51 protein-coding genes and 3 pseudogenes (2 of these 54 running past the window's edge) are annotated in these 56602 nt (G+C 61.6%); 23 read left to right on the forward strand and 31 right to left on the reverse strand.

Going from position 1 to position 56602, the window contains the following annotated elements:
- From IVB28_RS09400 to IVB28_RS09430, 7 genes and pseudogenes are all read right to left on the reverse strand, one after another.
- On the reverse strand, positions 1 to 887 hold the 5' portion of the coding sequence (locus IVB28_RS09400) for a lysylphosphatidylglycerol synthase transmembrane domain-containing protein (RefSeq protein ID WP_247525793.1). Its footprint begins 118 nt before the window's first position; 887 of the gene's 1005 nt are visible here — the first part of the coding sequence; it begins with the start codon at positions 885 to 887; the stop codon falls past the left edge of the window.
- Positions 888 to 1031: 144 nt separating this feature from the next.
- Complete coding sequence (locus IVB28_RS09405; protein WP_247525794.1) at positions 1032 to 1628, reverse strand: VTT domain-containing protein; 597 nt, start codon at positions 1626 to 1628, stop codon at positions 1032 to 1034.
- A gap of 838 nt (positions 1629 to 2466) precedes the next feature.
- Complete coding sequence (locus IVB28_RS09410) at positions 2467 to 2697, reverse strand: hypothetical protein (protein ID WP_247525795.1); 231 nt, start codon at positions 2695 to 2697, stop codon at positions 2467 to 2469.
- 1057 nt (positions 2698 to 3754) lie between these two features.
- A complete protein-coding gene (locus tag IVB28_RS09415) occupies positions 3755 to 4963 on the reverse strand; it encodes a glycosyltransferase family 4 protein (RefSeq protein ID WP_247525796.1) in 1209 nt (402 codons plus the stop codon).
- A gap of 22 nt (positions 4964 to 4985) precedes the next feature.
- Complete coding sequence (locus tag IVB28_RS09420; protein WP_276576209.1) at positions 4986 to 5954, reverse strand: GDP-L-fucose synthase; 969 nt, start codon at positions 5952 to 5954, stop codon at positions 4986 to 4988.
- The gene (gmd, locus tag IVB28_RS09425) at positions 5935 to 7020 is read right to left on the reverse strand and encodes a GDP-mannose 4,6-dehydratase (protein ID WP_247528497.1); all 1086 of its coding nucleotides are present in this window, start codon (positions 7018 to 7020) and stop codon (positions 5935 to 5937) included. Before gmd ends, IVB28_RS09420 begins: the two co-directional genes overlap by 20 nt.
- A gap of 543 nt (positions 7021 to 7563) precedes the next feature.
- Positions 7564 to 8133: pseudogene (locus IVB28_RS09430) on the reverse strand (capsular biosynthesis protein); the annotation flags it as partial.
- Positions 8134 to 8434: 301 nt separating this feature from the next.
- Here IVB28_RS09430 and IVB28_RS09435 point away from each other — a divergent pair.
- From IVB28_RS09435 to IVB28_RS09445, 3 genes and pseudogenes are all read left to right on the forward strand, one after another.
- Positions 8435 to 8632: pseudogene (locus IVB28_RS09435) on the forward strand (transposase); the annotation flags it as partial.
- A 523-nt stretch (positions 8633 to 9155) separates the two neighbouring features.
- Positions 9156 to 9233, forward strand: a pseudogene (locus IVB28_RS09440) (HAD family hydrolase); the annotation flags it as partial.
- A gap of 311 nt (positions 9234 to 9544) precedes the next feature.
- Entirely contained in the window at positions 9545 to 9865 is a 321-nt protein-coding gene (locus IVB28_RS09445; protein WP_247525797.1) for a hypothetical protein, read from the forward strand.
- Here IVB28_RS09445 and IVB28_RS09450 read toward each other — a convergent pair.
- From IVB28_RS09450 to IVB28_RS09460, 3 genes are read right to left on the reverse strand one after another with little or no spacing between them, the layout of a single operon-like run.
- Positions 9850 to 10473 (reverse strand): hypothetical protein, encoded by a 624-nt coding sequence (locus IVB28_RS09450; RefSeq protein ID WP_247525798.1) that lies wholly within the window; start codon positions 10471 to 10473, stop codon positions 9850 to 9852. The genes IVB28_RS09445 and IVB28_RS09450 overlap by 16 nt on opposite strands.
- Positions 10470 to 11648, reverse strand: coding sequence for an ERF family protein (locus tag IVB28_RS09455; RefSeq protein ID WP_247525799.1), 1179 nt, complete (start codon positions 11646 to 11648; stop codon positions 10470 to 10472). The genes IVB28_RS09450 and IVB28_RS09455 overlap by 4 nt, the downstream gene beginning before the upstream one ends.
- Positions 11632 to 12492: a YqaJ viral recombinase family protein gene (locus tag IVB28_RS09460; RefSeq protein ID WP_247525800.1), complete on the reverse strand. Its 861-nt coding sequence runs from the start codon at positions 12490 to 12492 to the stop codon at positions 11632 to 11634. The genes IVB28_RS09455 and IVB28_RS09460 overlap by 17 nt, the downstream gene beginning before the upstream one ends.
- A gap of 398 nt (positions 12493 to 12890) precedes the next feature.
- Here IVB28_RS09460 and IVB28_RS09465 point away from each other — a divergent pair, with 398 nt between their 5' ends.
- From IVB28_RS09465 to IVB28_RS09475, 3 genes are all read left to right on the forward strand, one after another.
- On the forward strand, positions 12891 to 13451 hold the full coding sequence (locus IVB28_RS09465) for an HAD family hydrolase (protein ID WP_247525801.1): 561 nt from the start codon (positions 12891 to 12893) through the stop codon (positions 13449 to 13451).
- A gap of 576 nt (positions 13452 to 14027) precedes the next feature.
- Complete coding sequence (locus tag IVB28_RS09470; RefSeq protein WP_247525802.1) at positions 14028 to 14165, forward strand: hypothetical protein; 138 nt, start codon at positions 14028 to 14030, stop codon at positions 14163 to 14165.
- Between the two features lie 449 nt (positions 14166 to 14614).
- Positions 14615 to 14938: a hypothetical protein gene (locus IVB28_RS09475; RefSeq protein WP_247525803.1), complete on the forward strand. Its 324-nt coding sequence runs from the start codon at positions 14615 to 14617 to the stop codon at positions 14936 to 14938.
- Between the two features lie 153 nt (positions 14939 to 15091).
- Here IVB28_RS09475 and IVB28_RS09480 read toward each other — a convergent pair whose 3' ends face one another.
- The 5 genes from IVB28_RS09480 to IVB28_RS09500 all read right to left on the reverse strand — a co-directional run bounded on the left by IVB28_RS09480 (position 15092) and on the right by IVB28_RS09500 (position 19006).
- Positions 15092 to 15628, reverse strand: a complete 537-nt coding sequence (locus tag IVB28_RS09480) for a MarR family transcriptional regulator (RefSeq protein WP_247525804.1) — start codon at positions 15626 to 15628, stop codon at positions 15092 to 15094.
- A gap of 454 nt (positions 15629 to 16082) precedes the next feature.
- A complete protein-coding gene (locus IVB28_RS09485) occupies positions 16083 to 16289 on the reverse strand; it encodes a hypothetical protein (RefSeq protein WP_247525805.1) in 207 nt (68 codons plus the stop codon).
- 327 nt (positions 16290 to 16616) lie between these two features.
- The gene (locus IVB28_RS09490; protein ID WP_247525806.1) at positions 16617 to 18272 is read right to left on the reverse strand and encodes a recombinase family protein; all 1656 of its coding nucleotides are present in this window, start codon (positions 18270 to 18272) and stop codon (positions 16617 to 16619) included.
- 117 nt (positions 18273 to 18389) lie between these two features.
- Complete coding sequence (locus tag IVB28_RS09495; RefSeq protein WP_247525807.1) at positions 18390 to 18569, reverse strand: hypothetical protein; 180 nt, start codon at positions 18567 to 18569, stop codon at positions 18390 to 18392.
- A 191-nt stretch (positions 18570 to 18760) separates the two neighbouring features.
- Positions 18761 to 19006, reverse strand: coding sequence for a helix-turn-helix transcriptional regulator (locus IVB28_RS09500; protein WP_247525808.1), 246 nt, complete (start codon positions 19004 to 19006; stop codon positions 18761 to 18763).
- Between the two features lie 177 nt (positions 19007 to 19183).
- On the opposite strand from IVB28_RS09500, the gene IVB28_RS09505 reads away from it, so the two are divergent.
- Entirely contained in the window at positions 19184 to 19699 is a 516-nt protein-coding gene (locus IVB28_RS09505; protein WP_247525809.1) for a hypothetical protein, read from the forward strand.
- A 193-nt stretch (positions 19700 to 19892) separates the two neighbouring features.
- On the opposite strand, the gene IVB28_RS09510 is transcribed toward IVB28_RS09505, so the two are convergent.
- The 4 genes from IVB28_RS09510 to IVB28_RS09525 form a co-directional block, all read right to left on the reverse strand.
- Entirely contained in the window at positions 19893 to 20753 is an 861-nt protein-coding gene (locus IVB28_RS09510; protein ID WP_247525810.1) for a DUF5681 domain-containing protein, read from the reverse strand.
- Positions 20754 to 20907: 154 nt separating this feature from the next.
- Entirely contained in the window at positions 20908 to 22194 is a 1287-nt protein-coding gene (locus tag IVB28_RS09515; protein WP_247525811.1) for a DNA methyltransferase, read from the reverse strand.
- Between the two features lie 92 nt (positions 22195 to 22286).
- Positions 22287 to 22697, reverse strand: coding sequence for a hypothetical protein (locus IVB28_RS09520; RefSeq protein ID WP_247525812.1), 411 nt, complete (start codon positions 22695 to 22697; stop codon positions 22287 to 22289).
- A gap of 468 nt (positions 22698 to 23165) precedes the next feature.
- Positions 23166 to 24389: an AMP-binding protein gene (locus IVB28_RS09525; protein ID WP_247525813.1), complete on the reverse strand. Its 1224-nt coding sequence runs from the start codon at positions 24387 to 24389 to the stop codon at positions 23166 to 23168.
- A gap of 86 nt (positions 24390 to 24475) precedes the next feature.
- Between IVB28_RS09525 and IVB28_RS09530 the strand changes: the two genes are divergently transcribed.
- Positions 24476 to 25627, forward strand: coding sequence for an AGE family epimerase/isomerase (locus IVB28_RS09530; protein ID WP_247525814.1), 1152 nt, complete (start codon positions 24476 to 24478; stop codon positions 25625 to 25627).
- 64 nt (positions 25628 to 25691) lie between these two features.
- Here the strand turns inward: IVB28_RS09530 and IVB28_RS09535 are convergent, their stop codons facing one another.
- The 6 genes from IVB28_RS09535 to IVB28_RS09560 all read right to left on the reverse strand — a co-directional run bounded on the left by IVB28_RS09535 (position 25692) and on the right by IVB28_RS09560 (position 32920).
- Positions 25692 to 26534 (reverse strand): ABC transporter ATP-binding protein, encoded by an 843-nt coding sequence (locus tag IVB28_RS09535; protein WP_247525815.1) that lies wholly within the window; start codon positions 26532 to 26534, stop codon positions 25692 to 25694.
- Between the two features lie 123 nt (positions 26535 to 26657).
- Entirely contained in the window at positions 26658 to 27941 is a 1284-nt protein-coding gene (locus IVB28_RS09540) for an ABC transporter substrate-binding protein (protein WP_247525816.1), read from the reverse strand.
- A 44-nt stretch (positions 27942 to 27985) separates the two neighbouring features.
- Positions 27986 to 29059, reverse strand: coding sequence for a branched-chain amino acid ABC transporter permease (locus IVB28_RS09545; protein WP_247525817.1), 1074 nt, complete (start codon positions 29057 to 29059; stop codon positions 27986 to 27988).
- A gap of 3 nt (positions 29060 to 29062) precedes the next feature.
- Positions 29063 to 29956 carry a branched-chain amino acid ABC transporter permease gene (locus IVB28_RS09550; protein WP_247525818.1) on the reverse strand — a complete coding sequence of 298 codons (894 nt, stop codon included), beginning with the start codon at positions 29954 to 29956 and terminating at the stop codon, positions 29063 to 29065.
- A gap of 214 nt (positions 29957 to 30170) precedes the next feature.
- Positions 30171 to 32102: a long-chain fatty acid--CoA ligase gene (locus IVB28_RS09555; RefSeq protein WP_247525819.1), complete on the reverse strand. Its 1932-nt coding sequence runs from the start codon at positions 32100 to 32102 to the stop codon at positions 30171 to 30173.
- Positions 32099 to 32920, reverse strand: a complete 822-nt coding sequence (locus tag IVB28_RS09560; protein ID WP_247525820.1) for an ABC transporter ATP-binding protein — start codon at positions 32918 to 32920, stop codon at positions 32099 to 32101. The genes IVB28_RS09555 and IVB28_RS09560 overlap by 4 nt, the downstream gene beginning before the upstream one ends.
- 336 nt (positions 32921 to 33256) lie before the next feature.
- Between IVB28_RS09560 and IVB28_RS09565 the strand changes: the two genes are divergently transcribed.
- Positions 33257 to 33931 (forward strand): Crp/Fnr family transcriptional regulator, encoded by a 675-nt coding sequence (locus IVB28_RS09565; protein ID WP_247525821.1) that lies wholly within the window; start codon positions 33257 to 33259, stop codon positions 33929 to 33931.
- Here the strand turns inward: IVB28_RS09565 and IVB28_RS09570 are convergent.
- Complete coding sequence (locus IVB28_RS09570) at positions 33928 to 35190, reverse strand: MFS transporter (protein WP_247525822.1); 1263 nt, start codon at positions 35188 to 35190, stop codon at positions 33928 to 33930. The genes IVB28_RS09565 and IVB28_RS09570 overlap by 4 nt on opposite strands.
- A gap of 378 nt (positions 35191 to 35568) precedes the next feature.
- Between IVB28_RS09570 and IVB28_RS09575 the strand changes: the two genes are divergently transcribed.
- Positions 35569 to 38709 carry a CHAT domain-containing tetratricopeptide repeat protein gene (locus tag IVB28_RS09575; protein ID WP_247525823.1) on the forward strand — a complete coding sequence of 1047 codons (3141 nt, stop codon included), beginning with the start codon at positions 35569 to 35571 and terminating at the stop codon, positions 38707 to 38709.
- Between the two features lie 7 nt (positions 38710 to 38716).
- Here the strand turns inward: IVB28_RS09575 and IVB28_RS09580 are convergent, their stop codons facing one another.
- The gene (locus IVB28_RS09580; protein ID WP_247525824.1) at positions 38717 to 39553 is read right to left on the reverse strand and encodes a uroporphyrinogen-III synthase; all 837 of its coding nucleotides are present in this window, start codon (positions 39551 to 39553) and stop codon (positions 38717 to 38719) included.
- A 156-nt stretch (positions 39554 to 39709) separates the two neighbouring features.
- Here IVB28_RS09580 and purU point away from each other — a divergent pair, with 156 nt between their 5' ends.
- Positions 39710 to 40573 carry a formyltetrahydrofolate deformylase gene (gene purU, locus IVB28_RS09585; protein WP_247525825.1) on the forward strand — a complete coding sequence of 288 codons (864 nt, stop codon included), beginning with the start codon at positions 39710 to 39712 and terminating at the stop codon, positions 40571 to 40573.
- Positions 40574 to 40622: 49 nt separating this feature from the next.
- Here purU and IVB28_RS09590 read toward each other — a convergent pair whose 3' ends face one another.
- Positions 40623 to 40907 (reverse strand): hypothetical protein, encoded by a 285-nt coding sequence (locus tag IVB28_RS09590; RefSeq protein ID WP_247528499.1) that lies wholly within the window; start codon positions 40905 to 40907, stop codon positions 40623 to 40625.
- A gap of 522 nt (positions 40908 to 41429) precedes the next feature.
- Here IVB28_RS09590 and IVB28_RS09595 point away from each other — a divergent pair.
- The 11 genes from IVB28_RS09595 (at position 41430) to IVB28_RS09645 (ending at position 53996) form a co-directional block, all read left to right on the forward strand.
- Positions 41430 to 42620, forward strand: coding sequence for an ABC transporter substrate-binding protein (locus IVB28_RS09595; protein ID WP_247525826.1), 1191 nt, complete (start codon positions 41430 to 41432; stop codon positions 42618 to 42620).
- A 175-nt stretch (positions 42621 to 42795) separates the two neighbouring features.
- Positions 42796 to 43665, forward strand: a complete 870-nt coding sequence (locus tag IVB28_RS09600) for a branched-chain amino acid ABC transporter permease (RefSeq protein WP_247525827.1) — start codon at positions 42796 to 42798, stop codon at positions 43663 to 43665.
- Positions 43666 to 43673: 8 nt separating this feature from the next.
- Complete coding sequence (locus IVB28_RS09605) at positions 43674 to 44702, forward strand: branched-chain amino acid ABC transporter permease (protein ID WP_247525828.1); 1029 nt, start codon at positions 43674 to 43676, stop codon at positions 44700 to 44702.
- Positions 44699 to 45454, forward strand: coding sequence for an ABC transporter ATP-binding protein (locus tag IVB28_RS09610; protein ID WP_247525829.1), 756 nt, complete (start codon positions 44699 to 44701; stop codon positions 45452 to 45454). The genes IVB28_RS09605 and IVB28_RS09610 overlap by 4 nt, the downstream gene beginning before the upstream one ends.
- Positions 45447 to 46160: an ABC transporter ATP-binding protein gene (locus IVB28_RS09615; RefSeq protein ID WP_247525830.1), complete on the forward strand. Its 714-nt coding sequence runs from the start codon at positions 45447 to 45449 to the stop codon at positions 46158 to 46160. The genes IVB28_RS09610 and IVB28_RS09615 overlap by 8 nt, the downstream gene beginning before the upstream one ends.
- Positions 46161 to 46237: 77 nt before the next feature.
- Positions 46238 to 47356: a cobalamin-independent methionine synthase II family protein gene (locus tag IVB28_RS09620; protein WP_247525831.1), complete on the forward strand. Its 1119-nt coding sequence runs from the start codon at positions 46238 to 46240 to the stop codon at positions 47354 to 47356.
- Positions 47357 to 47843: 487 nt separating this feature from the next.
- On the forward strand, positions 47844 to 49199 hold the full coding sequence (locus IVB28_RS09625; protein WP_247525832.1) for a hypothetical protein: 1356 nt from the start codon (positions 47844 to 47846) through the stop codon (positions 49197 to 49199).
- A 62-nt stretch (positions 49200 to 49261) separates the two neighbouring features.
- Complete coding sequence (gene metK / locus IVB28_RS09630; protein WP_247525833.1) at positions 49262 to 50458, forward strand: methionine adenosyltransferase; 1197 nt, start codon at positions 49262 to 49264, stop codon at positions 50456 to 50458.
- A gap of 196 nt (positions 50459 to 50654) precedes the next feature.
- On the forward strand, positions 50655 to 52076 hold the full coding sequence (gene ahcY / locus IVB28_RS09635) for an adenosylhomocysteinase (protein WP_027545108.1): 1422 nt from the start codon (positions 50655 to 50657) through the stop codon (positions 52074 to 52076).
- A gap of 160 nt (positions 52077 to 52236) precedes the next feature.
- Complete coding sequence (locus IVB28_RS09640) at positions 52237 to 53697, forward strand: NAD(P)/FAD-dependent oxidoreductase (protein ID WP_247525834.1); 1461 nt, start codon at positions 52237 to 52239, stop codon at positions 53695 to 53697.
- Positions 53698 to 53837: 140 nt separating this feature from the next.
- Positions 53838 to 53996, forward strand: coding sequence for a hypothetical protein (locus IVB28_RS09645; RefSeq protein ID WP_247326544.1), 159 nt, complete (start codon positions 53838 to 53840; stop codon positions 53994 to 53996).
- Between the two features lie 153 nt (positions 53997 to 54149).
- On the opposite strand, the gene IVB28_RS09650 is transcribed toward IVB28_RS09645, so the two are convergent.
- Positions 54150 to 54737, reverse strand: coding sequence for a periplasmic heavy metal sensor (locus IVB28_RS09650; RefSeq protein WP_247525835.1), 588 nt, complete (start codon positions 54735 to 54737; stop codon positions 54150 to 54152).
- Between the two features lie 87 nt (positions 54738 to 54824).
- Here IVB28_RS09650 and IVB28_RS09655 point away from each other — a divergent pair, with 87 nt between their 5' ends.
- A complete protein-coding gene (locus tag IVB28_RS09655) occupies positions 54825 to 55283 on the forward strand; it encodes a nuclear transport factor 2 family protein (RefSeq protein WP_247525836.1) in 459 nt (152 codons plus the stop codon).
- 96 nt (positions 55284 to 55379) lie between these two features.
- Here IVB28_RS09655 and IVB28_RS09660 read toward each other — a convergent pair whose 3' ends face one another.
- Both IVB28_RS09660 and IVB28_RS09665 read right to left on the reverse strand, forming a co-directional pair.
- A complete protein-coding gene (locus IVB28_RS09660) occupies positions 55380 to 56081 on the reverse strand; it encodes a fumarylacetoacetate hydrolase family protein (RefSeq protein ID WP_247525837.1) in 702 nt (233 codons plus the stop codon).
- Positions 56082 to 56115: 34 nt separating this feature from the next.
- On the reverse strand, positions 56116 to 56602 hold the 3' end of the coding sequence (locus tag IVB28_RS09665) for an ABC transporter ATP-binding protein (RefSeq protein ID WP_247525838.1). Its footprint extends 1316 nt past the window's final position; only the last 487 of its 1803 coding nucleotides appear in the window; its start codon lies beyond the right edge, outside the window; it ends in the stop codon at positions 56116 to 56118.

Here is a 56602-nt window from a genome sequence, read left to right on the forward strand (position 1 = left end):
GTCGCCAGCGCATCGATCGTTGAAACGTTCTGAAGATGCAGGAGCGCCACGAGCGCGCCACCCGACGCCAACTGACCGATCGTGATCGGAATGAATCCGGCAACGCTCGTCAGTCCTCCAATCCAGCACCAGTCGAAGAAATCGACACGAACCCCGACGCCTGCGGCCAAAACCAAGAAAGTCAGGACATTCACTATGTGCACCACCGCGCCAACCAGCACTCCGGCTAGGACGCGCCACGGGTTGGCGGTCGCTAAGTGCCATTGTTGTATCGCCGTCCGCAATTCACGCGCGACAGTTGACGAATAGGCCGATGTCCTGCCCTCCAACCACGACGCAAGTCGCGCGGCACGGAGAAAAAATGCATCGTGGCGCAGCGCAATCAATACGGCGACCAACAACGCCAATCCAGCCAAGGCGACCTGCTGGAGCTGCAGCGGGTATTGACTTGAGGATAATGCAAAGCCGATCACGGAGACCGACAGCATTCCGATGAAGGAGGTTAGCCGATCGGTAATAACGGAAACGGTTGCGCCGCCGACACTGCCGGATTGGCGGGAGATCAGGTAGATCTTCGCGGCCTCTCCGCTGGCCTGGCCAAGAAAGAAGAAGCTGTAGAACTGGCCGATCAGCGCCGTTCTGAAAAGTTCTGCGACCTTGATCGTCGGAATGACGAAGCGCCATTTGGCGGCAGTAAGGCCGACGGCAAGCATGGACAGCGCGAAGGCTTCCACGATGACGGCAGAACTCGAGCGGATAATGACCGTGTAGATTTCACGAATGCCGCTAAGCCAGACAACGGCCCCTATGATGATCGGCACCGTTACCAGTTTTAGGGACAACGAGAGCCTTCGCATGAGATAACCCCGGTCTTTAATACCTTCCACCGCGGCCCTCGTTCCTCCGTGGAAGACTTCACGACAATACCTAACGACGTACTGGCTGTAACAAGCACTTTTCCCGAAGACGAGGTCCATCTACCGGCCGCTGGCCGATCGGTCGAGGAGGGCCTCGACCAAGCTCCGACACGATCATTCTTCGAGCCGCAGCAGCAACACTCTTACGCGGCGCGAAATGAGAGCGATGATCGTTGCGGTAAGCAAAATCGCCACGAGCGGAAACGCAAGCGGAATGCCGGAGGATCTGTCGTGGAGCAGCGAAGCCCTGCCGGTCGCGCCGAGAAATGAAAACAGGAACACTTGTGGGGCACTGAAGACGAAGGTCGTGATCGAATAGCTGACGATATCGATCTTTGTCAGCCCGAACAGGTAGTTTTGTAATGCGCTGGGAACGGGCGCTCCGAGGCGCGCCAGAGCGATTATTCGCCAGCCTTCGGCGTCTACGGCTTGCGCGACAACCTTAAGCCTTGGCCTCGTCTCCAGCATTCTACGGAACCAGTTCGAAGCAATGTACCGCGACGAGCAGAATGCCAGGATCCCGCCGATCGTCCCGCTCAGCAGAATGATCGGCGCAGCCGCCACCCCGAACGTCACGCCCGCCCCAATGATCAGTACGGTGCGAGGAAAGACGACGAAGGCGGTCAACAGAGAAAGGAGGCAAATTGCCGCCGCAGAAACCGGCGTCAAGCTGCCAAAATGCTGAAGCCAATCATTGAGCGCTTCCGTCATCGGTTGAACATCAGTCCAAATCCATTGCCGCCCATCACGGGACGCCGGAACCATTGCAGGCGATAATCGCAACGTCGGCTTATGTCAGCGCCGACTGAGGCTCAATCTGAACCGATCTGACCGGAAAGCGTAACGCTGACAGGTTTCCTCTAGCAAATCCAAATAGCCGTGGCTATAGGCGGTGTGGGACGGGGGGAGCGAGTTTAAACGTAGCAATTCGTCTCTTGCGCGGACCGACAAATATCAGGCGATGCGTTCCCGCGGACGGTTGGATGATTATCGATGGCCCGGCCCGGCACTTCCCTCTTCCGAATTAGGCATGCTAGGTCCCTTGGGGCATCCCCGGGGGACTGGTGTTGATGGCCGGAAAAGTGCAAGTGGCCTTCTGTCGTTGCGAATGCTTTGGCTTTCAGTTTTCGGAATGCGAGCATGGATCCGGCCAAGTACCTGCTTTCGAACCATAGAGCATTTGTTATCGCGGCCTTCAATGCGGAGAACAACCTCTCCAGGCTGTACGCAAAATCGTCGTGGTAGACGACGGTTCAACTATGAGATCACGAGCGCTGCGGGTTCCAGGGGCCAAATGCACCGGTTCATTTCGGAGCGGCGCCTCGAATTGCAACGGGATCCGGACGGTCAAGAGGTTCGCCGACACAGTGAGCAACCAGCAGCGTTCGCGCACAAATTTTTCAGTTTGCAGCGTTGCGAGCAGAAGACCCGCCGCTGCGCAGTCTCCTGGCTGCGGCTGATCTTTCACACTAGAATTGCTGCTGCGTCCAATCGACCTGGACCAGTCAACAGCGCAGCAGCTAGTGGCGCTCAAATCGTGCGTGCTTGATCAACCGATTTCCTTCATTTCGAAAAGCCTAAGGCAGTCCAGCCGCTCCTTATTCTTTGCTAGATATTCTTCGGCGGCCGAGAGAAGGTCATTCACAGCCGCAGCTTCGTGGCTCTCGGCGTCGGCACTAAGGACCAAATAAGTTTCCACAACCAAAGCCCTCTTTATGCCACTAGTTGTCAGTTCTTTGGTTTCCCATGCCGCCACAGCGTGCGGATGATTGAAGCTCATCGGTAATTGTCCCAAAGTTTCATGCAAAGTCCGGAGCCCGCGGTCACCGGAATGGACTGACAGAGCGTCAGCTCCTAACAGCGCAGCACCACATGGCGGGCGGTGTCTAAATACCTCGGGGGTGTGACGTCCAAACCCGCAGCTATTGCGATGACGTTTTGCTTCTCGTGCGCCCTATCGAGCGGCGCTCGTCCCTTGCGACACTTCATGGTCTGACCGTCTATCCTAGCACCCGCACGTCAGCAACTGCCGAGCAGCATTTTGCGACATAGTAACCCGACCAAAGAGTGTGCTTGACTTCCCAAGAAACCGCCGAGGTCTGCTTGTAGACTAAAGCCCAACCCTCTCATAACGTCATTAGCATCGGCTCGTTGCAGCGCCGTGCAGAGGGGCTCGTAGAGCAAGGACAGAAATCCACCTAGAACGACTTTCCAGCTAGACAGCCTGCTGGACACGACTCAGGGCTGGAAGATTGGTCTCAGAATCTTTGAATTGATACAAAGGTCTGCCGTTCGCACTGCTCTATGATGACGGAGAGAACCGCACCTTGGTATTTGTCGCCGTAACGCGCTTCCTGCTTTCTAGAAGATGAAGCTAACTCTCTGATACAGAAAAAGGACGATCTTGAGCCGTGATTAGTCATTCGCAGAGGACATTTGGTAAATGCGCAGTATTGGCTGCTCGCGTTACTCCTATCCGCAGCGCATAATCCGTCAATGGATTTACGGAGGAGTCGCAGGCGGCGCAATTGATCTGTCTGGCCAGCTTCAACGGGCGGACAATAGGGAACTTAGCACGGCATGAAGCGCATTGATGCAGAAATCTCCAAGCAAAATAGGCGCAGTGATCGCGTGGGGCAAGCGGGCCGCAGGCGTCCGCGGTGGCCACGATGAAGTGTCTCATCCGGTTGCGTCCCTGCAAAGACTGTCAGGTTGTGAAGAGGTATACTTCTGGTCGGTGATGTCTATTCTCTCGACGGATCTGAAGCGTTCTTAGGCAAGCGGTTAATGCGATCCGACCTCAGAATCTACCAGCTTTGTCGCGGGCGTTAGGTTGTTCAACGGAGCATAGCCTGGTCGACTTCGTTCACGGCCTGCCGATAGCGTGCAAGGGCGGTGTCTTCGTGATATTTCTCGGCGACGCCGGCGGCGCGAACGCCCTTGTCCTTAGTGGCCTGACGATCGTCGGCAGCTTCGCGAATGGCGCGCGCGAGTTCAGCTGGAGTTTCGGGAGGAACGATCCAGCCAATTGCCGCTTCTCCAAGCACGAGCGCGCCTTCGGAACTGGCTTCCGAGGTGATGACGACAGGTCGCCCGATAGCCAGTATGTTGTAGAGGCGGCTGGGGATCGAGACACCGGTGACACGCCGGCGATAAGGAATAACCCAGAGGTCGGCAGCCGACAGAAATTCCACGAGTTCGTCTTCGGGAACGGGTTTCAAGATCGTGACATTTTCGAGTCGATCCATGGAGTAGAGGTCATTGAGCGTGGCCCAACCCACGCCCCATCCTGATAGGATGAAATGGATGTCCTTCCGGTCTCGCAAAATGCGGGCCGCTTCGAACACTGTGACGGGATCGTGCGTGAAGCCGAGATTGCCGGACATGCCGACGATCAGCTTGGAAGAATCCGGCGCACGGAAACGGCTGGCCGGGTCGATCTCTCGATAGCCGATCTGGATCAGCGCCCAGTTCGGAATGTAGCGAAGCTGCTCTGCAGCGACGCCGCGATATTTTTCGATCAGCGGGGGTACGTCGCGGCCGATCACGACAATCGCATCAACGCGCCGGAACAGAAGCGTGTTGGCAAAACGAATGAGGCGCACCGCCAGCGAATTTGAGCTGACTATGCCGGCCGCTTCGAGCGCTTCCGGATATAGATCGTAGATCAACAGCATGGTCTTTGCTCGGCGCAATCTCGCGGCCAGGAGCACGGCGTAAGGCAGAGTGAAGGGCGTTGTGACGCAGAACACGATGTCGCCCGACCTTGTCCGCCGCAGGACCGAGACAAACATTTGGGCAGCAAGCAGGCAGATCGCTGCAGCGCGCCGGACTATCGCCGACTTTCGAGGATTCCAATTCTTAAGTTCGACGACCTCGGGCTTGCCGGTTTGGCCGACCACGCGCGAGCCTGGTGTCGCCGAGATAACAACGACATGTCGATCCCTGGCGAGGCTCTCCGCGATCCTGCCGACATATACTGCCGTCGTGGTCGGGTCAGGCGGATAGAACTGTGCCGCAATGATCAATTTTGCGGAAGTGGCCATATGCAAACGTGATCCTCGACGGTCAGGAGTTCGGCTGATGGCCGTTTACCTGGTTTTCCGCCCGATACGCCTTGTACGCGCGCATCAAGCCATCCTTGAGCGACGTTGTCGCGCGCCAGCCGAGATTGTCGAGCCTACTGACATCGAGCAGCTTGCGCGGCGTTCCGTTGGGGCGTGAAGTGTCGAAACTGATCTCGCCGCGATAGCCGACGATCCCTGCTACCATGAGCGCGAACTCGGCGATGGCGATGTCCTCGCCGGTGCCGATGTTGATCAGCTCGCTGCCTGAATGGGTCTTCATTAGGTGCACGCAGGCATCCGCCATGTCGTCGACATAGAGGAACTCGCGCCGCGGCGTGCCCGTGCCCCAGACAACCACGTTCTTCGCACCCGATAGTTTCGCCTCGTGGAAGCGACGAATGAGCGCGGCGACGACGTGGCTCAATTCGGGGTGATAATTGTCGCCCGGGCCGTAGAGATTGGTCGGCATCACGCTGATAAAGTCACTGCCATACTGGCTGCGATAGGCCTCGGCCATCTTGATGCCGGCGATCTTGGCGATCGCATAGGGCTCGTTGGTCGGCTCCAGCGGTCCGGTGAGCATCGCGTCCTCGCGCAAGGGCTGCGGCGCCAGTTTTGGATAGATGCAGGACGAGCCGAGAAACATCAGCTTCTCGGCACCATTGATGTGCGCGGCCTGGATCACGTTCGCTGTGATCGCGATATTCTCATAGATGAAGTTGGCGCGCAGCATGCTGTTGGCGACGATGCCGCCGACTTTTGCTGCCGCCAGAAAAATTACTTGCGGCCGCACCCGTGCGAACCAGTCGAATACTTGAGTCTGGTTGCAGAGATCAACCTCGCGCCGGTCTATCGTGAGGAGCTTGACGTCTTCCCGTGCGAGCCGGCGCACGATGGCGCTGCCGACCATGCCGCGATGGCCGGCGACATAGACGCTCTTGCCCTTCAGCTCAAACGGTACGCTTGCCATTCGCGACATCCCGTTTGGCCTCCTTCAGATCGCTCGTCATCATCTCCTCGACGAGCTGGTCAAAGCTCCGCTTCGGTTTCCAGCCGAGAACCTGCCGCGCCTTGCTGGCATCGCCGATCAGCAGATCGACCTCGGTCGGGCGGAAATAGGTCGGGTCGATCTTCACCAATGTCCTGCCGCTCCTCGCATCTATTCCGGTCTCGTCGACGCCTTGCCCGCGCCATTCTATGCGGCGGCCGACCTGCGCGAACGACAGCTCGACCATCTCTCGCACCGAGTGCATCTCGCCGGTGGCGAGGACGAAATCGTCGGGCTTGTCGGCCTGCAGGATCATGTGCATGCCCTCGACATAGTCCTTGGCATGACCCCAGTCACGCTTGGCCTCGAGATTGCCCAGATACAAGGTCTGCTCCAGACCGACTTCAATCCGCGCCACGCCGCGGGTAATCTTCCGGGTGACGAAGGTCTCGCCGCGGATCGGGCTCTCATGGTTAAACAGGATGCCGTTGGAGGCAAACATGCCGTAGGCTTCGCGGTAATTCACGGTGATCCAGTAGCCGTAGAGCTTCGCGACGCCGTAGGGCGAGCGCGGATAGAACGGCGTCGTCTCCTTCTGCGGGATCTCCTGTACGAGGCCGTAAAGTTCTGAGGTCGAGGCCTGGTAGAACCGGGTCTCTTTCTCCATGCCGAGGATGCGGATCGCCTCTAGTAGGCGCAGCACGCCGATGGCGTCCGCATTGGCGGTATATTCCGGGCTCTCGAAGCTGACGGCGACATGGCTTTGCGCGGCGAGATTATAGATCTCGGTCGGCCTGATCTGCTGCACCAGGCGGATCAGATTGGTCGAATCCGTCATGTCGCCGTAATGCATCAGGAACGGCACGTCGCCGAGATGCGGGTCCTGGTAAAGATGATCGACGCGCGCGGTGTTGAAGGAAGACGATCGCCGCTTGATGCCGTGCACAACATAGCCGAGCGACAACAGATATTCCGCGAGATAGGCGCCGTCTTGTCCCGTCACGCCGGTGAGCAATGCAACACCTCTTTCTCGGCTCTTCCAGTTCATCCGCGTTGAGCTTTCCGGGTTTGATGAAGATTGCATGTCGTCCTCAGTGGTCTCACTCAACCGTTCTGCTACTCGACCTCGGCGCATAAATCTAGTTTCTAAGTACTTGCGCGCATTGAGGGCGATCAGAAAGATTAATCGCAGCTGAGAGGCTGAACTCATTGCACGAGTTCCGCAAACATGACATTTTCTTTGCGGCCAGTATAGCGCAGGGGCATTGTTAGAAACACATCAGCACTCGCCCAAAATCAACCCAACCACGTTGGAGACGCTTTCTGAGGGCGCGTGGCTGAGACGATGCAGCAGCATTATGTCCATTCTATATCTTTGACCTTCTAGGAGATGAAGCCGCGGTCGACCCGAATTCGGGGATTGCGTCCTTTAGAATGGTCCTGATGGTGGCGCGATCGCCTGCTCCAGCGCGGCGATCCATTTTGCGCAGCGTCTGCAGCGGCAGTTCGTTCGGCTGCGCGGCCATGATTCCGGCGACGCCGATTTCGCGCGTCGGCTCCTCCGAGGCGAACAGGATCTCGCGGAGAAGTGGCCGCGGTCCGCGCTCGACGGCGACAGCACGCCGACCGGCCAGATCCGCTTGATCGCCCCGCTCTCGATTCCGCGCAGCAGCACCTCGCATCCGCGGCGCGGCCGATCATCAGCGTCGCCGCAGCATCATCGGTCCTCGCATGACGGCGCACCCGCGTATAGCGGAAGTAGCGGTAGGCCATGCGCAGCGCGCTGAGAAAGGAGATCTCGAGTAACCAGTAAAGGACGATTGTCACCTTGCCGAGGAAAAAGCCGCCGCCGAGGTTGGGGGCGACGAAGATGTAGTCGAGCACGAGCAGGGCGACCGCCAGCACGGTCGCGAGATGTTCAGCGCATCAGGCAGCGAAATGAAGCGCCATTTCGGCGTGGTCAGGTTGAAGATGAAAAACACGACCACGCTGAAGGCGAGGGAGTAGGCAGGACCTGGAACAGCAGCGGCAGGCGGTCGAAGAAGCCGTCGCCGCCTTCGAATCGCAAATAGAAGGCGGCAAAAAGCGCCGCCGCGGTCGTGAGCAGGTCGTGGAGCGCGATCAGGAAATTGCGCCAGGTAAGATGCGAAATAGACGCCATCCGCCGCACGCTGAATACCATCAAGTCTCCACTCTGAACGTCATCTATCGTACCCTTGACGTAGTCTTGTGGTCTCGAAGCAAAAAATCGCTTGCCCGCTCAGGGCGATTACCCTGATCTGGTTGACGCAGTCTACGCCCCATCAGTCGTGTCCCCCCTGATGGTGTAACTCGGTAGAGCAAAGCCGTCCGGACGGCGCCCTCAAGTAGCGCCGTAGCGAGCGGACGGCTTTGCGGGGGGCACCGGCAGTTCGCCGGTAGGGTCGGATTGCTGACACCAACCCTGATTCGAGGAACCACCGATGACCGATGAGATGATGAACCTCCGCACCCTCGTGGAGAAGACCCTGATGCGGATCTGCTGCGCGAGTTGATCGGCTTTGCTGCCCAGCGCCTGATGGAGCTGGAAGTGGAAGGACAGACCGGGGCCGCTCTACGGCGAGAAGAACCCCGAGCGTCTGGCGCAGCGCAATGGCTACTGCGACCGGACCTGGGAGACCGTTCCCGCCGCAGCACCGCACCAAGCTGCACTCGACCAAACCGACGAGCGCCTCATCGGCGCGCGATCCTGCTCGAACAGAACGATGAATGGACCGTCCAGCGCGCCTGTTACATGATGCTGGAAACCATCGCGCCGTTGAGCGATGATCCAGCCGTCAGCTTCCCGGCTATCGCCGGCTGACCAGTCCGGCTCTTGCCGGCAAACGCGGTGTCCCACCCGCCAGTTGCACCACGCTCAGGGACACTATCGCCCCATCTGGTATTTGAAAATGCAGAAGTGTGGCGTGTCTTAGAGCGCGTGAAGCGATAGCTGGTGACGATCACAGTTGGAACCAGCAAAAAGACACGATCAAAGCCAGTGATCCTAACCTATCCCGGCCAGCGGCTTCAGAATTCAGATGTTTTGACTGGGCGGCCCTACCAGTTTTTGTCACTTCGAGCGATCGTGGCCGAGCCATCACCGCGAGCCGCAAACCATCGTCAAGGAACTTCTGTTCGCCTTTAGCACCGGCGGATAAGCTGATCCGGCGCGCGGCCGCGCTGATCTTCGACGTCGATGGCATCCTGGCCGAGACCGAGGAGCTGCATCGGCGTGCCTTCATGAGGAACCGGTTGATCTGAAGGTCGATCTGTTCGCCGGGGTGTGTCACGCCCCCCTCCGAGATCCTTTCGACGCCAATCAGGCGATTCCCACGCTGTTGTTCGCAACCGACCAGGCGCGGAAGCGGCTCGAAACCGAGATCGAAACGTTTCGAGTCCTTGAGGTGGATTGGTTGAGCTTAGTTGCATATGCGTTCGAGTACGAATCGGCGCTCACTCGACTTAGGTTACTCTAGCAGATTCCCCCTCAAATTTTATCAGCGTTGCGCGTTAGCAGTGCAAGTGCCAATCTGCAAAGAGGCCCGTGCAAAATGAAGAAGCAACTTAGGGAATTCCGGCGGTTGCGAATGCTCTGCTTGGAACAGGCGTCGGCTGCCTCGACAGAGCTTGAAAAGAATGCTCTTTTGGAAATCGCGGGTCGATATGAGCTGGCTCTCAACACCAGCATGCTCTTTGAGACTGTCAGTCGAGCAAACAACACGGTGGAAGGCGATCTTCAATTGCGATCCCAAAGACTAATGGGAGAGTTTCGGGCCAGGGCAAGTGGAATCCTGGCATACACCAGCAGTTTGCTCTGGTTTGCATTTCTGCTTTTGGTTGTGATTTTTGTCGCTCTCTACGTGCCCTGGTGAGTTTCCGGCACGATCCTTCTCGGGAAACTAGGCCACGTTCCAACGTTGACCCTCAGCCTTGTTTGTCGAAATGTGTTGAGCTCTTTTAGTAGCGACAACCGCCGCAGCTGGGCTCCACTGAGCATTGCTTCGAACAGCGAGAGGACCTCTCGCGCCTGAACATAGGCTTCCATACTGACCGCGTGTTGGTCGAAACCGTGGGCTTGAAGACGGGCATTAATCTCGGCTGCGGCATTCGGATCCAGTTGCCAGTCTAATGCATTCCGAACAATGTAGAATTCGGCAATGCTTTGAAGTGAAGATGAATTGCCCGTAACATCAAGGCGCCGAAGTGTTGTCTCAATTGCCTTATGGCGGGACGTGGCCAAGAGTCTATGACGTAGTACTCGGTACCGTTGGATCTCCCAAGACAACTCAGCGATGTCGATGGCGAGCAGCCATTCAACGGCAGTTTGAGGATCGAGGTCGCGGAAGATCACGCCTTGAAGGGCCTGATAATGGTCAATGTTCTCTCCAGGAAGAAGTTGGGGCGGAGGACACAACGCTGTGAACTGAGGCGGTAGGACGCTCGCCGGCTGCGATTTGCACGGATCGACAGGACCATTCATTGATCTTGCGCCTCCGATAGCGGGCGCGGCGATGCAACCATTGTTTCCCCGTTCATCAGATGAACAGGACTGGCCTCCCAAAGCTCTTTCGCGATTGCTAGGGGCGCAATTTGCAGATCAGTCCACCAAGCTCTTTCATCTCCGTGTCGGTGCAGTGACTGGTGGTGAGATCGGCACAGCGGGACGGTGAACTCGTCGCTAACCTTGCGTCCCAATGTTCTTGGTTGAGCGAACTTTAGGTGATGCGCATCAGCGGGAGTCTTCTGACAGACCAGACAACCTTGGCTGCGGATGAAGGCGAGATGCTCCTTGCTGCGTCGCCGAGGCAGCTCTTTAGGGAAAGCAAGACCGGCCTGCTCTCCGGGAGATGGGGTGGCAGGTGCGAGGACGTTGCCGGATCTCTCTGAACCAGATTGCTCGGGTAAGCGCCGTCCTGCAACTGATACGGCCCGCGGCTCTGCTGGATCGACGTCTCGAACGGCAATGTCCTCGAGCCTTTTCTGGTAGGCGGCCTCAACAACGCGGGCATCCGCTTCCAAGAGAGTGTTTTTGAGGGGGAGGCTGATCCTGGCCCAGGCGAGCAACTCGGCGTTGCCCTCGTGCAAGGCTAGCTCCCCCAGGAGCCGATCCAGTAGCTTGGCGGAGCGTTCGGGCGGCAATACCGGGGGCCGGTTCAGGACGCCCCCTGCCGGCCTTCGTTTGGGTCCTGACGCGGCCTGCGGCTCGGGGGCAGCGGGAGGTTCCGTGACGACCTCTGGGGCATCCAAATCGTCCTCTCCGGCGATTCCGACCAGGGCAAACAGGGCGTAGCGGCGGGCATAGGTCAGCGCTGCCCCCATTCGGTGCGGCGCTTCGACTTCTTTCGAGGCGCAGACAGGAAGGTCGGAGGAGATCCATTCCCCGGAGGCGTGGGCGAGCAGGGTAGTGAGGTGGATCTGACCGGTTGGCTGCTCAATCCGGGTGGTTTGGATGGTGGCGATCTCCTGCTGGCTCAGGGTCTTGCGCACAATGTCCAGGCCCGAGGCGAGAGAGGCGTAGCGGAACGTCCGGTCTTCCTCCCGCGGAAAGGGCGAGCGCATTACCGCGGTTAGAGTCTTTTCGGGGTTCGTCAGCTCAGCCTGGGCGCGGGCAAGGGCGGCGGCGATGGTCCCGATGCGCTCACTGGACTGGTGCATGGGAGCCCTCCGCCGGCTGGGCCTCGAAGCTGATCGCGCCCGACTTAGAACGTTTGGCTTTGATGCCGTGGCCGGTTGCCTCCTTGGCATCCTCCGGCATGAGCTTTTTCAGATCCGCTTTGGCCGTCTCGTGCTCGCCGTGGGCCTCTCGCGTCCGCAGGTAGGTTGCTGCCAGCTCAGCCCATTGGTTGGAGGTCGACATATCGACGACCTTCACCCCCTCGAGTCTTGGGCGGGGTGTTTCGATATTGAAAAGGTTGGGCGGCTCGCCACTTTGAACGCAACGCCAAAACTTCTTTTCTGCTGTGAGCAGGAGGTGTTGATAAAGCGGATCGGCATGGACCTTGATCTCAACCCATTTACCACCACCGGTGATGATCGAGAGCACCGCGCCGCGGGACGCCGTAACCCACATGTTGTGCTGCAGCTGGGCCATGTGCTTCTCAGCCGCGGCTTCTTCTGTAAAGGCCCAAGGCAGCATGAACTTGGCTTCGAATACGGCGCCCGTTTGCTCGATGGTCCCATCCAGCGTAGCGGCCATCCATTTGTGGATGGGATGACGAACGCGTTTCTGGATGTCCTTGACCGTGTGACCGCTCGCGCGCTGGTACCAGGCGCGGTTCAAGACCTCTGTCACGGTGCCGAGCTGGACGATCAAATTGTCCGAAAGATCCTCCGGTTCGATTACGCCGCGTTTTTCGCGCCAAAGGCGGATGAGGCTCTCTTGATCATCCCCCATGATGATGCGGGCGTCCGAGCCGCCGATGAAATGGCGCCGGTCGTTAGGGTTAAATCTGACGATATGATTTGGCGCGTCTGCGCCATTCGTTTGAACCGTTGTCACCGGTATCTCCTACGCAAGAACAAGCGGCGCCAAATGCCGCACTGCCCGAAGCCCCGCGTTCGCGAGGCGAGATACCGGCGCTACAATCGGCGTTGGCGCCCGGCCGACTCAGTAACGCTCCATTCGCGGACGAAGGCCAGTCCTTTTTGCAGCAACATTGTTGCTCGTTTTCGCGGCAGGAATGGCGCTTGTTCTCACGCGCTTAGGGCAAGTGCGAGAGGAGGTGGCCGAGTATCAAATCGACAAAACGAAGCCAATTTCCGCATGAACAGCAAAGAGCCAAATGGATAAGGGGCGCGGCGCAGACAGCGAACTGTCGAAAACCGCCGGAGATGTTGAAACCAAGCAGTATTTGTCGGAAGATCGGCGGGTATCCTTCCAACTTGGGCCAGTGAAATTTGAAGCGTCCGGCAGTATTTTTTGATCGTGATGGCGTCCTCAATGAGGACGACAGCTACGCTTTCGATCCGGACAAGATCCGGTGGGTGGAGGGAGCCCAACAGGCCGTCAAAGCGGTCAATGACGCCGGGCATCTTGCGTTTGTGGTGACGAACCAATCAGGAATTGCGCGGGGGTTTTATGAGGAGCGCCATGTTCGCAATTTGCACGAATGGATGTTGAATGAGCTTGCTGCCTTCGGTGCGCATATTGATGCGTTCGAATTTTGCCCGCATCACCCCGAGGGCCTGGTTGAGCGTTACCGTATCCTCTGCAGCTGTCGTAAGCCGCAACCCGGGATGATTAGAGCTCTGCTTGAGCGGTACGCAGTGGATATCGATGCTAGCTTCTTGATCGGCGACAAGCAGAGCGACCTTGCTGCGGCGCAAGCGGCCGGAATAGCAGCCTATCTGTTTGACGGTTCAAACCTCCATACCTTCATTGCCCCCTTGTTGACGGATCGGTCCTATCCTCCGGATCAATCACGGTCGTATCGCGGAGGCGCGGGAACCGAGGATTGAGGCCCTGGACTTCGAGACCGACAGATCGATCGATTGCTAGGTAGAGAAATCAAGGAGGCAAGTTGGCCTCAGAGCGACAAATCGAAGCCAACCGCGCAAACTCTGCGAAGAGTACCGGCCCCCAAACAAGCGCTGGGAAAGCAGTATCGAGCCGCAACGCCTATCGGCATGGTTTATCGCGTTGGGACGAAGCCGCTGGTTCTGGTTCCGCCGGCTTCGATGTAATCCTTGCGGAGGAGTTCAAAGGCACGGATATGGAAGCCGCGCTTCAAGATCTGGCTAACGCTAGGAGTCGACAGGATCGCCTGCGAGCTCTTAGGTTAGGTCTGATACTGGCAGTGATCGAGGGTGCTGAAGCAAAGCAATTGAGATATCTGTCGAACCTGGAGCGGTATGAGAAGGCTGCCCTGTCGTGGCAAAGGCGGGCGCTCAAACGCGTGAGGCGGAATAACAGATGAGGACTACAAGCCGGGGTGGGAAGCCATCGAACCGGGAGCTGGGGATTCAGTCCGCGGAGCATCGCGCCGATTGGACAGCGTAAGTAGCGCTGCTAGTATTCAAAGACTTGGAGGCTACATGAACTACATTTTCCCACTGCTGGCCGTCGCCATCACCATCGGCCTTTTTGTGGTCTACGCGATGGTGCGGGAGAACTTTCGCCGATCCCGGCCTGCGGATGAAGTTCCTCGCTGGCCGGATTCCAGTCTGAGGTAAGTAACCGCCCAAGTGGCTTGCGTTGGTACATCACTGGACATCCGCCCTACGACGGTCAACGGTCGTCAAACGTCACGCATCGAAAAAACCGAAATATCCCTTGCGCCGTCGGGCAAAACAATGGCTTATGAGGTGCTGGTCTAGCCGAAAATGGAGCCTAGCCCATGGTCGACGAGTGCAAGGCGTTGTCCGATTTGCCGGAAGTAGCTAAGCTTAACGGAGAATTCCGAAGGAACTACGGGAAGCTTCTTGGAGCTTTCTTGTATCTGCGTTCGATCAGTGCCGCCCGTGGACGGTCATGGTTTTGGACCGCTTTGCTGTCGGCCGTTTGCTCGGCCGTGCTGGCGTGGTTGGGGAAGCAGGGTATCTCGCTATGATCGGGCGACAGGCGGGAGGATAATTGGCGTTGGTGCGTGCAGCCGTCTTCGCGTCGAGGAAAGATGAAACGAATGCTTGCCATTGCGTTAATGATAATTCTCCCGACGACGTGCCTACAGGCCGGTTCAACAATCGTCGGCGCCGGCTCGCAATCTTGCACCAGCTGGATGAACAGAAGGAAGAACCCGGTCGTCAAGGCAGCGTTCGAGTCCTGGGTTGTGGGCTTCATTAGCGGGCTAAATGTCAGTGCTGAGAAGGACATCGTCGGCGGTGGTGATTTCACCGGCATAGTGGCTTGGATGGACCGGCGCTGTATGTCCCACCCTATGGATCAAATTGGAATTGCGGCTCTAGACTTGGCGATGGAGTTGGCGGGTCAGACGTCCAATCGCTAAGGTCAGGCTGCGATCTCTCATTTTCAGGCAGTTAGATCCCAGCGCGCTATTCGCGAAGGCGCGCTGGATTCGCGCAAGCGAGCGCGTTTTGGTTTCCCTAAATTTGCATGGCACCCGGACCGATGATGTGGTGGGTTTAGGTGCGCACTTCCTTCAGGGATCTCCCAGTAGGTCCAGTGTCCGTTGAAGCTCGCGGAAGCAATTCGGCAAGATCCTTACGGCTAGCTCCTCCTCGCTTTCGGCAATCGCCGGTCGCAAGCGACCTAACAGCTCGGCGCCGGCGTCGGTCAAATAAACCACATAGTAGCGCCGATTGGCCGCTGAGCTAGAGCGCTGTACTAGCCCGCGCCGTTCCAGCTGGTCGACCAGCCTCCCGAGTCCGGCGCGCTCGATCGATAGCGATTGCGCGATGGCTAGCTGATTAGCGCCTGGATTGGCTTCGATCACCGATAGGACGAAGAATTGCGACGGGCCGATCTGAAAGGCGGCAAGCCGCCGGCTGATGTCTTTAAAGACCATTAGCTGGGTTCGCCGGAGGCGATAGATGAGTGATTCAGACATATCTGCGGAGGGAAGCAGCGCCGGCGGCACGTATTTTGTCGCTGCGCTGTTGCGCCACGGCTTTACTTCGGGCGCAGTCTGCTGGACTTTGTTGGCGAGCCGTCCGTCACCGCCCTGGTCTGCTTTCATTGGGACGATCCTCACAAGCGCGGGGCAGGCGTATCCGACCGGGTTGTCCGCCTCGATTGCAGAGTTTATCGCAGAGCATCCGGGTCGCAAAGCGAGCGGCACCTTGCAGGCTGCCGGCGCTTGAGCATGGAGCCGGCGGAGCGCCGCATGGCCGAGGCGAGCAGGTTGGGAACTGCGGGAAACGTCTGGGAGCTCTCTTGTAAATGCGTTCGATCAGCGCCGCCCGTCGACCGTCCGGTTCTTGACCGCCTTGCTGTGGGCGGTTTGCTCAGCGGCGCTTGGCTGGGCAGGCGGGGCATCTCGCTATCGGCTGCAGACGGGAGGTTGGACGAAACTGGCCAATTGAGACGCATGATCTGTCCCGCGGTCTCGTCGCCGCGAAAGTCAACGGGCGTGCAACTCACGACTAAGCGAGCGATTCTGCAATCGCCCACATGAGCACTCAAGAGGCCGGTCAAACCACGCCGCCGAAGTCGATGCCTTCTTTAGCGAGCTGTTCAGCTTCCTCGGCGGACGCGACTGGCTTCGTATCAAGGTAGAGATGCTCGGAAGCCGGCAGGATGGTGCGGATGTTCTGGCCATCCGCCCGCGTAATGCGGGCAACCCAACCCCGCTGACCGTGCTCAACTCGCTGGATGTGGTACTGCTTGTACGGAATCATGGCACTCGAACGCAACTGACTTTGAGGCTGTTCCCCATTTAGCCAGAGTGACGCCGCCGCACAATAGGTAGTCCTAAAATCAAGTTAAGATCGTCACCGTGAACCTGCGCCCCGGTCGAACTCAAAGGTCCAAGAAAAACCCGCCGGCCAGGGAGCCGGCGGGGGAGTTAACTAAGATTGCGACCGCACTTGTGGTCGCGCGCGGAGCCTAGCACAGCGGAACGTCAGCGTGAATGGGCGGAACCTGCCCGTTCGTAAGCCGGGGCGTGCAAGGGTCCGCAGCAAGAGCCAAGGCCGGCACAAGATCTCAAATGCAGGTCACCGGTATCAGCGTCGTTCATGGATCGCTCTGAGTTTGGACCGCGCTGCTTGCGGCCCCTTGCTCCGGGGCGCTGGCGTGGCTTTGGGGGCCGGGCATGTCGCTACAAGCCGGCGGGTGACCGCTTGAACAAGGCCGCTGACGGTCTTGAAGCGCTTTATTCCTCGCCGCGCTCGCGCGGCTTCGGAAAAGCGAATCGTGCGTTTCACCTTGCCGTCGGTCGGCAACAGTACGTAGTCGAGTACGGTCTTGTTGTGCTCGGACAAGCGAATGGCGGCAATCCAGCCGTCAGGAAGAGACGCCTCGCGCTCGATGCTCCAGTGCGGTGCATGGCTCGGCTTTTGGCCGGGTGTCCAACGGGCAGCCCTGACCGATAGACAGGCTGTCCCGTTCACGCGCAGGCAATCGCTCCAGCCGCCGGAACTGATACTTCCGCCTGCCGCCTTGATCGCGACGGTGGCCTGTTCGACAAGTTTTGCCCTGAGCTCAGACCAAACAGGACGCGAGTCGATGAAATCGTAATTCCGCTTCGGGGTATAGCCGAGCAACCGATATAGATTTCGAAAGTTGCCGAAGTGCGTCTGACACGTCGCGGAGCAGGGAAGCCCCGGAGTTCGATCGATAATGGTCGGTGTCAGGCGCCCCTCTCTGAGGAGGGTCTTGCGTAAGCGAACGAGCATCTCCTCCTCGGACAGATCAACGCGTCGTTCCTCGATGATCTTCCTCACCCTGAAGAAGACCTCGCGGTCGATGATGGGTTCGATGCAGCCCTCGCTTCTGATCCATTGTTCAGGAGGGTTTCTCACGGCGGGCTGCCGAAGCTTTTGGGACTTTCGGTTGAAGACGAGGTTCCCGATATAGCTCTCGTTTCTAAGAACAATGCCCACCGCTGCGCGGGTCCATGGCGCGCCTGTGCTCGAGACGAGTCCCTTCTGATTGAGCTCCCAACCAATCACAGTTTCAGACCTCACCTCCAAGAATCTTTGGAACACCCACTTCACGACGGCGATTTCCTTCGGATCACCCAGCCTTATCCGAATGTGGTCCGTAAGGATGTACTTCCGGTCACCCTTCTTCATCACCCCTCTTGTTTGCATTTTTTCATCGACGAGCTCCCGTACCAGCGCGTAGCCGGCACGGCCACAGGGCTTGTAGCCGAGCCGCGCAAATCGACACTGGCCGGCATAGACCTTCGCTGAAAGCTCGCGGCTGTACTCGGCCGCCATCACTCGCTTGATGTTCTTGACGATGCTCGCGAGCATGCTCCCATCATTTTCGAACTGCTCCGCGCAATAGGCGACCTTGATTCCCGCGCGTCTGCACACGAACTCGTAGTGCGCGCTTTCGTCAACGTCCTGGAAGCGGCCCCATCGGCTGACGTCGTAGACCAAGAGATGGCCAAAATCGGTCTGGTTGGTCTCGACATCCTCAAGTAACTGAAGAAGGCCGGCTCTGTTCTTGATGAGCAGCCCGCTCTCGCCCTCGTCCTTGTAGGTGCGAACCAGCGTAAAGTTGTGAGCGTGGGCGTACGCCGCGATGACGGCAGCCTGATTCTGAATTGAGTATTGCTGTCGGTCGGTTGACATGCGGACATATTGAGCTGCCCGAGCACCCAGGAGCGCTTTTGGCAGATGAGCTTTGTGAACGATGAGCGCATTACCCATTCTTCACCTCATCCCGACGCAGGCTACGGAGACATAGAACTCCTCCGGACTTAACTCTTCAAGACGGATCTTCTTAAGACCGCGGCCCGCTTTGGCGCGGTTGCGAAGACTTGGGTGCTAGCGGTCTGCCGTGATCATTTGGCCGAGCAGCGTAGCAGCGTCGTGAAGCCGTTCCGCATCATAGATGAGTTGGTCAATGCCCATGGAAAGCTGAACCGCTTCCTCAAGCCTACCGGCCTCCGCACATGCCTCCGCGGCTTTGGCGGTTTGCCGGGCTTGCTTCAGCTTGACCTGCATCTCCGCGAAGCAGGCTTTGACGACCGGTGCAATCGATTTTTATCCATATCCGCCCGCTGCTTGGTTGGTAAACCACGCACGCTCTGATCTGCCGGGAAGTCCAGTGGATTTCGCGCAATCTTTTGGCTCAATCTGGGCGTGTTGCACCACAAAATGATCCGGGGCTGCCGAAGCGCGGCCCTGCGGGCTGCCTAACTCGTCCTGGTTCTCAGGAGCCGGCGCAGCAGTTTGATCGGGTCGGCCCCCAACGCCTCGGCGATGACGATGAACTCAATCAAGTCCAGACGGCGTTCCCCGCCCTCATACTTCGCGACGAAGGACTGCGGTTTGCGCAGCTTCTTCGCTAGAGCCTGCTGGCGGATGCCCGCTTTGTGCCGCGTTGCGACAAGAAGTGCAATGAAGCGGGCATATTCGGCGGATTTGAGCGACTTTTCCATTGGCCGCCAGGCGCATTGATTCGGCGGCAGTAAATCTGATCCCGTATCAGGATTATCCCAAAATAGGATTAGATTAACCCTCAGGTGCGAACCTGAGCGGCGAGGCGCGCTGTACGCTGGACTTGTGCGGCGGGCGGAGCGCAACTGCAGGCATGGCTCAACTCAAGGAGTTCCACAGTGCTAGTTGAACTGAATCAGAATCCCTTAACGCTGCATTCCTGCGCCTCCAGCGTGCGGGAGCAGGCGCTTTTCCATCTGCTGCTCGGGGAGCTCATGGCCGCCCGCTGGCGGCAGGGCCGCCACGACATCGAGGTGCTCAAGAGCGAGGTGGATCGAGGTGGCTACGACATCGTGCTGGAAGCCAACGGGCTCCTCCGCCATGTCCAGTTGAAGTCGACCTTTTCCGGCTCGGCCGTCCGGCACGTGACCGTCAGCACCCGGCTGGTTGATAAGCCCAGCGGCTGTGTCATTTGGCTTGAGGTCGACCAGCGCACGTTGGCGTTCGAGCGTTACCTTTGGCTCGGTGGCCAGCCAGGAGCACGGCTGCCGGATCTGGGCTCGAAGGTCAGCCGGCATACGCGGGGAGACAGTAGCGGGCAGAAGCTCGAACGTCCCATGCACCGCGACGTGGGGAAGACTTCCTTTGAGGTTTTGAGCGGGGTAGATGAATTGCTGATTAGGCTGTTTGGCTAGCGTTGAATGGTTGCTCGCGCGGCCATACGTATCATCAGCTCGCCGCTATTCGTAACGTCCGGGTCGAATATATAACAGGCTGCGCAGTGCTGGATGCGCTTGCCTCCACCTAGCTGTCGCAAAGTCAGTGAGCAGCCTGATTTGGCCCCGGTTGACCGTCGCCGCAATTTGGGACCTGAACGATATCTGCGGTTCATAATGCGGGCTTTTTGGGTAGTTCAACAATGCTGGCGCCATAAAAAGCTAGGAGTTCTTCAGTGGTCTCGAAGCGCTTGCGTGGCATGATCAGCGGCTTAGGTACCTTAGCAGGATCCTCGCGATCGAGAAATTCGCCACCTTGCTCGGCCAAGCGAAGAATGTTGCTGAATGCTGCTGCATCGTTTTGCAAGGCCGCGTTGCAGTTCTTCAAGATAATGAGTTCAGCCAAAGTCACGCTGCGGCTACTGCCATTCTGGTTGATTGTCCTACGTTCGGCCACAAGCCGCTTGAATAGCGCGATCATATTGTCGTCCTCCGCAATGGAGGTCTTGCGGCGGGGCTTCGATGCGTTGTTCCTGATCTTGGGCTTAGCGCCGCCAGACCCCGGTTCTCCCGCAGGCTCGTGAACCGCTTCCGTTTTGCCAGCCTGGGTTGCCCTTTTTAAAGCGTTCTCTCGCTTCCACGCCGCGTAGCTCTCTGGAAAGTCCGACGGAGTGTGATCGTCGTAGTAAATGATGTGCGGATGCTTTGAGGTCTCGTTGCGAAAAAGTCCGGCGGCCTGCATCAACTTCAGAAAAATCCGGAACGCGGTTGCCTTGCCTTCAATCGCTCCCCTCAAAATTTGTCGCAGATATGCCTCTCGTGTCGAGATCTTGCGTCCATCCTTCAACATCTGAGAGCTATCGAATATATCGCGGATCAAGATCCCCTCAGGCCGCTTCGGTCGCCCCTTTGGATTGCCTGATCGGCCCTTTGGAAATCTCGAATGCTTCGGTGGTTGTTTATAGCCGACCTCATAGGGCGCCTGAAGCTCGTCAAGCGTTTGAGGCCTATGGGAGTCGATTTCATCGTCCATTTGCTATTCCGAGATGGGTTGGCGAGTTTAGGACGAACTAGCAGCTCGAAACCGAATAGGCGCTCACGATAATAGCTGCGCTATCAGCGGAGCGAGGTTGGTGCCGCGAGCGGCCATCTCATCTTGAATCGCAGGGCGCTGTGAGGCGAGTGGGTCAAGCCGCCCGAATCTCCGCAAGCTCCTCAAAAGTCTCCTGCATGGGATAAAGCAGAGCCTTCTTTCCGGTGTACTGCTCCCAACGCCGCACCGCGACATCGACGTAGGCCGGGTCAAGCTCGATTGCCCGGGCAACGCGACCGGTCTTTTCCGCTGCAATCAGAATCGTTCCGCTGCCGCAGAAGGGATCAAGGACTATCTGGCCGCGCTTTGAGCAGTCCTTGATGGCATCGGCCACCATGGCTACGGGCTTGACCGTCGGGTGAAGCTTCAGCTCCTCGAGGCGCCCCGCCTTCATGCTGGTTGCCCCCTCATAATCCCAGACGTTGGTTCGATAACGCCCGTGCTGACCGAGCTCGAAGGTATTGGTGTGCGCGCCAGAGCCATTCTTCCAGACGAACACGAACTCATGCTTGGAGCGGTAGAACGATCCCATCCCGGCGTTGGACTTGTTCCAGACGCAGAGATTCTTGAGCTCCGCGTAATGCTTATCGCCCGCATTCAACATTTCCCGCATATGTCGCCAGTCCATGCAGATCTGGTGGATCGAGCCGTCCTTCGAGTAGTAGCAAAGCAACCGGAAGGTCTTGGAGAGGAATGTGGTGAATTCCTCCTCGCTCATCTCGCCCGACGCCATGGCAAATTCACGATGCTTGATAGCGCCGAGGCCCGAGACATTTCCGCAAATGCGAACATTGTAAGGTGGGTCGGTGAAAACGAACTCGGCCCGCTCCCGATCCATGAGGGTGTCGTAGACCGCGCGATCGGTCGCATCCCCACAGAAAAGGGCGTGCTTTCCCAGCCGCCACATGTCCCCGACGCGGCTGATGGGTAGAGCATCACCGCGCTCCGGGATCCGGTTCTCTGGCTGATCGCTGGTCTCGTCGAAGTTCTCGATAATGCAGTCGACCTCGGCAGCTTCGAAGCCCGTCAAATCGAGGTCGAATCCGACGTCAGCGAGCTGCTTCAATTCGATGGCAAGGATCTCATTATCCCAACCCGCCTTTTCTGCAAGGCGATTGTCCGCAAGAATGTAGGCCCGCTTGTCGGTCTCGCTCAGGTGGGAAAGGCGCACGCAGGGGACGGTCTGAAGGTTCAGCAGGCTTGCCGCCGCAAGACGTCCATGACCTGCAATCACCTGGCCTTCATCATCGACCAGAATGGGGTTGTTAAACCCGAACCGTTCGATGCTCTGTACGATCTGCTTGACCTGCTTCGCCGAATGGGTGCGGGCATTGCCGGCGTAGGACTTTAAAGTGTCAATTGACAGCTGCTCGATCTGCAAAGGTTCTCTCCCGAATTGAGTTCGCTTGAGGCGGAATGCCCCGGGAGGTTTTTGCAGATGAGGCGGCCGAATTCGCTCACGGAAATTAGCGGTTACGGTGCACGAACGGGAGGACGCGGGAACTGGCGCTCGATCTCCGCTTCGAAGTCCTCCGAATCCCTGCAGCGGTCGTCGGGATGTAGGCGCCCATTCTTCCAATGAGTGTGCTTATTCCGGAGGCTCTTCCAATCGATATTCTTGAGGCGCTTATGTGCCCAAGATGCCAACAGGCCGTAAGCGCGCTCGCTGGTCGCGATATGATCTGCGGTGCGTAATGGGGCCGCTTGATCTGCCTTGAGCCGCCGGCAAAGCCACGGATAGATCCTGTCGATCTGCTCAAGGGTAAAGTCCTCCAGCGCTGGATGGTTGGGCGGGCGACCGCGGCCCTTCTTGGTGGGAAGGTCGTGCCGGACGTGCCATGGCGAATCGTCTTGAAGCCGCTGCTGATCAAACGGGACACCCATGTTCGTTTCTCCTTCGGTTCGCTGGTCCGGAGAAACGCTAGCTCAAGATGGAGCTTCAGCGCAGCGCGGCGCACCGGGGTGGTAAACGGTCAAAATCCGATATTGCGGATTCGGAGGGCTATGGGGGTAGCGGGCGAGTCCAATTGGCGAATGTAGAGGCCTCCCATCGCGTTCTCGAATTCCATCACAAGGGCGTGACAAAATGCGCTGCATTCACGTGAGGAGGGATCGCTCGACGCGCAAGCCCGAGAACTCTCCCGCCATTCCATTTCCATTGCCGTTGATCGGCTTTTCCCTGCTTCGGCTCAGCCGATTCCCTGTTCTTTGCTTGTGAATTCCCTGATAGCGGTTCGGAATTCGCTGTTATTTTCCACCCGCCGCCCGCCAGAGGCGCGTAAGTCCCGGATATTCCGGGGGTTTTTCGCAGTTTTGTCGAAATAATCGCTGTTATCAAGGACGAGATCAGCACTACCGCTCGTCCGCGATCACCTTGCCGTCGTTCGGCAGCACGCCGGGACCGACCAGATCGACGCTGCCACCGAGTTTCGTCACGGCGCGCAAGCTGGCTGCAACATCTTCGCGCAGGGCGTCGTTCACGGTCGCCGTTTCCGCTTTCAGCGTCATCGCGTCGGCCTCGCCCTGTCGTGTGACGACGAGGCGCAGTCTTCCGAGCTCGGAATGTCGCTTGCCGATCTCGGCGATCTGCTCGGGACGGACGAACATGCCCTTGACCTTGGTGGTCTGGTCGGCGCGGCCCATCCAGCCCTTGATGCGCATGTTGGTGCGACCGCAAGCACTCGCGCCCGGCAGCGCTGCGGTGAGGTCGCCGAGAGCGAGCCGGATCCAGGGATGATGCGGGTCGAGCGAGGTCACCACGATCTCCCCAACGTCGCCGGGGGCCACGGGATCGCCGGTGCCGGGCTTGACGATCTCCAGGATCAGGTCCTCGTTGACGACCATGCCTTCACGAGCCTCGGTCTCGAACGCGATGAGGCCGAGATCGGCGGTGCCGAAGGCCTGGTACGCGTCGACGCCGCGCGCCTTGATCTCGGCCTGCAGCGAAGGCGGGAACGCGGCACCCGACACCAGCGCGCGCTTGATCGAGGAGACGTCGCGGCCCGAGTTCGCCGCGGCATCGAGCAATATCTTCAGGAAGTCCGGCGTGCCGCTGTAGCCAATCGGCCGGTAGGCCTCGATCAGCTCGAACTGCTGCTCGGTATTGCCGGGCCCTGCCGGGATCACGGCGCAGCCAAGCGCACGCGCCGACGCATCGAAGATGAAGCCGCCAGGGGTGAGATGATAGCTGAAGGTGTTGAGGACGACGTCATCGGGGCGGAACCCGGCCGCGAACAGCGCCCTTGCGCCGCGCCAGGGATCGGCCTGCCGTCCCTCCGGCTCGAAGATCGGGCCGGGCGAGGTGAAGAGGCGGGCGAACGAGCCGGGGGCCGCGGCCACGAAGCCTCCGAAGGGCGCAGAGGCCTTGTGCAGGGCGGGCAGGTCCGACTTCCGCAACACCGGCAGGCTCGCCAGTGCCGCTCTAGAGGTCACGTCCGTGGGATCGAGACCCCTTAGCCGCTCGGCATAGGCCGGGGCGGCTATCGCAGCCCGCAGCACCTCCGGCAGACGGGAGAACAGGTCGGCCTCGCGCGCTGCTGGCTCACGCGTCTCGCGGGCGTCGTAATGGGCGGTCATGGCTGTTCTTTCCGTGTTGGCATCCGTTGCGCGTCGCCACCGGCATGGGTATCAGACCGCCATTGGTCAGGCCTAAAGGGGACCCGATGGCGGACAAGGGAAGCATTGCGGCGAATGAGGCTGCGGACGTCGTCGCGCGCCTGAAGCGCCGCATGGTCGACGAGGCGCTGCCGCTGTGGTCGACGGTAGGCTGGGATCATGCCGAGGGCGGCTTCATCGACCGGCTGCACCGCGATGGTACTGCGGATTCGGCCGCGCCGCGGCGGGTGTTCGTGCAGGCCCGCCAGATCTGGTGCTACGCCAAGGCGGCGCAGATGGGCTGGTACCCTGAGGGGCGCGCCATTGCGCTGAAGGGGCTGGAGCATCTGCTGGCCAAAGCCAAAGCGCCTGACGGCCGGCCGGGTTATGTGCACCGGCTGACGCCGGAGGGCGTGGTGCTCGACGGCCGGCGCGATGCCTATGACCACGCCTTCATCCTGTTCACGCTCGCGACCGTCTATGCGCTCGACCAGGATGCGCAGGTTCGTGCCGAGATCGATGCGCTGCTCGCCTTTCTCGACGACCAACTCCGCTCGCCGCATGGGGGCGTGCACGAAGGCCTTCCGGTCTCGCTGCCGCGCCGGCAGAACCCGCACATGCATCTGTTCGAGGCGATGATCGCGTGCTTCGACGCGACCCACGATTTGTCGTTCCAGAACCGAGCCGGCGAGTTCTTCGCGCTGTTCCTGGCGAATCTCTACGACAGGCAGAAGCGCATCCTGACGGAGTATTTCGAGGAGGACTGGTCGAAGATCGAGCGGGTCAGCGTCGAGCCGGGGCACCAGGCGGAATGGGTCTGGCTGCTGAAGGGGTTCGAACGCATCACAGGCTGCCCGACCGGGCAGCGCCGCGCTGAACTCCTGGCCACCGCGCTGCGCTATCGTGACGAGGCCACGGGCTGCCTGATCGACGAGGGGGACGACATCGGCAATATCCGCCGCAGCACGCGCCGGCTGTGGCCGCAGACGGAGATCGCGAAGGCGTGGATCGCGCAGGCCGAATCCGGCGAGGCGGGCGCAGCGGACGAGGCGCGCGCGGCGCTGGTGCGGCTCGAACGGCATTATCTCAGCCATCCCGTGAGGGGCGGCTGGTACGACCAGTTCGATCGCGACGGCAAGTCGCTGGTCGACACCATTCCTGCGTCGTCGTTCTATCATGTTCTCTGCGCCGTCACGGAAGCTGAGCAGGTTCTGGCTTAAGCGTCTCTCTTTTTGGCGCGTTTTCTTCACGCGAACCGGTCCCGCTTCGCTTGAAAACGCTACGTCAAAGCCAGCGCTTGCGCCGCTTGAAGCTCTTGAGGTTCTTGAAGCTCTTGCGCTGGTCGCCCGCGCCGCCGAGGTAGAATTCCTTGACGTCCTCGTTGTCGCGCAGCTCATCGGCGGTGCCGTCGAGCACGACCTTACCCTGCTCCATGATGTAGCCATGGCTCGCCACCGACAGCGCGGCGCGCGCGTTCTGCTCGACCAGGAGAATGGTCACGCCGAGGTCGCGGTTGATCTTCTGGATGATCGAAAACACCTCTTTCACCAGCAGCGGCGACAGGCCCATCGACGGCTCGTCCATCAGGATCATCTTCGGGCGTGCCATCAGCGCGCGGCCGATCGCGAGCATCTGCTGCTCGCCGCCGGAGAGATAGCCGGCAAGGCCGGTGCGCTCCTTCAGGCGCGGGAAATAATTGAAGACCATGTCGAGGTCCGCGCCGACCTCGCGGTCCCTGCGGGTGAAGGCGCCCAGCTTGAGGTTCTCCAGGGATGTCATGTCGGCCACGATGCGCCGCCCTTCCATCACCTGGAAGATGCCGCGGCGAACGATCTTGTCGGGGTCAATGCCGTTGATCCGCTCGTTCTCGAACACGATTTCGCCGCGCGTGACCTCGCCGTCCTCGGTCTTGAGCAGCCCCGAGATCGCCTTCAGCGTCGTCGACTTGCCGGCGCCGTTGGCGCCGAGCAGCGCCACGATCGCGCCCTTGGGCACGTCGAGGCTGAGGCCGCGCAGCACCAGGATGACGTCATCATATACGACCTCGATGTTGCGCACGGCGAGGAGGGGCGGCGCGGGGACCACAACGGTCGGCTTAGCGCGGGAGGTTTCGAGGGTGTCGGTCATTTTGTTGCCGCCAAGTTACTGCGCTCGTCATGCCCGGGCTCGTTCCGGGCACCGACGTACTTCATGCCGCGAGGTCGGGCGTCATGGCCGGGACAAGCCCGGCCATGACGCTCGAGGTTGATCTCACCAGCCCAGCAATTCTGGCTTGCGCGGCAGCTCGACGGTCTTGACCTTCTCGAGCTTGATCGTGCCCTTGGCCATGAGATCGTTGAGGTCGCCGTCGGTCGCGCCCGAGATCTTGGTGCGATAGAGATCAACCTTCAGCGTGCCGCGATGGTCCTTGTCGGTCCAGGTCGAGGGATTGCAGACGCCATCCATTCCGGCCGGCACCCAATCCTTCTTCTGGTAAAAGCCCTTGGCGACGTTGTCACCGGTGGGGCCGCCGTTCTTGGCGGCCCAGTCGATCGCCTCCTTCATGTACAGCGCCGAGCAGACGGCCGCGATGTAGTGCACGGGACGATAGACCTTGCCGCTGGGATCGGACATCTTCGAGATCTCCATTACCGTCTTCATGCCCGGCGCATCGCCGCCCCAGCTCACCGCGGTGCGCAAGGGGAAGATCACGCCGTTGGCGGCGTCGCCTGCGGTCTTGGCGGCGTTCTCGTCCATGCCCCAGACATTGCCCATGAACTGGATCTCGACGCCGGCGGTCTTGCAGGCCTTCATCACCGAGATGTTGGAGGCGGCGGTGTTGCCGAGATAGGCGTAGTTGGCGCCCGAGGATTTCAGGCTCAGGCACTGCGCGCTATAGTCGCCCGGCGCGAGCGCGAACACCAGTGGCGGCAGCACCTCGAAGCCGAGCTCCTGCGCCATCGCTTCACCGGCAGCCTTGGGCGCGTTCGGGTAGGGGTGGTTTGCGCCCATGTGCACGAATTTCGCCTTGCCGGACCTGCCCTTGGCCTTCCAGTCTTCGGCGGCCCAGATCAGCATCGCGCGCAGCGAGTCCGAATAGCTCGGGCCATAGAAGAAATTGTAGGGCGCAGGCTTGGCCTTGCCGCTGACGCCTTCGGGATCGGTGAGGGCGGCAGCATAGGAGCCGGACATGTCGGGAATTTTGTCCTGGGCGAGGAAGCCGGTCAGCGCCTCGGTGTCGGCGGTGCCCCAGCCCATGATCGCTGCGACCTTGCTCTCCGGCGCCGACCACTTCTTGTAGAGCGCGATCGCACGCGGCACCTGATAGCCATAGTCGTTGGTGTCGACGTTGAGCTGCTTGCCGCCGACGCCGCCGTTCTTGTTGACCCAGGCGAAGGTGTCGGCGACGGCCTGGCCGAAGGGCGTGCCGACGTCGGAGGTGCCGCCGGAATAATCAGCGAGGTGCCCGATTGCGATCTGCGCCTGTGCGCCGGCCGAAAATGCGGCGATCGCGATGGCGAGCGATGCGGTGCTCAAAAGGGACTTCATCGTCATGGGTCGGTTCCTCCGGTTTTATTGTTCAAGTGAAGTTGCCGCGCTCAATGCGAGAACGGGTAGAGTTTCCAGTACGCCTTGATCTGCCGCCAGCGATGCGCGAGCCCGTCGGGCTCGAACATCAGGAACGCGATGATGATCACCCCGATCGCGATCTCGCGCAGGAAGGTGATGTTGGTGTTAAGCGACAGCGCCTTGTCGATCGCGCCGCCTTTCAAATAGTGGCTGATGAACTCCATCGCCTCCGGCAGCAACACCACGAAGGCGGTGCCCATCAGGGTGCCCATGATCGAGCCGGTGCCGCCGATGATGATCATGGCGAGGAACAGGATCGAGCGCTCGATGCCGAAGCCCTCCTGCGACACCACGAGCTGGTAATGCGCATAGAGCGCGCCTGCGATGCCGGCAAAAAAGGCGGCGAGCCCGAACGACAGCGTCCGGTACTTCGTCAGGTTGATGCCCATGATCTCGGCGGAGAGATAATGGTCCCGGATCGCCACCAGTGCACGGCCGTCGCGGGTTCGCATCAGATTGGTGACGAGGACGTAGCTGGCCAGCACATAGGCCAGCACGACGTAGAAATATTGTTTGTCGCCGCGGAGCGTGTAGCCGAAGATCGAGAACGGGTTTGCGCTGGCCGGTACGGAGCCGCCGGTGAACCACTCGGCGCGGGAGAAGAAGTCGAGCAGGATGTATTGCGCCGCGAGCGTCGCAATGACGAGATAGAGCCCCTTCAGCCGGGCCGCCGGAATGCCGAAGATCAGGCCCACCAGCGCGGTGACGACGCCCGCGAGCGGGATTGCGAAGAATACGGGGATCGGCGCGTTGTTGGAGATGTAGGCCGAGGTGAAGGCGCCGAGCAGGAAGAAGGCGGCGTGTCCGATCGATATCTGGCCGGTGAAGCCGACGAGGATATTCAGGCCGAGTGCCGCGATCGAAAATATACCGATCTGAATCAGGATGCTGAGCCAGTATCCGCCAAAGAACTGCGGCACGAAGCACAGGGCGAGCATGCCCGCGATCGCGAAGTTGCGGCTGGTCGTGGTCGGGAAGATCGTGGTGTCCGCCGCGTACGAGGTGCGGAAATCACCAGCAGGAATGAGGGCAGGGCCGGGCATGGGTCAGATCCGCTCGATGTCATGGGTGCCGAATAGGCCGTAGGGCTTGATCATCAGCACGATGATTAGGACGTAGAACGGCGCGATCTCGTAGAGATTGCCCCAGTGCAGATACTCGCTGTCGACATATTGCGCGACGTTCTCGAGCAAGCCGATGATGATGCCACCAAGCACGGCGCCGCCGACGGAGTCCAGTCCGCCGAGGATTGCCGCCGGAAACACCTTGATGCCGTAGCCGGCAAGGCCCGACGACACGCCGTTCACGACCGCGACGACGACACCTGCGACGGCCGATACCGTCGCCGAGATCGCCCAGGCCATCGCGAACACGCTCTTGACGGAAATGCCGAGCGATTGTGCGACCTGCTGGTTGAAGGCGGTGGCGCGCATCGCAAGGCCATATTTCGAGGCGCGGAAGAACCAGGCCATGCCGATCATCATCGCGACCGACACCACAAGGCTCATGACATAGACGGTCTGGATCTGGAGACCGAACAGGCTGACCGACTGACTCTCGAACACGCGCGGGAACGGCTGCGGATTGACGCCGAACATCCATTTCAGCGTCGCCTGCAGCACGGTGGAGAGCCCGATCGTCACCATGATGACCGAGATGATGGGCTCGCCGATCATCGGCCGCAGGATCAGGACCTGGACCGCAATGCCGAACACGAACATGAACACCAGTGTCAACGGCATGCCGATCCAGAACGGCACCTCGTATTTCGCCAGCAGGGCCCAGCACACCCAGGCGCCGACCAGCAGCAGCTCGCCTTGCGCAAAATTGACGACCTGCGTCGCCTTGTAGATCAGCACGAACGACATCGCGACCACGCCATAGAGCGTGCCGACCACGAGGCCGTTGACCAGGAGCTGGATGAGGAAGGCGGTGTTCATGCAGTGATGCTCGCTGAGAAGTCCGGCGCGCTCTTCCCCTCTCCCCTTGTGGGAGAGGGTGGCTTCGCGAAGCGAAGACGGGTGACGGGTTCTCTCGGCAGGGGCGGTGCGGCGAGAGGACCCCTCACCCGAGTGAGGGTGTAGGTGATGGCGGAGATGCCCTCTCCCGCAAGGGGAGAGGGCGCATCGGCTGACAGCGCCCTGTAAAAAGAAATCACTCCGCCGCCTCCGCCATGTGTCCGTGCCCGCCGAGATCCACCACGCGCAGCGTCGTGCGGACGCGCTGCGTGGTACCGTCCTGAAAGCGGATCACGGTGTCGACGGGGATGTCGGCATCGCCGCGATAGATGGCGTCGATGATGCCGGCGTATTTCTCGTTAATGACGCTGCGGCGCACCTTTCTTGTGCGGGTGAGCTCGCCGTCGTCGGCATCGAGCTCCTTGTAGAGCAAAAGGAAGCGCGAGATGCGCTGCGCCGGCGGCAGCGTCGCGTTGACGGTCTCGACCTCATTGTGAAGCAGCGCATAGACTTCGGGCCGCGAGGCGAGATCGCTATAGGTCGTGAAGGAAAGGCGGTTCTTCTCCGCCCACTTGGAGATGATTGAGTAGCGGATGCAGATCATCGCCGCGAGCGCGTCGCGGCCTGCGCCGAGCACCACGGCTTCGGCGATATAGGGCGAGAATTTCAGCTTGTTCTCGATGAACTGCGGCGAGAAGCGTTCGCCGCGCGAGGTCTCGGCGAGATCCTTGATGCGATCGATGACGACAAGCTGCTGGTTGGCGTTGAAATAGCCGGCATCGCCCGACAACATCCAGCCGTCCCTGATGTCGGCGACGCTGGCTTCGGGATTCTTGTAATAGCCGAGGAACATGTTCGGGTGCCGCACCACGATCTCGCCGACGCCATGGACGTCGGCATTGTCGATGCGGATCTCGACCTTGTCAGACATCGGCACGCCGGTGGTGTCAGGGTCGACCTTGCCCTCGGGATGCAAGGTATAAGCTCCCAGCAGCTCGGTCTGGCCGTACAGCGTGCGCAGCGGCACGCCCATGGCCTGGAAGAACTTGAAGGTCTCGGGGCCGAGCGCCGCGCCGCCGGTCGCGGCGGAGCGCAGCCGGGTGAAACCGAGGCGGTCGCGCAGCGCGCGGAACAGGATCGCGTCGGCAAGGCCAGAGCGCTTGCCGCGTTCAAGGGCGGCAAGACCCGACTTCATGCCCATGTCGAACAGGCGCTGCTTGAAGGGCGTCGCATCCATCACCTTGGCGCGGACGTCGGCGGCGATGGACTCCCAGACGCGGGGCGCGAACAGCACGAACGTCGGCGCGATCTCGCGCAGATCGTTCATCATCGTATCCGGCTCTTCGACGAAGTTGATCTTCATCCGGCACAACAGGCCTTTGCCGAGCACGTAGACCTGCTCCATGATCCACGGCAGCGGCAGCACGGAGACGTATTCGTCGTCCGGGCCTTTGGGGTCGAAGGCGAGATAGGTGGCGCAGTGGCCGAGCACGCGGCCGGCGGCCAGCATCGCGAGCTTGGGATGGGAGGTGGTGCCCGACGTCGTGCAGAGGATCGCGACGTCCTCGCCCTTGGTGGCATCGACCAGCTTGTCGTAAAGCTCCGGCTCCCGCGCGGCACGTGCCCGGCCGAGCTCGGCAAACGTCTCCGCCGACATCAGCCGCGGGTCGACGTACTTCCGCATCCCGCGCGGATCGGAATAGATGATGTGCTTCAGTTTCGGCGCGCGCTCGGCAAGGGTGAGCAGCTTGTCGACCTGTTCCTCGTCCTCGGCGAAGACGAGCTGCGCCTCGCCATAGTTGAGGAGATAGGAGGCCTCCTCGTCGAGCACGTCGCGATAGAGTCCGAGGCTGAGGCCGCCGATGGCGTGCGTCGCCACTTCCGCCGCCACCCAGTCCGGCCGGTTGTCGCCGATGATGCCGATGACGTCGCCGCGGCCAAGGCCCATTTCGAGAAGACCGAGCGCAAAGTCGCGCACGCGGGTGTGATAGTCGCTCCAGGTGAACAGCCGCCAGAGCCCGAGATCCTTCTCGCGCAACGCGATCTCGTTGCCATGCTCCTTCGCATTGAGCCGGAGCATCTTCGGATAGGTATCGGCCTGCGCGACGCGGCCTGCGTAATCCATCATGCCGCGCTCTCCTGCGCTGGCGGCGCATCGTCGGGATCGACCAGCACCTCGTCCTCCTCGCCGAGATAGGCGCGCCTGACGTGGGGATCGGCGAGCACGGCCGCCGGATCGCCCTCGGCGATCTTCTTGCCGAAATCCAGCACCATGACGCGATGGGAGATGTCCATCACCACGCCCATGTCGTGCTCGATCATCACCACCGTCATCCCGAACTCCTCGTTGAGGTCGACGATGTAGCGGGCCATGTCCTCTTTCTCCTCGAAGTTCATGCCGGCCATCGGCTCGTCGAGGAGGATGATGCGGGGCTCCAGCGCCATGGCGCGGGCGAGCTCCACGCGCTTGCGCAGGCCGTAGGAGAGGGTGCCGGCGGTGGCTTTTCGCATCGACTGGAGGTCGAGGAAGTCGATGATCTCCTCGACCTTGCGGCGGTGCTCGAGCTCCTCCTTGCGCGCGCCGGTGAGCCAGTACAGCGACCCCGTGAGGAAATTGTTCTTCAGGAGGTGATGGCGGCCGACCATGATGTTGTCGAGCACGCTCATGTGGTGGAACAGCGCCAGGTTCTGGAAGGTGCGGCCGATGCCGAGCGAGGCGCGAGCATTCGGAGTCAAACCGGTGATGTCGCGGCCTTGGTAGAACAGCTGGCCTTCGGTCGGCTTGTAGCGACCGGAAATACAGTTCACGATCGAGGTCTTGCCGGCGCCGTTGGGGCCGATAATCGAGAACAGCTCGCCCTCATTGATGGCGAAGCTGACGTCGGTCAGCGCGCGGACGCCGCCGAATCGCAAGGACACGCCGCGCACTTCAAGACTGGTAGCCACCAAACCAAACCCTCCCGGTGATGGCGCACTTTAGCGGCGCTCTTCGTCCGTTCCTGCCCGGCGATCCTAGTACGGCGGTGCCGGTGAGGCCATGCAACAGATGGTCTCGACCGGAGCCGCGCCACTCTTGTCCCCGTTTGGGATCAAAAGCCGCATCGCCCGAGGTGGTCCTCAATAGGGGAAACCGCTATTTTGAAATGTCTCCCGGCTGACAATTCTGCGACAAAGTTTGCCGGGCGGCAGTGACCTTCATCTTTCGTCGGATGGCGGTCGGATCATCATGTTGCATTGCAGCAGAGGGCGGAGCGACGAAACGGTGCGGTTGGCGGCGAGATCATGATTTCAGAAGAGCATCTGAAGCGCGTCGCCGCCTGGTCGCGCGAGCTCACGCAAGCGGAGATCGAGGTCGCGCGTGCTGGAATCACGGAGCGGTCATACGGCACCGGCGAGACCGTGTTCATGCGCGGCGATATTTTTGTCTATTGGGCTGGCATGGTGGGCGGGCTTGCCCGCATGGGCGGGATCTCGCGGGACGGCAAGGAGACCAGCCTTGCCGGGCTGACGGCAGGAGCCTGGTTCGGCGAGGGCAGCGTGCTCAAGAACGAGCCGCGCCGCTATGACGTGGTCGCGTTGCGCGACAGCCGCGTCGCCCTGATGGAACGCAGCGCCTTCATGTGGCTGTTCGAGAACAGCGTCGGTTTCAACCGCTTCCTGGTGCGCCAGCTCAACGAACGGCTCGGCCAGTTCATCGGCATGCTGGAGGTCAACCGCACGCTGGATGCCACCGCGCGTCTGGCCCGCAGTATCGCCTCGCTGTACAACCCGATCCTCTATCCGGAATCGACGGCGCATCTGGAGATTACCCAGGAGGAGATCGGCGCGCTCTCGGGCATGTCCCGCCAGAACGCCAATCGCGCCCTGAACCGGCTGGAGAAGGAGGGACTGCTGCGGCTGGAATATGGTGGCGTCACCATCCTCGATATCGAACGGTTGCGCGGGTATGGGGATTAGCGCGCATTGGCGGGGGCGTGCGCAGGCCAGAGGTCAGCACGCCAGCGGATCGCGATCGCCAGCATCGCGATGATCCCCGAGGCGGCATAAAGCGAGCCGGTCGCGGAATAGCCGATGATGTCGATCAGGGTGCCGGCGGCCAGCAGTCCGAGCGGCAAGCCATAGATCACCATCATGCGAACGCCCATAACGCGGCCGCGCAGATGTGCGCTCGCCGTTCGCATCAGGATCACCGCTGCCGAGATCATCGACATGCTCTGCGCGATGCCGGCGAGGACGAGGCAGGCCATCGCCACCGGCATGGTTCTGATCTCGACGAAGACCAGCAGCATGGCGTACCAGGCCAGCGTCGCGCCGATCAGGAGCCGGGCAATGCGCAGTCCGCTGACGAGGCTGAGCGTGATGGAGCCGATCAGCGATCCGACGGCGAAGCTCGCCGAGAGATAGCCGAGGCCGGTCTGGTCGGTCTGAAAGATCTCCCGCGCGATGTAGGGCAGTAGCCCGCCGGTGAAAGGAAAGGCGGTGAGATTGGCCAGAAAGGCGACGCAGAGCGCAGCGCGCATTCCCGGGCCGTTCCAGGCGTAGACCATCCCCTCCTTGAGGTCGCCAAACAATCGGGAAATGGCGTGGCTATTCGCGGGAAGGTCGCTCGTGGTGACCATCCTTTTCGGCCGGGTCAGGCAGAGCATGAGAAGCGCGGCCGAGAAGTAGAGACAGGCGATGGCCACATAGACGAGGCCGATGCCGAGGAGGGCAAACAGCCCGGCGCCCGTCAACGCTCCGGCGATGCGAGCGCTGTCCTGGGTGGTGCGCGCAACGCTGATGGCGCCCACCAGTTGCTCGGCCGGCATGATCTCGGCAAGCAGCGCGCCGCGGACGCCGAGATCCGAAGGGCGAATCACGCCCATGATCGCGACGATGATCATCACGCTCAGCGGCGACAAATGACCGGTCAGTGCCAGAACCATGAGGGTTGACGAGAGCACGGTGTAGGCCAGACGCATCACGACCAGGAGGTCGCGATGGCCCATGCGGTCGCCGATCATCCCGAACACCGGCGCGACCAATGTCCCGACGAACTGGAGCGAGGCAAGCACGGTGAGCAGCAGCACCGACCCGGTCTCGACCAGGATGTACCAGCCGAGCACCAGCGTCTCGACCTCGAACGCCCAGGAGGTGAGCAGGTCGGACGGCCACTGGAAGCGATAGTTGCGGATGCGGAATGGCGCGAGTGCGGAAGATCGTGCGGATGTGCTCAAGGCACGATGACGCGTGTCACGGCGATTCCTTTGCCCTGTTTCTTCTTCTGGGCGAGAACGTAGCGCCGGTGATGCCGCTGTCAATCGAAGCTGCCGCATGCCGCCATGCGCGACCATTCCAGCGCGCCGGTCCCCCCGGCACGGACGTGGCTGGCTGCGCAGACCCCGGCTCGTACGGGGCTCCCGGTTGCCGCTTGCGCCGACATATGACGCGGTCACATAGTTTTCATCTTGCTGTGGCCCTAAGGGCCGCCGGGCTCGGGGGAGCGGAGCGATCACAGCATGTGGGTACGTTGGCACAGGTTTGCCGCGCGGCTTCTGGGTTCCCTGATTCTCGCGAGCGTCCTCGCGTTGTCCTGCCGGGCTGGGCCACAGGACATGCTGTCGCTGATGCAGCGCATCACGTCGCTGGCCAAGGAAGGCCGCTATGGCGAGGCTGTGCGGCTGGCACGAAAGCTCGTTGCCGAGTCCGAGAAGAGCTCGGGACGACAGTCGCCGCTGACGGCGACCACACTGGTGGTACTGGGTCAGTCGCTCCAGGCGCAAGGCGAGACAACCGAGGCCGAAGCCGTGCTGAGGCGGGCACTTGCGATTCGCGAGAAGAGCCTCGGACCCAATCATCCCGATGTCGCCGCCGTGCTCGGTACGCTCGGCCAGATCGAGCTCGGCCTGAACCGGCTGAGCGAGGCTGAGAGGGATATGTCCCGCGCCATCGCCATCGACGAGAGCGTGCTCGGCCCCGATCATCTGACGACGGCGCTGGCGCGCATGCAGCTCGGCAATCTCCGTCACCGTCAGATGAAGGAGACCGAGGCGCTCGACATGTTCAGTCGCGCCCTTGCGGGGTTCAGGAAGTCGCCGGGACAGGCCGATATCATGATCCCGGTGACCCTGAACAACATCGCGGAGGTTCATCGCGCGCAAGGCCGGTTGCACGAGGCCGAAGCAAACTTTGCCGAAGCGCTCGCTCTCCAGGAAAAGCAGCATGGCCCCGACAGCGTCTATCTGACGGCAACGCTGAGCAATCTCGGTGAGCTCCGGCGCGCGCAGGGCCGGCTTCAGGAGGCCGAGCAACTGGCCCGGCGAGCCCTGGGCATCAGGGAGAAGGCGCTGGGGCCGGATCATCCTGACGTCGCCGCGAGCCTGAACAATCTCGCCTTGGTGTTCTCGCGCGAGGGCCGGGATGCGGAGGCCGAGGGGCTGCTGACACGGGCGCTCGCCATTCAGGAAAAGAGCTTTGGAACGGCGCATCCGAACGTGGCGACGGCGCTGAACAATCTCGCGGAGGCCTGGACCCATCTCGATCGCAAGCAGGAGGCCGAGCAGCTCTTACGCAAATCGCTTGCCATTCGCGAGAAAGCCCTCGGTCCTGGCCATCGCGACGTTGCGATCGCTCTCGACAATCTGGTGACGCTCATGGGGGACGGCGATCGGTACGCCGAGGCCGAACCGTTCGCCCGCCGGTCGCTTGCGCTGCGCGAAGCTGCCCTGGGCGCCTCCCATCCGCTGGTCGCGAACAGCCTGAACAATCTGGCCGTCATCCTGGACAGCACCGACCGGGCGCAGGAGGCCGAGCCGCTGCTGAAACGCGCGCTGGATATCCGCCCGCGCGCTCTCGGCGACACGCATCCTGATGCCGCCAGCAGCTTTGCCAATCTCGGCGCCCATTTTCTCGATCTGAAGGATTGGCAGCAGGCCCGTGACGCGTTCGCGCGTGCGGTTGCGATCCAGAACGGCCGCCGGGCCGCGGAGTTCGGCGAAGAAGGCCGCGGCGATCTCAGGGCCCGTGAAGACACCAATCCATATCCGGGCTTGATCGTTGCCGCCTACAACCTCGCTCGCGCCAGTGACGAGCAGAAGGCCGCGTTGCGGTCGCAGGCGTTCGAGGCGGCACAGTGGATCGGTGACGAGCAGGCAGCGCGCGCGATCGCGGGGATGTCGGCCCGCGTCGCGGATGGCCGCGGGGAACTCGCGGCACGCGTTCGAGAACGGCAGGATCTCGGCGCGCAAGCGGTCGCGACCGACAAGTTGCTGGTGGCGGCGATCTCGCAAGCCAATGCCGCGCGCAATGCGGCGGCAGAACAAGCGCTCCGCGTCCGTGCCGCGGACATTGCAGGTCAGATCCGGGATTTGGATCGCACCATCGCCACCCGGTTTCCGGACTATGCGGCGCTGGTGACCAGGACCCCTATCGCGATCGAGGACGTCCAGAAGCAGCTTCGCCCCAACGAGGCGATGGTGCTGTTCACGACGACCTCGCGTGCCACTTTCGTCTGGATGGTGACGCGCTCGGATGTGCGTTGGCATGCGGCCGATCTCGGCGAAAGGCAGCTCAACGAGGCCGTCGGCAGGCTGCGCTGCGGTCTCGACGCGGAGGCTTGGCTGGACAAGGCATCAATATGCCCTCAGAAACTCGGCCGCAACACTCCGCTGGGCGCTGACGAGCCGTTGCTGTTCGATCAGGAGGGCGCCTTTGCACTTTACCAAACCTTGCTCGGTCCGGTGGCGCGCGAGATCGATGGCAAGGAGCTGATCCTGGTGCCGTCGGGCCCACTGGCGACGCTGCCTTTCCAGGTTTTGCTGACGGACAAGCCCGCGGCAGGTGGCGACCTCAGCAAGGCACCTTGGCTGGTCAAGCGATTTGCGACGACGGTCTTGCCCTCCGTCTCCAGCCTCAAGGCGCTACGCCAGGTCGCGCGCAGGAGCGCGGCATCGAAACCGTTCCTTGGCGTCGGCAATCCGACGCTCGACGGCGATGGCCGCAGCGAGCTTTCGATCTCGCGCGCCAAACTCGCGCGTCAGATCCAGACCTGCGCCGCCATCCCGGCACGGGCGAGCCAGGTCGCGCAAAGGAGCTTGCGTGGCGTCGACGCGCTGTCGGGCGGCACGGCCGACCTTGCGCAGCTCAGGCGCCAGATGCCGCTGCCGGAAACCGCGCTCGAATTGTGTGCGGTGGCCAATAGTTTCGCGCCTGTCGAAGCCGATGTCGTGCTCGGCAATGATGCGTCCGAGACGAAGATGAAGACGTTCAGCCAAAGCGGCGAGCTCGCAAAATACCGCATCCTGCATTTCGCGACGCATGGTGCGCTTGCGGGACAGGTGCGCGGCTCGATCGAGCCCGGGTTGATCCTGAGCCCGCCAATGGCTGCGACGCAAGCGGATGACGGCTATCTCTCGTCGTCGGAGATTTCGGGCCTCAGGCTCGATGCCGACTGGGTGATCCTGTCGGCGTGTAATACGGCCGGCGGCCAGGCGGCTAATTCGGAGGCCTTCTCAGGTCTTGCGCGGGCCTTCTTCTATGCGGGCACGCGGGCGCTGCTGGTCTCGCATTGGGCGGTCAACTCCGATGCAGCTGTGGTCATCACGACCGGCACGATCGATGCAATCAACGCGCAGCCCGAAATCGGCCGCGCCGAGGCGCTGCGTCGCTCGATCTCGGCCCTGATCGCGAAGGGCGGCGCGAATGCGCAGCCCGGCATCTGGGCGCCGTTCGTGCTCGTTGGCAATGCCGCGATGTAAGCCCAAATCAGCGCGCCGCCGGCTTTCGCTCCGCCAGGGCCGCAGCCATCGCCGAGATCAGCGGGCGCATGAAATAGGCCTCCTCCGCCGGCGAGACGTCCGTGCGCAGGCCGTGCGCGGCGAGTTCACCGGACACCGCCGGGCCGACCGACGCGATCAGTGTCCGTTCGAGGCCGGCGCGCAGCTTGGACTCGCTGCCATGCGCCTTCGCGGCCTCGATCAGACGGCGGACCTGGCCGAGATTGGTCAGCGCGAGGGCATCGATCCGCCCGGCGGCCATGTCGTCGATCGCCGTGATGATATTGGCGTCCGCGGCCCTGGAATCGTAGACATAGGGCAGCACGGGATCGACCACGGCGCCTTGCGCGGCAAGCGCGCCGGTCAGCGCGCTGTGGTCCTTGTCCGGATAGAGCTGGAGGCCGAGCCGTCTGCCCCTCAGATCGAGCTTTCCCAGCATCTGGATGACGCCTTCGGTGGTCGGTTTCTCCGTGGTCTGCTGCGCGTCCAGGCCGACCTCGCGCAATGCCTTGCCGGGCTTCGGACCGCGGGTGAATTTCCGCGTCTTGGCGAGCGCCGCGACAAGATCGGCATCGAACCCGCTTGCGCGGGCAAGCTTCATGATCCGCCGCAGGCCTTCGCCGGTCATCAGCACGAGATCATCAAGGGGTTTGTCGATGGCGCGGCGGATCCAGGCCTCGACCGGGGCCGGGTCCGGTGCATCGTGAATAGTGAACATCGGGCACTGCACGACCTCGGCGCCTTGCTCGGCCAGAAGCTTTGAGAACTGCGCCTCCTCGCGTGTCTCCAGGATCAGGATGCGGGTGCCGTTCAAGCGGTCGGCCATGGGCGTACTCCAGGTCAGTCAATGCAATGGTCCGTTCATCCTGACTCCGCGCTTGGGATTGGCGCAAGGGCGGGGTCGGTGATAGAGGAGGGCGCAATCGCGATCGTTCCGAGCCTTTGCCCAAACCTTCATCAAGAACCAAGCCTGTTCATCAACATGCCCGATCATCAATATGTCTTGACCCTGTCCTGTCCGGATCGTCCCGGCATCGTCTCGGCGGTGTCGACGTTCCTCGCGCACAACGGACAGAACATCCTCGACGCCCAGCAGTTCGACGACATCGAGACCAAGAAGTTCTTCATGCGGGTGGTGTTCACCGCGGCCGATCTTGCCGTGGAACTGTCGGCGCTGCAGACCGGCTTTGCCGCGATCGCCGAGCGGTTCGGCATGGATTGGCAGATGCGCGACCGGGCTGCGCATCGCAAGGTGATGCTGCTGGTGTCGAAGTCAGACCATTGTCTGGTCGACATTCTCTATCGCTGGCGCATCGGCGAATTGCCGATGATCCCGACCGCGATCGTCTCCAATCATCCGCGCGAGGTCTATGCCGGGCTCGATTTCAGCGGCATCCCGTTCCACCATTTGCCCGTGACCCAGGACAGCAAGCGCGAGCAGGAGGGCCAGATCATGGACCTCGTTGACACCACCAAGTCCGATCTCGTCGTGCTCGCCCGCTACATGCAGATCCTGTCGGATGACCTGTCGGCAAAACTGTCGGGGCGCTGCATCAACATCCACCATTCGTTCCTGCCGGGCTTCAAGGGCGCAAAACCCTATCACCAAGCGCATGAGCGCGGCGTCAAGCTGATTGGCGCCACGGCGCATTACGTCACGCGCGACCTCGACGAGGGCCCGATCATCGACCAGGACGTCGAGCGCATCAGCCATCGCGACACGCCGGAAGATCTCGTCCGCAAGGGCCGCGACATCGAGCGTCGCGTACTCGCCCGCGCGATACGCTACCATCTGGACGAGCGCGTCATCCTGAACGGCCGCAAGACCGTGGTGTTCGTGGATTAATGAGTAGTGAGTAGCGAATAGAACCGGATCCCTATTCGCCATTCGCCCCTTACCGCACCGCGCCAGCCGACGTAGCCCCCGTCGCGCTCTTCTGCGCCTGCTCTTCCTTCTCGCGATCCGCCGCCGGCAGCAGCCGCTTGCGTTCGCGTTCCCGCATGTAGGCCTCGTATTGCGGCGTGCCCACGCGCGGCGGGGCATCGGCCGGCAGGCCGCCGGCCCATTGCGGGACGTAGTCGCCCATGCCGGCGGAGAGTTTTTCGTTGACCGTCCCGCAGCCGGACAGCCCCGCGGCGAGCGCGACGAGGAGGAGGGCGGAACGAAAAGTCTTGGACATTGTCGGGGCGCGCACGCGTTCGGTCATTGGACGCCAGCTCGGGCCAGCGGAAAGAAGAGTAGCCTTCAACAAGGTAAAATAGACTTATTCGAGGTAGGTAATTTATTACCGAGTTGGGCCGGCGGGACGTCAGATGTCCGAATTCTGCAAAGGAAAGACGAAATCCTCCATGCACGCGGCCCCTGCCACTTCTGGACTACGATGTGAAGCTCGCGACAACATGACTTGGTCGGCGACGGGGGTTTTCGTTGACAAGTCCATTTTCTTTGTACATTCGTACAAATGATCGCGTCGTAATCGTTGTCGAGTTACTCCGGCGTAACCCGCGGCACCGCTTCCCGTCGGTGGGACATGGAACGCCGGGCTTAAGCCGAAGGGTCGCCAAACGTCCGATTGACAAGGAGGGCGCGAAAGACGCCCATGTGGCGCGCGATTATCACCGCGCACGGGCTTAGTTTTCAGGCAAGGACCGGGCACTCGGTCCAGGGCACAAGAGTCAGGAATGAAGGGGAGGGACATCTGATGTTCGAAGGCAAACAATTGTCTCACAAGGCTGCTTGGGCCGCCGCCGTTGCGGCTATCGTGAGCCTTGCGGCGATCGTGCCTGCCAAGGCCGAGGACAGCGTCAAGGTCGGCCTGATCCTGCCGATGACCGGCGGCCAGGCCTCGACCGGCAAGCAGATCGAAAACGCGATCAAGCTGTACATGCAGCAGAAGGGCGACACCGTCGCCGGCAAGAAGATCGAGATCATCCTCAAGGACGACGCCGCGATCCCGGACAAGACCAAGACCGCGGCGCAGGAGCTGATCGTCAACGACAAGGTCCATTTCATCGCCGGCTTTGGCGTGACGCCGGCCGCGCTCGCGGCCGCGCCGCTGGCGACGCAGGCCAAGATCCCGGAAGTCGTAATGGCGGCCGGTACCTCCATCATCACCGAACGCTCGCCCTATATCGTGCGCACCAGCTTCACGCTGGCGCAGTCCTCCACCATCATCGCCGACTGGGCGGTGAAAAACGGCATCAAAAAGGTGGCGACGCTGACCTCGGACTATGCGCCGGGCAACGACGCGCTGAACTTCTTCAAGCAGAACTTCACCGCCGGCGGCGGCGAAGTGGTCGAAGAGGTCAAGACGCCTCTCGCCAATCCCGATTTCGCACCGTTCCTGCAACGCATGAAGGACGCCAAGCCCGATGCGATCTTCGTGTTTGTGCCGGCCGGCCAGGGCGGCAACTTCATGAAGCAATATGCCGAACGCGGCCTCGACAAGGCCGGCATCAAGGTGATCGGACCCGGCGACGTCACCGACGACGACCTCCTCAACAACATGGGCGATGCCGTGCTCGGCACCGTCACCGCGCATCTCTACTCCGCGGCGCACCCCTCGCAGATGAACAAGGATTTCGTCGCGGCCTACAAGAAGGCGTTCGGCAATCGTCCGGGCTTCATGGCCGTGAGCGGGTATGACGGCATCCACCTGATCTACGAGGCTCTGAAGAAGACCAACGGCGACACCGACGGCACCAAGCTGGTGGAGGCCATGAAGGGCCAGAAGTGGGAGAGTCCGCGCGGCCCGATCTCGATCGACCCCGAGACCCGCGACATCGTGCAGAACATCTATATCCGCAAGGTCGAGAAGGTCGACGGCGAGCTCTACAACGTCGAGTTCGCGACGTTCGAAGCCGTCAAGGATCTCGGCAAGACCAAGAAGTGACGTGCTTGCTTCACCTCTCCCGCTTGCGGGAGAGGTCGACGCGAAGCGTCGGGTAAGGGCTCTTCCACTAGGGGCTGTCCCTTTGCTGAGACAATCTCTCCCCGACCCTCTCCCGCAAGCGGGAGAGGGAGCGCAGCACGACCCTAGCCACACTTGAGATGATCTTCGACACTCGATGACCTCAATCCTCACCAACCTGTTCGATGGCGTTGCCTACGGCATGCTGCTGTTCGTGCTCGCCTGCGGGCTCGCGGTTACGCTCGGATTGATGAACTTCGTCAATCTCGCCCACGGCGCCTTCGCCATGGCCGGCGGCTATGTCTGCATGGTGCTGGTCAACCGGATGGGCTGGCCGTTCTTCGCGGCACTGCCGCTGGCTTTCATCTCCTCCGCGGCGATCGGCATCGTGCTCGAACGCACGCTCTACCGCCATCTCTATGCGCGCAGCCATCTGGACCAGGTGCTGTTCACCATCGGCCTGACCTTCATGTCGGTCGCCGCCGTCGACTACATCCAGGGCTCCTCGCGCGTCTTCATCAATTTGCCGGCGGCGCTCCAAGGCCAGTTCGACGTATTCGGCGTCGGCATCGGCCGTTATCGCCTGATGATCATCGTCATCTGCGGTCTGCTCACCATCGCTCTTCAGATGGTGCTGGCCAAGACGCGCTTCGGCAGCCGCTTGCGCGCCGCGGTCGACGATCCCCGTGCCGCGAGCGGTCTCGGCATCAACGTGCCGCAGGTATTCGCCTTCACCTTTGCCTTTGGTTGCGGGCTCGCAGGCCTCGGCGGCGCGCTGAGTGCCGAGATCCTGGGTCTCGATCCGTACTTTCCGCTGAAGTTCATGATCTACTTCCTGATCGTGGTGACCGTCGGCGGCTCCTCCTCGATAACAGGGCCGTTCCTGGCCTCGCTCCTGCTCGGCATCGGCGATGTCGCCGGCAAATATTACGTGCCGAAGATGGGCCCCTTCGTGATCTACACCATGATGATCCTGATCCTGATCTGGCGTCCGAACGGCCTGTTCGGCCGCACAGCCGCCCGTTGAGTTCGCCGATGAGCGCTGCTTCCGATGTCGGTTTTCACGCCCAGCGCCAAGCGCGCTGGCACTACGGCGAAATCGCCTTCTGGCTGGTCGTGCTGGCCTGCGGCTTCGCATTTCCGACGCGCTATCTGATCATGACCGACATCCTGCGGCTGGCGCTGTTTACGATGTCGCTCGATCTCATCCTCGGCTATGCCGGCATCGTCTCGCTCGGCCATGCCGCTTTCTTCGGCGTCGGCGCCTATGCTGCGGGGCTACTTGCGCTTCACGGTATCGTCAAAGAACCCGTGCTGGCGCTGATCGTCGCCGGCCTTGCCGCGATGGTGCTCGGCTTCGCCACCAGCTTCCTGGTGATCCGCGGCGTCGACCTCACGCGCCTGATGGTTACGCTCGGCATCGCCCTGCTGCTGGAGGCGCTCGCCGAGCGCTTCTCCAACATCACCGGTGGCACCGACGGCCTGCAGGGTATCGAGATGCAACCGATCCTCGGCCAGATCCCGTTCGACATGTTCGGCAAGGCGGGCTTTTTCTACTCGCTGGCCGTGCTGTTCCTGCTCTTCCTGTTCGCCCGCCGCGTCGTGCATTCGCCCTTCGGCCTGTCGCTGCGTGCGATCAAGAACAATCCGCTGCGCGCCGCCGCTATCGGCATCCCCGTCACCCGACGCCTGATCGCGATCTACACGCTTGCGGCGTTCTATGCCGGCATCGCCGGTGCGCTGTTCACCCAGACCACGGCGATCGCCTCGCTCGACGTCTTTGCCTTCGAGCGTTCGGCCGATCTGATGCTGGTGCTGGTCATCGGCGGCACCGGCTATCTCTATGGCGGGCTGATCGGCGCTGTGGTGTTCCGCATGCTCCAGGAATTGTTCTCCACCATAACGCCGCAATACTGGCAGTTCTGGATCGGCCTCGTGCTGGTCGTGATGGTGCTGGTCGGCCGCCAGCGTCTGCACCGCTGGGTGCTGTACGTGCCCAACCTGATCATCAAGCAGGTCGCCGGGCGCAAGGCCGTCGTCGCAGTGCCGGAGAGCGAGGCATGACCATCGCGCTCGAAACCCAAAATCTCGAAAAGCAGTTCGGCGGCCTGCGCGTCACCCGCGACCTGTCCTTGAAGATCGAGCAGGGAGCCCGCCATGCGCTGATCGGCCCGAACGGCGCCGGCAAGACCACGGTCATCAACCAGCTCACCGGCGTGCTCAAGCCGAACTCGGGCCGCATCCTGCTCGAAGGCCAGGACATCACCGATCTGCCCGTGCACAAGCGCGTGCTGCGCGGCCTGTCGCGCACCTTCCAGATCAACCAGCTCTATTCCGATCTCACGCCGCTCGAGACCATCGGTCTTGCCGTTTCCGAACGCCTCGGCCATGGCGGCGATTGGTGGCGGCGGATGGGCACCCGCAGCGACGTCAACGGCGAGATCTCAGATCTGCTCTCGCGCTTCCATCTGCTCGACGTCATGAATGACCAGACCGTGACGCTGCCCTACGGCAAGCAGCGCCTGCTCGAGATCGCGGTTGCGATCGCGGCCAAGCCGCGCGTGCTGCTGCTTGACGAGCCCGCTGCCGGTGTGCCCGAGAGTGAGCGCCACGATATTCTCGCCGTCGTAGGCAGCCTGCCGCGCGACGTCACGGTGCTCTTGATCGAGCACGACATGGATCTCGTGTTCTCCTTCGCCGACCGCATCTCGGTGCTGGTCTCGGGCGGGCTACTCACCGAGGGCCCGCCCGAGCAGGTCGCGCGCGATCCGCAGGTCAAGGCGGTCTATCTCGGCGAGGAGGCGGTCAATGTCTGACCTGCTTGCGATCGAGGCTTTGCGCGCGGGCTATGGCGAGGCCGTGGTGCTGCCGAAGATGAGCTTGCGCCTCGCCGAGGGGCAGGTGCTGGCGCTCCTCGGCCGCAACGGCACCGGCAAGACCACGCTGATCAATTCCATCGTCGGCGTCACCCGCCGCTTTTCCGGGACCGTCGCGCTCGGCGGCACCGATGTCACCTCGCTCCGGCCCGATCAGCGGGCGCGCGCCGGCATCGGCTGGGTGCCGCAGGAGCGCAACATCTTCCGCTCGCTCACGGTCGAGGAGAACATGACCGCGGTGGCCCAGCCCGGTCCCTGGACAGTCGAGAAAGTCTACGAGATGTTCCCGCGGTTGAAGGAGCGGCGAAGCAATTTCGGCAACCAGCTCTCCGGCGGCGAGCAGCAGATGCTGGCGATCGGCCGTGCGCTTACCCTCAACCCGAAAGTGCTGCTGCTGGACGAGCCGACCGAGGGGCTCGCGCCCATCATCGTGGAGGAGCTGCTCAAGGCGATCGGCACCATCACCCGGGCGGGCGGTATCTGCTCGATCATCGTCGAGCAGAATGCCCAAAAGATTCTGGGGCTGGCCGACCGCGTTGTGATATTGGAGCGCGGAACGATCGTCCACGACACTCCGAGCGCCGCGCTGAAGGCCGACCCCTCGGTCCTGGAACGGCACCTCGGCGTCGCAGGGGCGGCCCACTAATTTGCCGACGCGTTTTCTTCGCGAACCGGTGCCCACTTCGCTTGAAAGCGCTATACAAAATATCCAGGGAGTAAGAAATGCAGCGAACCAAAGCCCCCTTCCGCGCCGACGAGGTCGGCAGCCTCCTGCGTCCCGCCAAGATCAAGGAAGCCCGCGGCCGTCTCGAGAAGGGCGAGATCTCGGCCGACGATCTGCGCAAGATCGAGGACCTGGAGATCGAGAAGGTCGTGCACAAGCAGGCCTCGGTCGGCCTGAAGCTTGCGACCGACGGCGAATTCCGCCGCTCCTGGTGGCATTTCGACTTCCTCGCCAAGCTCACCGGCTGCGAGCTGTTTCATCCGGACGCCGGCATCCAGTTCGCAGGCGTGCAGACCCGGCACGACGCGGTGCGGGTGATCGACCAGCTCGACTTTCCCGACGACCACCCGATGCTCGACCACTTCCGTTTCCTGAAGAAGGTCGCCGACCAGGCCCACGTCACCGCCAAGATGACGATTCCCTCGCCCGCGGTGCTGCACTTTCGCGGCGGCCGCAAGTCGATCTCCAAGGACGTCTATCCCGATCTCGACGCGTTCTACGAGGATCTCGGCAAGACCTATCGCAAGGCGGTGAAGGCATTCTACGACGCTGGCTGCCGCTATCTCCAGTTCGACGACACCGTGTGGGCCTATCTCTGTTCGCAGGAAGAATTGCAAAAGGCGCGCGAGCGCGGCGACAATCCGGACGGCCTGCAGCAGATCTATGCGCGCATCATCAATTACGCGCTGGCCGAGAAGCCCGCCGACATGGTGGTGACGACGCATGTCTGCCGCGGCAATTTCCGCTCGACCTGGATTTCTTCGGGCGGCTATGAGCCCGTCGCCGAGACCATGCTCGCCGGCACCAATTACGACGGCTACTTCCTCGAATATGACAGCGACCGTGCCGGCGGCTTCGAGCCGCTGCGCTTCTTGCCCAAGGGCAACAAGATCGTCGTGGTCGGCGTCATCACCTCGAAGTTCGGCGAGCTCGAGAAGAAGGACGACATCAAGCGCCGTCTCGAAGAAGCCGCCAAGTTCGTGCCGCTGGAGCAACTGGCACTCTCCCCGCAATGCGGCTTTGCTTCGACGGAAGAGGGCAACATCCTTTCCGAAGAGGAGCAGTGGGCCAAGCTGAGCCTAGCGGTCGAGATCGCGAAGGAAGTGTGGGGCCAGTAGTCTCGGCTAGCTCGGTGTCATTCCGCCAAAGCGGGCAATCCAACGGCGCGGCTTCTCCGTAGCTCTCGCTGCCTCTGGAATACTGGATCGCCCGGTCAAGGCCGGGCGATGAAAGTGAGTGTGGGGCCGATAGCGCGGCGCTCCTGACCCGCGGGCGCGCAATCCCGCCCTCAGCTCGCCGTGAGAAATACCTCGCCCGGCCGCGTCGGGTTCGACCACGCACCTGCTTTTTCTTCGTGGCCGACACCACCTCAGCCCGCACCCACGCGTCGTCATCTGCTGAACTCTAGACTCGGCGCGCGCATGGCGCGAGGAGCGGCGAGTTTGCGCCCCGTCGTCAAGCGCAGCTTGGTCGAGCTGGCCGGCGCGATCGCCTGGGCAAAAGCGGATGAGGACCGCGGTGCGCGGCCAGATCCGCTATTCCCTGAGTGGGCAGAATTTGCTAGGACGCAGGTCCCAACCTCCCTGCCCACTGTTTTCCCACTCCATGAAAAACGACGAAATCCTGAGCCAGATCACAGAGTTCTGCCGCAAGGCGGATATGGCGGAATCGACGTTCGGCCGGCGCGCGGTGAACGATGGGAAACTGGTGCATCGCCTGCGCGAGGGCAAACGCATCACCATCGACACGCTGGAGCGGATTCAGGCCTATATGGCGGCATCCATGGCCGGCGGCGTGCCGCCGCCGCGGGGGCTCCAGGTGCCCCCCGAAAAGCGAGACCCGCGCGGTAATTTCCGTTTCTTCGAGAACCGTCAGAAATACCTGCTCTTCGTCCACACCTGCAGCGAAAAGCGGGTGGTGGCGGATCGGGTTGCCCTGGAGCTTGCCTCCATCCATCCGCGTCCGCCGGCCCTGCGGATGTTCGACGCCGGCGTCGGCGATGGCACCGTGCTGGCGCGCGTGCTGCGCGCAACCCATCAGCGCTTTCCACACATGCCGTTCTACGTCGCCGGCAAGGAGCTCAGTCTTGAGGACCTGCGACTGACGCTCGAGAAGGTGCCGGATCGCATTTTCGAGCATCCGGCGTCGGTGTTCGTCTTCACCAACATGTTCTATTCGGAGGCGCCTTGGCTTACGCCAGCATCGCCTGCGGCGGCGGCTGCGACCGTCTGGCACGAGGTCCCGCTGCGGGGCGCCTCATCCGGCGAGTTCGAGCAGCAGATCGCAGAGCTGAGGCCGTTTTTGGAGCAGAATTGGCGCGCCGCGATCAGCCCGCGCACCTCCATGCCGCTGTATGAACGGCCAGTGGTTCTGGTCCTGTATCGCGAGGACCACAGGTTCCTGCTGGATTCGACCATTCCGCGGCCGGGCCAGACCGAAGCCAATTTCGACCTCGTCATCGCGTCCCAGCCCTACCGCGCTCTGTCCTCCGTCAATTTCCGGGCCAAGCGGATCATTGCACCCCTGGCCCGGGCGCTTCGGCCGGGGGGGCGGCTGATCGGTATCCACTCCCACGGCCAGGATCCGGGCATGGAAATGATCCAGGCGATCTGGCCCGGAGAAAATCCTTTCGCGGTGAGCCGTCATGAGCTATTGCGCGCGGTTAAGTATGAACTCGGATCGGTGGGCCGCGACTTAAATTTTAATGCATATGCGGATAACCGCTCGATCTTCAGGTATGATATGGAAGCGCTGCCCAACGAGGTGACCGGTACGATCGGAACCTCGACGGCCTTTGCAGCGTGGAATGCGGCGGTGTATGTCGCTCAGATTGAGGACGACCGGTTGACAGAAATGACTCAAAACGGCCGCACTCTGGATGCCGCCAGGGACGTGCTGCGAAAGTACAATGGGCTCTGGTTTCTCGACGAATCCTACGTCATCTCGCGTCGGCGTGATTGACACCATCCACAGGTAAACATCGCAAACGCCCGCCGGTTTAGCGGCGGAACAAGGGGTTATTGATGCGCGCGTCCTATCTCTTCACCAGCGAGTCCGTGTCCGAAGGTCATCCGGACAAGGTCTGCGACCGCATTTCCGACGAAATCGTCGATCTGTTCTACCGCGAAGGGCCCAAGGCCGGCATCGACCCCTGGCAGATCCGCGCCGCTTGCGAGACGCTCGCGACCACCAACAAGGTGGTGATCGCCGGCGAGACCCGCGGTCCGAAGTCGGTGACCAACGAGCAGATCGAGGGTGTCGTCCGGGACGCGATCAAGGATATCGGCTACGAGCAGGAAGGCTTCCACTGGAAGACCTGCGACATCGAAATCCTGCTGCATCCGCAGTCGGCCGACATTGCCCAGGGCGTCGATGCGCTGCAGCCGGGCGAGGTCAAGGAAGAGGGCGCTGGCGACCAGGGCATCATGTTCGGTTACGCCACCAACGAGACGCCCGATCTGATGCCGGCGCCGATCTTCTATGCCCACAAGATTTTGCGCCTGATCTCCGAAGCCCGTCATTCCGGCAAGGAGAAGGTGCTCGGCCCCGACTCCAAGAGCCAGGTCACCGTGCAGTACGAAAACGGCAAGCCGGTCGGCGTGCGCGAGATCGTCGTCTCGCATCAGCACCTGGTCGAGGACATCTCGTCCAAGCAGATTCGCGACATCGTCGAGCCCTATGTGCGCGAGGCGCTGCCGAACGACTGGATCACGCCGAAGACGATCTGGCACATCAACCCGACCGGCAAGTTCTTCATCGGCGGTCCCGACGGCGACTCCGGCCTGACCGGCCGCAAGATCATCGTCGATACCTATGGCGGTGCGGCCCCACATGGCGGCGGCGCGTTCTCCGGCAAGGATCCGACCAAGGTCGACCGTTCGGCTGCTTATGCTGCGCGCTACGTCGCCAAGAACATCGTTGCCGCCGGTCTTGCCGACCGCTGCACGCTCCAGCTGGCCTACGCCATCGGCGTGGCGCGTCCGCTGTCGATCTACATCGACACCCACGGTACCGGTAAGGTGCCGGAGGATCAGCTCGAGAAGGCGGCGGCGCAAGCGATGGATCTGACGCCCCGCGGCATCCGCAGCCATCTCGATCTCAACCGCCCGATCTACGCGCGCACCTCGGCCTACGGCCATTTCGGCCGCACGCCGGACAACGAGGGTGGCTTCTCCTGGGAGAAGACCGACCTCGTCGAGCCGCTCAAGCGCGCGCTCTGACTGCTCTTACCTCGCCCCCTTGCGGGGAGAGGTCGCCGCGAAGCGGCGGGTGAGGGGAGTCTCCGCAAGCTCAGTGCTTGGATAGAGCCCCTCACCCCAGCCCTCTCCCCGTAAGAACGGGAGAGGGAGAAGACTGTGCCACAAACGCTCAGCTTGCTTTGCTACTGACACCAGACTCATCGATTAGGAACCCCCAATGAACGCGAAGCCCGGCTTCACCGATTACATCGTCAAAGACATTTCGCTCGCCGATTTCGGCCGCAAGGAGCTCTCGCTGGCCGAGACCGAGATGCCTGGCCTGATGGCCACCCGCGAAGAGTACGGCCCGAAGCAGCCGCTGAAGGGCGCGCGTATCGCGGGCTCGTTGCACATGACGATTCAGACCGGCGTGCTGATCGAGACGCTGGCAGCACTCGGCGCCGACATTCGCTGGGTCTCCTGCAACATCTATTCGACGCAGGACCACGCTGCCGCCGCGATTGCGGCCGCCGGCATTCCGGTCTTCGCCGTCAAGGGCGAGACGCTGGCGGAGTACTGGGATTACACCGCAAAGCTGTTCGACTGGCACGGCGGCGGTCACCCGAACATGATCCTCGATGACGGCGGCGATGCCACCATGTACGTTCATCTCGGCCTGCGCGCCGAGAACGGCGATACCGCCTTCCTCGACAAGCCCGGCTCCGAGGAAGAGGAAGTCTTCTTCGCGCTTCTGAAGAAGCAGCTCAAGGAAAAGCCGAAGGGCTACTTCGCCGAGATCGCCAAGAGCATCAAGGGCGTTTCCGAAGAGACCACCACGGGCGTGCATCGTCTCTATGACATGCAGAAGGCCGGAACGCTGCTGTGGCCAGCCATCAACGTCAACGACAGCGTCACCAAGTCGAAGTTCGACAATCTCTACGGCTGCCGTGAATCGCTGGTCGACGGCATTCGCCGCGGCACCGACGTGATGATGTCGGGCAAGGTCGCGATGGTCGCCGGCTTTGGCGACGTCGGCAAGGGTTCGGCCGCCTCGCTGCGCCAGGCCGGCTGCCGCGTGATGGTGTCGGAAGTCGATCCGATCTGCGCGCTGCAGGCCGCGATGGAAGGCTACGAAGTCGTGACCATGGAAGACGCGGCTCCCCGTGCCGACATCTTCGTCACTGCGACCGGCAACAAGGACATTATCACCATCGAGCACATGCGCGCGATGAAGGATCGCGCCATCGTCTGCAACATCGGTCACTTCGATAACGAGATCCAGATCGCGGGTCTGCGTAACCTGAAGTGGACCAACATCAAGCCGCAGGTCGACGAGATCGAATTTCCCGACAAGCACCGCATCATCATGCTGTCGGAAGGCCGCCTGGTGAACCTCGGCAACGCGATGGGTCATCCGTCCTTCGTGATGTCGGCGTCCTTCACCAACCAGACGCTGGCGCAGATCGAGCTGTTCGCCAACAATAAGGACGGCAAGTACAAGAAGGAAGTCTACGTGTTGCCGAAGACGCTCGACGAGAAGGTCGCGCGCCTGCACCTCGCCAAAATCGGCGTCAAGCTCACGGAACTGCGCAAGGACCAGGCCGACTATATCGGCGTGAAGCAGGAAGGCCCGTACAAGTCGGACCACTACCGCTACTGATCGTCTGGTCCGATCGATCATCGACGCGAAGCCCCGGAGCGATCCGGGGCTTCATTGTTTCGGCACATGGAATTCAGCTCGCTTTGGAGTTGCTGAGCGGCTGATTGCCAATTGACGGCCAGCAATGACGGACGGACAATCCTCCTCGGCGGAGGAAACCATGCAACAAGAACATTTCGACGTGCTGATCGTCGGTGCCGGCCTGTCCGGCATCGGCGCGGGCTATCACCTCCAGACCAGGTGCCCGGGCAAGAGTTACGCTATCCTGGAGGGGCGCGACTGCATCGGTGGCACCTGGGACCTGTTCCGCTATCCCGGCATCCGTTCCGACAGCGACATGTTCACGCTCGGTTATTCGTTCAAGCCGTGGACCGATCCAAAGGCGATCGCCGACGGGCCGCAGATCCTGAACTATGTGCGCGAGACCGCCGCCGAGAACGGCATCGACAAGCACATCCGCTTCCGCCACCGCGTCAAGCGCGCGGCGTGGTCGACACCGGATGCGCGTTGGACAGTGGAAGCGGAGCGCATCACGGGCGAGGGCGCGACCGAGCTCGTGCGCTTCACCTGCAATTTTCTGTTCATGTGCTCGGGCTATTACAAATACGAGGCGGGCTACACGCCGGAGTTCGAGGGCGCCGCTGATTTCGCCGGCCGCATCGTCCATCCGCAGAAATGGACCGAGGACATCGACTATGCGGGCAAGCGCGTCGTGGTAATCGGCTCGGGCGCAACCGCGGTGACGCTGGTGCCTGAGCTCGCCAAGAAGGCTGCTCAGGTCACCATGCTGCAGCGCTCGCCGACCTATGTGGTATCGCGTCCGGCGCAGGATCCCGTCGCCAACAAGCTGCGCCGCAATCTGCCGACGCGGCTTGCCTATCACGTCATCCGCTGGCGCAACGTGATGTGGGGGATGTTCTTCTTCCAGCTCAGCCGGCGCCGGCCGGACAAGGTGAAGAACCTGATCCTCGGCGGCGTCCGCATGGCGCTCGGCCCCGACTACGACGTCGCGACCCATTTCACGCCGCGCTACAATCCCTGGGACCAGCGGCTGTGCCTGGTGCCGGACGGCGACTTGTTCAAAGCGATCCGCGAGCAGCGCGCCTCGGTCGTCACCGATGAGATCGATACATTTACGGGCGACGGTATTCGCCTCAAGGACGGCCGCGAGCTTGCTGCAGACATCATCGTCACCGCGACAGGGCTGGTGCTCCAGGTCGTCGGCGGGCTCGAAATCAGCGTTGATGGCCGTGCTGTCGATTTTGCCAACACGCTGACCTACAAAGGCATGATGTATGCCGACGTGCCCAACATGGCGTCGGCCTTCGGCTACACCAACGCGTCCTGGACGCTGAAATGCGATCTCACCTGCGAATATGTCTGCCGGCTCATCAACTACATGGACCGGCACAATTTCCGTCAGTGCGTGCCGCACAATGACGACCCCGAGATCACCGCGCAGCCGTCGCTCGATTTCACCTCGGGCTATGTACAGCGCTCGGTCGCCAAGATGCCGAAGCAGGGCTCCAAGCAGCCGTGGCGGCTGTACCAGAACTACGCGCTCGACATCGTCGCTTTGCGCTTCGGCCGGATCGACGACGGCGTGATGCGATATTCCTGATCGTGCCGGCGGCAATGCGCTGTGTTGCGTATGCGGCCGCCTTGCCGAAATCGGCCAAGCTGGCGGACGGTTAACGCCGGATTAACCGCGGAGTCCTAGCCTGTCTCGGCCGGGTTACTCGAAAGGCCGAGGCAAGCCCAATGGAAGCCCAGAGAATTGCGGTCGACGCCGTCGTCGCGCTGACCGATTGCGACCGCGACGCCGTCATCGCCTTCATCCGCCGTCTTTACCTCGCCGGCGTCACGGACCCCAAGCGGCTGACCTTCAAGGGCCTCCAGGCGTTGTCTACCACGCGCTGAAATAATCGCTGACGGTCCTGATCATCGGCCTGATCGTGATGTCGCTCTGCGCTCATCCCGCGCTTGTTTGCGTGAGGTGGATCGGCGGAGCGTAATCCGTCGCCGCGTTGCCTCAGTATTGGTGGATTGCAGCGAGCACGCCGTCGGCACTGTCTAGTGATGGCGTTTGTGCCCTGCGGAGCCATCAGGGTGCTGATAGCCTCGCAGTTCTGCGTATTTTTGCATTTGGCTCCGATTGAGCAAGGCAGCGGTCGACAGGTGATACTTGAGATGGCTCTCGCGAAGCAGGCCCTGCGTTTCCGAAATGGCAACGAGGCTCGCCTTGAGCGAATCCGGCGTCACCGCACGAGCGGAGAATAGGTTGTCGAGCTCCCTCTCTTGCTCGACGAGCTTATTGCCGAGGGGGACGGTCTCTTGCTTCATCGAATCGAACAGGCGCTGCACCTCGGCACGCTGATCGGCGGTCAGGTCGAGGCGATCACCGAGTTCGAGAACGTGACTGGGACCGGGATATCCATTGAGCTCAGCGGCAAGCGCCAGGCCCATACCGCGTCCGGTCTGGAGGTCGTCGACCTGCTGCAGCGATAGCGCCTTGATGGGACGCTGCTCGAGGCCGGCGTAAGGCTTGCTGGACTGCGCGTTGGCGGCGTCGCAGGTGACGACAAGCGTTGCCGCAAGCAGGAGAAGGCGTCTCATGAGTCTGGCTCCATGAATCAGGCCGGCTGGTCGATTGATCTCCATCGGGGCTCACGTAGTCCATCTTGCTGGATGGTCTCTCCCATGGCAACTAAGCTCGCCGTGATCGAGTAGCCGAAGATGGAGCAAGTGATGGTCCTCTTGCCGACCGCCGACAGCGAGACGAAGCAGTTCTTCCTCGCCTGGCTGGATACCTTCGCGGGCTACGTCCGCGAGGTCGACTACGCCTCGGCGCGGCCACTCTTCCATCCGGCCGTGCTGGCCTTTGGCACGCACAACGACGTCATCCCCGGCCTCGATCAATGGGTCTCGACGCAATGGAATAACGTCTGGCCGAAGACGGCCGACTTCTGCTTCGTCCTCGATCAGACTTCCGTTCTGGCGTCCGCTGATGGCACCATGGCGACAGTGATCGCGCCATGGACGAGCACGGGCTATCATCCCAATGGCAGCGCGTTTGCGCGCCCCGGCCGGGCGACGATGGTGTTTTCAAGACATGGCGATGGTTGGCTGTGTGTGCATTCGCACATGTCGCTCAACCGTGGTGTGCCGCAGGCAAGCCATGCTGATCGGCCGGTGAAAGCCTGGTAGTGTGTAGGGTGGACAGCGAAGCGTAATCCACCACCGCGCGCCACAGCAAAGACAGTGGTGGATTTAGGCTTCGCTAATCCACCCTGCAATTCGAGCCTAATCCGGCTGGCCGATGCTCACCTTCAGCGTGCCGATGCCGTCGACGCCGCATTCCAACTTGTCGCCGGGCTGAAGCTGCGACACGCCGGCCGGCGTGCCTGTCATGATGATGTCGCCGGCGGCGAGCTTCACCTGCTGCGACAGCTGCCAGATGATCTCCGGCACATTCCAGATCAGCTCGGTGAGATCGCCCTTCTGCGCTTCCTTGCCGTTGACCGTCAGCCAGATCTTGCCCTTGGCCGGATGGCCGATCTTCGAGGCCGGCTGCACCGCCGAGCAGGGCGCCGAATGATCGAACGACTTGCCGATCTCCCAGGGGCGCTCCTTCTTGCGCGAGGCGATCTGGAGATCGCGGCGGGTGAGGTCGATGCCGACGGCGTAGCCGTAGACGTGGTCGAGCGCCTTCTCGGCGGGGATGTTGAGGCCACCGCTCTTCATCGCGACGACCAGCTCGACCTCGTGATGCAGATCCTTGGTCAGCGGCGGATAGGGGATGGTGGCGCCGTCGGGCACCAGCATGTCGGCATGCTTGGCGAAGAAGAACGGCGGGGCGCGCTCGTCATTGCCCATCTCGCGGATGTGCTCGAGATAATTACGGCCGACGCACCAGATGCGGCGCACCGGATAACGGCCGCTCTCGCCGACGACGGGAAGCGAAGCCTGGGGCGGAAGCGGGATGACGTAGGAGGCGGCATTCATTTAGCGATCTCGCTGCTCTGAGGTGGAACGAACTCTATGCGGTTGCGCTGATCGGCGCCAGAGCGCCGGAATGGTGATGCTGCAGGCGGAAGAACGAGGCGTAGCGGCCGCCGCGGCGGAGCAGTTCGTCATGCCGGCCCTGCTCGACGATCTCGCCGCCCTCTACCACCAGGATGGCGTCGGCGTGCATGATGGTATGCAGGCGATGCGCGATCACGATGGTGGTGCGATTCCGGCAGAGATGCTCGATCGCCTCCTGCACCTGCCGCTCGGATTCCGAATCGAGCGCGGCGGTGGCTTCGTCCAGGAGGATGATCGACGCGTTCTTGATCAGTGCGCGCGCGACCGCAATGCGCTGGCGCTGGCCGCCGGACAGCTGCGTACCGTGCTCGCCGACGGGCGTGTCGTAGCCGAGCGGGAAGCCCGTGATGAAATCATGCGCGCAGGCCGCCTTCGCGGCGTCGATGATTTCGACCTCGCTCGCGCCGGGGCGGCCGAAGGCGATGTTGTTGCGGATGGTG

Origin of the sequence: Bradyrhizobium sp. 199, assembly GCF_023073355.1 — a bacterium.
Lineage (GTDB): Bacteria > Pseudomonadota > Alphaproteobacteria > Rhizobiales > Xanthobacteraceae > Bradyrhizobium.

Coding starts and splice junctions, on each gene's coding strand:
- IVB28_RS09405 (WP_247525794.1), bottom strand. CDS start 1,628: ATGACGGAAGCGCTCAATGATTGGCTTCAGCATTTTGGCAGCTTGACG.
- IVB28_RS09410 (WP_247525795.1), bottom strand. CDS start 2,697: ATGAGCTTCAATCATCCGCACGCTGTGGCGGCATGGGAAACCAAAGAA.
- IVB28_RS09415 (WP_247525796.1), bottom strand. CDS start 4,963: ATGGCCACTTCCGCAAAATTGATCATTGCGGCACAGTTCTATCCGCCT.
- IVB28_RS09420 (WP_276576209.1), bottom strand. CDS start 5,954: ATGGCAAGCGTACCGTTTGAGCTGAAGGGCAAGAGCGTCTATGTCGCC.
- gmd (WP_247528497.1), bottom strand. CDS start 7,020: ATGAACTGGAAGAGCCGAGAAAGAGGTGTTGCATTGCTCACCGGCGTG.
- IVB28_RS09445 (WP_247525797.1), top strand. CDS start 9,545: ATGAAGAAGCAACTTAGGGAATTCCGGCGGTTGCGAATGCTCTGCTTG.
- IVB28_RS09450 (WP_247525798.1), bottom strand. CDS start 10,473: ATGAATGGTCCTGTCGATCCGTGCAAATCGCAGCCGGCGAGCGTCCTA.
- IVB28_RS09455 (WP_247525799.1), bottom strand. CDS start 11,648: ATGCACCAGTCCAGTGAGCGCATCGGGACCATCGCCGCCGCCCTTGCC.
- IVB28_RS09470 (WP_247525802.1), top strand. CDS start 14,028: ATGAACTACATTTTCCCACTGCTGGCCGTCGCCATCACCATCGGCCTT.
- IVB28_RS09475 (WP_247525803.1), top strand. CDS start 14,615: ATGCTTGCCATTGCGTTAATGATAATTCTCCCGACGACGTGCCTACAG.
- IVB28_RS09480 (WP_247525804.1), bottom strand. CDS start 15,628: ATGAAAGCAGACCAGGGCGGTGACGGACGGCTCGCCAACAAAGTCCAG.
- IVB28_RS09485 (WP_247525805.1), bottom strand. CDS start 16,289: ATGATTCCGTACAAGCAGTACCACATCCAGCGAGTTGAGCACGGTCAG.
- IVB28_RS09490 (WP_247525806.1), bottom strand. CDS start 18,272: ATGGGTAATGCGCTCATCGTTCACAAAGCTCATCTGCCAAAAGCGCTC.
- IVB28_RS09495 (WP_247525807.1), bottom strand. CDS start 18,569: ATGCAGGTCAAGCTGAAGCAAGCCCGGCAAACCGCCAAAGCCGCGGAG.
- IVB28_RS09500 (WP_247525808.1), bottom strand. CDS start 19,006: ATGGAAAAGTCGCTCAAATCCGCCGAATATGCCCGCTTCATTGCACTT.
- IVB28_RS09510 (WP_247525810.1), bottom strand. CDS start 20,753: ATGGACGATGAAATCGACTCCCATAGGCCTCAAACGCTTGACGAGCTT.
- IVB28_RS09520 (WP_247525812.1), bottom strand. CDS start 22,697: ATGGGTGTCCCGTTTGATCAGCAGCGGCTTCAAGACGATTCGCCATGG.
- IVB28_RS09525 (WP_247525813.1), bottom strand. CDS start 24,389: ATGACCGCCCATTACGACGCCCGCGAGACGCGTGAGCCAGCAGCGCGC.
- IVB28_RS09530 (WP_247525814.1), top strand. CDS start 24,476: ATGGCGGACAAGGGAAGCATTGCGGCGAATGAGGCTGCGGACGTCGTC.
- IVB28_RS09535 (WP_247525815.1), bottom strand. CDS start 26,534: ATGACCGACACCCTCGAAACCTCCCGCGCTAAGCCGACCGTTGTGGTC.
- IVB28_RS09540 (WP_247525816.1), bottom strand. CDS start 27,941: ATGACGATGAAGTCCCTTTTGAGCACCGCATCGCTCGCCATCGCGATC.
- IVB28_RS09545 (WP_247525817.1), bottom strand. CDS start 29,059: ATGCCCGGCCCTGCCCTCATTCCTGCTGGTGATTTCCGCACCTCGTAC.
- IVB28_RS09550 (WP_247525818.1), bottom strand. CDS start 29,956: ATGAACACCGCCTTCCTCATCCAGCTCCTGGTCAACGGCCTCGTGGTC.
- IVB28_RS09555 (WP_247525819.1), bottom strand. CDS start 32,102: ATGATGGATTACGCAGGCCGCGTCGCGCAGGCCGATACCTATCCGAAG.
- IVB28_RS09565 (WP_247525821.1), top strand. CDS start 33,257: ATGATTTCAGAAGAGCATCTGAAGCGCGTCGCCGCCTGGTCGCGCGAG.
- IVB28_RS09575 (WP_247525823.1), top strand. CDS start 35,569: ATGCTGTCGCTGATGCAGCGCATCACGTCGCTGGCCAAGGAAGGCCGC.
- IVB28_RS09580 (WP_247525824.1), bottom strand. CDS start 39,553: ATGGCCGACCGCTTGAACGGCACCCGCATCCTGATCCTGGAGACACGC.
- purU (WP_247525825.1), top strand. CDS start 39,710: ATGCCCGATCATCAATATGTCTTGACCCTGTCCTGTCCGGATCGTCCC.
- IVB28_RS09590 (WP_247528499.1), bottom strand. CDS start 40,907: ATGTCCAAGACTTTTCGTTCCGCCCTCCTCCTCGTCGCGCTCGCCGCG.
- IVB28_RS09595 (WP_247525826.1), top strand. CDS start 41,430: ATGTTCGAAGGCAAACAATTGTCTCACAAGGCTGCTTGGGCCGCCGCC.
- IVB28_RS09600 (WP_247525827.1), top strand. CDS start 42,796: ATGACCTCAATCCTCACCAACCTGTTCGATGGCGTTGCCTACGGCATG.
- IVB28_RS09605 (WP_247525828.1), top strand. CDS start 43,674: ATGAGCGCTGCTTCCGATGTCGGTTTTCACGCCCAGCGCCAAGCGCGC.
- IVB28_RS09610 (WP_247525829.1), top strand. CDS start 44,699: ATGACCATCGCGCTCGAAACCCAAAATCTCGAAAAGCAGTTCGGCGGC.
- IVB28_RS09615 (WP_247525830.1), top strand. CDS start 45,447: ATGTCTGACCTGCTTGCGATCGAGGCTTTGCGCGCGGGCTATGGCGAG.
- IVB28_RS09620 (WP_247525831.1), top strand. CDS start 46,238: ATGCAGCGAACCAAAGCCCCCTTCCGCGCCGACGAGGTCGGCAGCCTC.
- IVB28_RS09625 (WP_247525832.1), top strand. CDS start 47,844: ATGAAAAACGACGAAATCCTGAGCCAGATCACAGAGTTCTGCCGCAAG.
- metK (WP_247525833.1), top strand. CDS start 49,262: ATGCGCGCGTCCTATCTCTTCACCAGCGAGTCCGTGTCCGAAGGTCAT.
- ahcY (WP_027545108.1), top strand. CDS start 50,655: ATGAACGCGAAGCCCGGCTTCACCGATTACATCGTCAAAGACATTTCG.
- IVB28_RS09640 (WP_247525834.1), top strand. CDS start 52,237: ATGCAACAAGAACATTTCGACGTGCTGATCGTCGGTGCCGGCCTGTCC.
- IVB28_RS09645 (WP_247326544.1), top strand. CDS start 53,838: ATGGAAGCCCAGAGAATTGCGGTCGACGCCGTCGTCGCGCTGACCGAT.
- IVB28_RS09650 (WP_247525835.1), bottom strand. CDS start 54,737: ATGGAGATCAATCGACCAGCCGGCCTGATTCATGGAGCCAGACTCATG.
- IVB28_RS09655 (WP_247525836.1), top strand. CDS start 54,825: ATGGTCCTCTTGCCGACCGCCGACAGCGAGACGAAGCAGTTCTTCCTC.
- IVB28_RS09660 (WP_247525837.1), bottom strand. CDS start 56,081: ATGAATGCCGCCTCCTACGTCATCCCGCTTCCGCCCCAGGCTTCGCTT.